The sequence below is a fragment of the Cognatundibacterium jejuense genome (assembly GCF_014284255.1).
Lineage (GTDB): Bacteria > Pseudomonadota > Gammaproteobacteria > Burkholderiales > Burkholderiaceae_D > Undibacterium > Undibacterium jejuense.
Map to the genome: position 1 here is coordinate 57672 of NZ_JACOFV010000017.1, position 57671 is coordinate 115342.

General features: G+C 45.5%; 48 protein-coding genes and 4 pseudogenes (2 of these 52 cut by a window edge). 24 read left to right on the forward strand and 28 right to left on the reverse strand.

The annotated features are described in order from the left end of the window. On the reverse strand, positions 1-64 hold the 5' portion of the coding sequence (locus H8K32_RS16725; RefSeq protein ID WP_186913698.1) for a type I restriction-modification system subunit M. It extends 1418 nt beyond the left edge of the window; 64 of the gene's 1482 nt are visible here — the first part of the coding sequence; it begins with the start codon at positions 62-64; the stop codon falls past the left edge of the window. Between the two features lie 443 nt (positions 65-507). Here H8K32_RS16725 and H8K32_RS16730 point away from each other — a divergent pair, with 443 nt between their 5' ends. The 3 genes from H8K32_RS16730 (at position 508) to H8K32_RS16740 (ending at position 3196) form a co-directional block, all read left to right on the forward strand. Then, positions 508-840: a hypothetical protein gene (locus H8K32_RS16730; RefSeq protein WP_186913699.1), complete on the forward strand. Its 333-nt coding sequence runs from the start codon at positions 508-510 to the stop codon at positions 838-840. A 187-nt stretch (positions 841-1027) separates the two neighbouring features. Beyond that, entirely contained in the window at positions 1028-1987 is a 960-nt protein-coding gene (locus H8K32_RS16735) for a DUF932 domain-containing protein (protein ID WP_186913700.1), read from the forward strand. Between the two features lie 189 nt (positions 1988-2176). Then, positions 2177-3196: a YqaJ viral recombinase family nuclease gene (locus H8K32_RS16740; protein WP_186913701.1), complete on the forward strand. Its 1020-nt coding sequence runs from the start codon at positions 2177-2179 to the stop codon at positions 3194-3196. Positions 3197-3327: 131 nt separating this feature from the next. Here the strand turns inward: H8K32_RS16740 and H8K32_RS16745 are convergent. Beyond that, positions 3328-4494, reverse strand: a pseudogene (locus H8K32_RS16745) (IS4 family transposase). A gap of 182 nt (positions 4495-4676) precedes the next feature. On the opposite strand from H8K32_RS16745, the gene H8K32_RS16750 reads away from it, so the two are divergent. Then, on the forward strand, positions 4677-5621 hold the full coding sequence (locus tag H8K32_RS16750; RefSeq protein WP_222613162.1) for a recombination directionality factor: 945 nt from the start codon (positions 4677-4679) through the stop codon (positions 5619-5621). A 185-nt stretch (positions 5622-5806) separates the two neighbouring features. Beyond that, the gene (locus H8K32_RS16755) at positions 5807-6157 is read left to right on the forward strand and encodes a hypothetical protein (RefSeq protein WP_222613163.1); all 351 of its coding nucleotides are present in this window, start codon (positions 5807-5809) and stop codon (positions 6155-6157) included. A gap of 66 nt (positions 6158-6223) precedes the next feature. On the opposite strand, the gene H8K32_RS16760 is transcribed toward H8K32_RS16755, so the two are convergent. Further along, the gene (locus H8K32_RS16760) at positions 6224-6556 is read right to left on the reverse strand and encodes a helix-turn-helix domain-containing protein (protein WP_186913702.1); all 333 of its coding nucleotides are present in this window, start codon (positions 6554-6556) and stop codon (positions 6224-6226) included. A gap of 258 nt (positions 6557-6814) precedes the next feature. Between H8K32_RS16760 and H8K32_RS16765 the strand changes: the two genes are divergently transcribed. The 3 genes from H8K32_RS16765 to H8K32_RS16775 all read left to right on the forward strand — a co-directional run bounded on the left by H8K32_RS16765 (position 6815) and on the right by H8K32_RS16775 (position 9283). Beyond that, positions 6815-7777 (forward strand): hypothetical protein, encoded by a 963-nt coding sequence (locus tag H8K32_RS16765; RefSeq protein WP_186913703.1) that lies wholly within the window; start codon positions 6815-6817, stop codon positions 7775-7777. Positions 7778-7894: 117 nt separating this feature from the next. After that, positions 7895-9016: a DnaJ domain-containing protein gene (locus H8K32_RS16770; RefSeq protein ID WP_186913704.1), complete on the forward strand. Its 1122-nt coding sequence runs from the start codon at positions 7895-7897 to the stop codon at positions 9014-9016. Between the two features lie 36 nt (positions 9017-9052). Next, a complete protein-coding gene (locus H8K32_RS16775; protein WP_186913705.1) occupies positions 9053-9283 on the forward strand; it encodes a hypothetical protein in 231 nt (76 codons plus the stop codon). Between the two features lie 343 nt (positions 9284-9626). Here H8K32_RS16775 and H8K32_RS16780 read toward each other — a convergent pair whose 3' ends face one another. Both H8K32_RS16780 and H8K32_RS20755 read right to left on the reverse strand, forming a co-directional pair. After that, on the reverse strand, positions 9627-10736 hold the full coding sequence (locus tag H8K32_RS16780) for a hypothetical protein (protein WP_186913706.1): 1110 nt from the start codon (positions 10734-10736) through the stop codon (positions 9627-9629). Positions 10737-11358: 622 nt separating this feature from the next. Then, positions 11359-11553, reverse strand: coding sequence for an AlpA family phage regulatory protein (locus H8K32_RS20755; RefSeq protein WP_186913707.1), 195 nt, complete (start codon positions 11551-11553; stop codon positions 11359-11361). A 562-nt stretch (positions 11554-12115) separates the two neighbouring features. On the opposite strand from H8K32_RS20755, the pseudogene H8K32_RS20465 reads away from it, so the two are divergent. Further along, a pseudogene (locus H8K32_RS20465) lies at positions 12116-12597 on the forward strand (IS5 family transposase); the annotation flags it as partial. A gap of 18 nt (positions 12598-12615) precedes the next feature. Here H8K32_RS20465 and H8K32_RS16790 read toward each other — a convergent pair. Both H8K32_RS16790 and H8K32_RS16795 read right to left on the reverse strand, forming a co-directional pair. Then, positions 12616-14043, reverse strand: a complete 1428-nt coding sequence (locus tag H8K32_RS16790; RefSeq protein WP_186913708.1) for a YfjI family protein — start codon at positions 14041-14043, stop codon at positions 12616-12618. 341 nt (positions 14044-14384) lie between these two features. Continuing rightward, complete coding sequence (locus tag H8K32_RS16795) at positions 14385-14612, reverse strand: helix-turn-helix transcriptional regulator (RefSeq protein ID WP_246447437.1); 228 nt, start codon at positions 14610-14612, stop codon at positions 14385-14387. A gap of 954 nt (positions 14613-15566) precedes the next feature. Between H8K32_RS16795 and H8K32_RS16800 the strand changes: the two genes are divergently transcribed. Continuing rightward, a complete protein-coding gene (locus H8K32_RS16800) occupies positions 15567-17141 on the forward strand; it encodes an HDOD domain-containing protein (RefSeq protein WP_186913710.1) in 1575 nt (524 codons plus the stop codon). A gap of 102 nt (positions 17142-17243) precedes the next feature. On the opposite strand, the gene H8K32_RS16805 is transcribed toward H8K32_RS16800, so the two are convergent. Beyond that, positions 17244-17774: a hypothetical protein gene (locus tag H8K32_RS16805; protein WP_186913711.1), complete on the reverse strand. Its 531-nt coding sequence runs from the start codon at positions 17772-17774 to the stop codon at positions 17244-17246. A 193-nt stretch (positions 17775-17967) separates the two neighbouring features. Continuing rightward, positions 17968-18525: a hypothetical protein gene (locus H8K32_RS16810; RefSeq protein ID WP_186913712.1), complete on the reverse strand. Its 558-nt coding sequence runs from the start codon at positions 18523-18525 to the stop codon at positions 17968-17970. Between the two features lie 112 nt (positions 18526-18637). Here H8K32_RS16810 and H8K32_RS16815 point away from each other — a divergent pair, with 112 nt between their 5' ends. The 9 genes from H8K32_RS16815 (at position 18638) to H8K32_RS16855 (ending at position 25754) form a co-directional block, all read left to right on the forward strand. Beyond that, on the forward strand, positions 18638-18994 hold the full coding sequence (locus tag H8K32_RS16815; RefSeq protein ID WP_186913713.1) for a winged helix-turn-helix domain-containing protein: 357 nt from the start codon (positions 18638-18640) through the stop codon (positions 18992-18994). Positions 18995-19107: 113 nt separating this feature from the next. Next, the gene (locus H8K32_RS16820) at positions 19108-19518 is read left to right on the forward strand and encodes a DUF2946 domain-containing protein (protein WP_222613164.1); all 411 of its coding nucleotides are present in this window, start codon (positions 19108-19110) and stop codon (positions 19516-19518) included. Between the two features lie 232 nt (positions 19519-19750). Next, positions 19751-20356: an SCO family protein gene (locus H8K32_RS16825; protein WP_246447439.1), complete on the forward strand. Its 606-nt coding sequence runs from the start codon at positions 19751-19753 to the stop codon at positions 20354-20356. A gap of 11 nt (positions 20357-20367) precedes the next feature. Continuing rightward, the gene (locus H8K32_RS16830) at positions 20368-20829 is read left to right on the forward strand and encodes a copper chaperone PCu(A)C (protein WP_186913715.1); all 462 of its coding nucleotides are present in this window, start codon (positions 20368-20370) and stop codon (positions 20827-20829) included. Between the two features lie 58 nt (positions 20830-20887). Continuing rightward, complete coding sequence (locus H8K32_RS16835; RefSeq protein WP_186913716.1) at positions 20888-21121, forward strand: hypothetical protein; 234 nt, start codon at positions 20888-20890, stop codon at positions 21119-21121. Further along, complete coding sequence (locus H8K32_RS16840; RefSeq protein ID WP_186913717.1) at positions 21118-21663, forward strand: YcnI family copper-binding membrane protein; 546 nt, start codon at positions 21118-21120, stop codon at positions 21661-21663. Before H8K32_RS16835 ends, H8K32_RS16840 begins: the two co-directional genes overlap by 4 nt. Before the next feature lie 46 nt (positions 21664-21709). After that, on the forward strand, positions 21710-22711 hold the full coding sequence (locus tag H8K32_RS16845; RefSeq protein WP_186913718.1) for a TonB-dependent receptor: 1002 nt from the start codon (positions 21710-21712) through the stop codon (positions 22709-22711). Positions 22712-22850: 139 nt separating this feature from the next. Continuing rightward, on the forward strand, positions 22851-23222 hold the full coding sequence (locus tag H8K32_RS16850; protein WP_281388593.1) for a DUF2946 domain-containing protein: 372 nt from the start codon (positions 22851-22853) through the stop codon (positions 23220-23222). A gap of 135 nt (positions 23223-23357) precedes the next feature. Then, complete coding sequence (locus H8K32_RS16855; protein ID WP_186913720.1) at positions 23358-25754, forward strand: TonB-dependent receptor; 2397 nt, start codon at positions 23358-23360, stop codon at positions 25752-25754. A 179-nt stretch (positions 25755-25933) separates the two neighbouring features. Here H8K32_RS16855 and H8K32_RS16860 read toward each other — a convergent pair whose 3' ends face one another. From H8K32_RS16860 to H8K32_RS16870, 3 genes are all read right to left on the reverse strand, one after another. Beyond that, positions 25934-26530 carry a Crp/Fnr family transcriptional regulator gene (locus H8K32_RS16860; RefSeq protein WP_186913721.1) on the reverse strand — a complete coding sequence of 199 codons (597 nt, stop codon included), beginning with the start codon at positions 26528-26530 and terminating at the stop codon, positions 25934-25936. 214 nt (positions 26531-26744) lie between these two features. Next, positions 26745-27113 (reverse strand): DUF2946 family protein, encoded by a 369-nt coding sequence (locus H8K32_RS16865; RefSeq protein WP_186913722.1) that lies wholly within the window; start codon positions 27111-27113, stop codon positions 26745-26747. Positions 27114-27391: 278 nt separating this feature from the next. Further along, positions 27392-27757: a c-type cytochrome gene (locus H8K32_RS16870; protein WP_186913723.1), complete on the reverse strand. Its 366-nt coding sequence runs from the start codon at positions 27755-27757 to the stop codon at positions 27392-27394. Between the two features lie 272 nt (positions 27758-28029). Between H8K32_RS16870 and H8K32_RS16875 the strand changes: the two genes are divergently transcribed. Both H8K32_RS16875 and H8K32_RS16880 read left to right on the forward strand, forming a co-directional pair. After that, positions 28030-29451, forward strand: a complete 1422-nt coding sequence (locus H8K32_RS16875) for a CoA transferase (protein WP_186913724.1) — start codon at positions 28030-28032, stop codon at positions 29449-29451. Between the two features lie 126 nt (positions 29452-29577). Then, positions 29578-30609, forward strand: a complete 1032-nt coding sequence (locus H8K32_RS16880; protein WP_186913725.1) for an acyltransferase family protein — start codon at positions 29578-29580, stop codon at positions 30607-30609. 3 nt (positions 30610-30612) lie between these two features. On the opposite strand, the gene H8K32_RS16885 is transcribed toward H8K32_RS16880, so the two are convergent. The 9 genes and pseudogenes from H8K32_RS16885 to H8K32_RS16920 all read right to left on the reverse strand — a co-directional run bounded on the left by H8K32_RS16885 (position 30613) and on the right by H8K32_RS16920 (position 41121). Beyond that, the gene (locus H8K32_RS16885; RefSeq protein WP_186913726.1) at positions 30613-31830 is read right to left on the reverse strand and encodes an acetate/propionate family kinase; all 1218 of its coding nucleotides are present in this window, start codon (positions 31828-31830) and stop codon (positions 30613-30615) included. Further along, positions 31827-33251, reverse strand: a complete 1425-nt coding sequence (locus H8K32_RS16890) for a bifunctional enoyl-CoA hydratase/phosphate acetyltransferase (protein WP_186913727.1) — start codon at positions 33249-33251, stop codon at positions 31827-31829. Before H8K32_RS16890 ends, H8K32_RS16885 begins: the two co-directional genes overlap by 4 nt. 54 nt (positions 33252-33305) lie before the next feature. Beyond that, positions 33306-34085 (reverse strand): enoyl-ACP reductase FabI, encoded by a 780-nt coding sequence (gene fabI, locus H8K32_RS16895; protein WP_186913728.1) that lies wholly within the window; start codon positions 34083-34085, stop codon positions 33306-33308. 74 nt (positions 34086-34159) lie between these two features. Beyond that, complete coding sequence (locus tag H8K32_RS16900) at positions 34160-35314, reverse strand: ABC transporter permease (protein ID WP_186913729.1); 1155 nt, start codon at positions 35312-35314, stop codon at positions 34160-34162. A gap of 17 nt (positions 35315-35331) precedes the next feature. Beyond that, a complete protein-coding gene (locus H8K32_RS16905; protein WP_186913730.1) occupies positions 35332-36486 on the reverse strand; it encodes an ABC transporter permease in 1155 nt (384 codons plus the stop codon). Beyond that, positions 36483-37448: pseudogene (locus tag H8K32_RS20760) on the reverse strand (ABC transporter ATP-binding protein); the annotation flags it as partial. The gene H8K32_RS16905 and the pseudogene H8K32_RS20760, both read right to left, overlap by 4 nt. 519 nt (positions 37449-37967) lie before the next feature. After that, positions 37968-38549, reverse strand: a pseudogene (locus H8K32_RS20765) (ATP-binding cassette domain-containing protein); the annotation flags it as partial. Further along, complete coding sequence (locus H8K32_RS16915) at positions 38525-39637, reverse strand: HlyD family secretion protein (RefSeq protein ID WP_186913731.1); 1113 nt, start codon at positions 39635-39637, stop codon at positions 38525-38527. The pseudogene H8K32_RS20765 and the gene H8K32_RS16915, both read right to left, overlap by 25 nt. A gap of 65 nt (positions 39638-39702) precedes the next feature. Continuing rightward, positions 39703-41121, reverse strand: coding sequence for a TolC family protein (locus tag H8K32_RS16920; RefSeq protein WP_186913732.1), 1419 nt, complete (start codon positions 41119-41121; stop codon positions 39703-39705). A 121-nt stretch (positions 41122-41242) separates the two neighbouring features. Between H8K32_RS16920 and H8K32_RS16925 the strand changes: the two genes are divergently transcribed. Continuing rightward, a complete protein-coding gene (locus H8K32_RS16925; RefSeq protein ID WP_186913733.1) occupies positions 41243-43114 on the forward strand; it encodes a PHA/PHB synthase family protein in 1872 nt (623 codons plus the stop codon). A gap of 126 nt (positions 43115-43240) precedes the next feature. On the opposite strand, the gene H8K32_RS16930 is transcribed toward H8K32_RS16925, so the two are convergent. The 7 genes from H8K32_RS16930 to dnaE all read right to left on the reverse strand — a co-directional run bounded on the left by H8K32_RS16930 (position 43241) and on the right by dnaE (position 54430). Then, entirely contained in the window at positions 43241-45247 is a 2007-nt protein-coding gene (locus H8K32_RS16930) for a diguanylate cyclase domain-containing protein (RefSeq protein WP_186913734.1), read from the reverse strand. Positions 45248-45443: 196 nt separating this feature from the next. Next, positions 45444-46019 (reverse strand): Crp/Fnr family transcriptional regulator, encoded by a 576-nt coding sequence (locus H8K32_RS16935; protein ID WP_186913735.1) that lies wholly within the window; start codon positions 46017-46019, stop codon positions 45444-45446. 11 nt (positions 46020-46030) lie between these two features. Continuing rightward, positions 46031-47095, reverse strand: a complete 1065-nt coding sequence (gene waaF / locus H8K32_RS16940) for a lipopolysaccharide heptosyltransferase II (protein WP_186913736.1) — start codon at positions 47093-47095, stop codon at positions 46031-46033. Beyond that, on the reverse strand, positions 47092-47670 hold the full coding sequence (locus tag H8K32_RS16945; protein ID WP_186913737.1) for a peroxidase-related enzyme: 579 nt from the start codon (positions 47668-47670) through the stop codon (positions 47092-47094). Before H8K32_RS16945 ends, waaF begins: the two co-directional genes overlap by 4 nt. A 46-nt stretch (positions 47671-47716) precedes the next feature. After that, the gene (msbA, locus tag H8K32_RS16950; protein ID WP_186913738.1) at positions 47717-49462 is read right to left on the reverse strand and encodes a lipid A export permease/ATP-binding protein MsbA; all 1746 of its coding nucleotides are present in this window, start codon (positions 49460-49462) and stop codon (positions 47717-47719) included. Between the two features lie 117 nt (positions 49463-49579). After that, positions 49580-50869 (reverse strand): O-antigen ligase family protein, encoded by a 1290-nt coding sequence (locus H8K32_RS16955; protein ID WP_222613166.1) that lies wholly within the window; start codon positions 50867-50869, stop codon positions 49580-49582. A 36-nt stretch (positions 50870-50905) separates the two neighbouring features. Further along, positions 50906-54430, reverse strand: a complete 3525-nt coding sequence (gene dnaE, locus H8K32_RS16960) for a DNA polymerase III subunit alpha (protein WP_186913740.1) — start codon at positions 54428-54430, stop codon at positions 50906-50908. A 346-nt stretch (positions 54431-54776) separates the two neighbouring features. On the opposite strand from dnaE, the gene H8K32_RS16965 reads away from it, so the two are divergent. Both H8K32_RS16965 and H8K32_RS16970 read left to right on the forward strand, forming a co-directional pair. Beyond that, positions 54777-56738 carry a TonB-dependent receptor plug domain-containing protein gene (locus tag H8K32_RS16965; protein WP_222613167.1) on the forward strand — a complete coding sequence of 654 codons (1962 nt, stop codon included), beginning with the start codon at positions 54777-54779 and terminating at the stop codon, positions 56736-56738. A 108-nt stretch (positions 56739-56846) separates the two neighbouring features. Then, positions 56847-57671: the 5' portion of an ABC transporter substrate-binding protein gene (locus H8K32_RS16970; RefSeq protein ID WP_222613168.1), read on the forward strand. It continues 54 nt past the right edge of the window; only the first 825 of its 879 coding nucleotides appear in the window; it begins with the start codon at positions 56847-56849; the stop codon falls past the right edge of the window.

Here is a 57671-nt window from a genome sequence, read left to right on the forward strand (position 1 = left end):
AGATCCAGGCCGCTTTAGATAGATATTGTTCTAGTTGCGAAAGCGTTAATTTGTTTTTGGCCATTGATTTTTGTGTCTTTTTTGACAATTTATTTTTATTGAGTTAATACGTATGTTTGATTAGTTTTTCCCTGAGGTACCAATCGACTGATTCCATTGGAGGACATTATCTTTGAAATATCGATTGTAATTGATAAGCTATCAATTATGCGCTAATGATGTTAAATATATCATTTTCATATCTACATGCAAGATAGGTTAGTTCCAATTTTCTATGTGGTTGATCAAATACAAAGAGCGTCCAGAAAAATATACTTTTTTGACAAAAATGTGAAACTAAACTCACCCCTTAGATGTTAACGAATTTAAGATGGCTCGACGCCATCTGTTGTCGCGCCAATCTATTCCAAATTTTTTCATACATATATCACCTCTTAGTAACCAAGCAATGTGCTTAGTAACTCGGCTTATTTGCCAATTTCTCCATCACAACTAAGAGGTAAATTTATGGCGCAACAATGTCCCAAGTGCGATTCAACACGCATTGTCTTGAAACATACTGGCAAAAAAACTGGCAGTGCCGTTGGAACAGTGGCAGGTACTGTCGCAGGTATTTCGGGTGCTGTCTCTGGCGCTGAAGCGGGCGCTAGTATCGGAGCATTTGCCGGCCCTGCTGGCCTCATGATCGGCGGACTAGCGGGTGCGCTCTTTGGCGGACTCATCGGCTGTTCGACTGGCTGTGTAGCTGGCGCTAAAGCGGGCGAAACGCTCGATGGCACACTTTTCGATAAATACGAATGTCTTGAGTGCGGCTATTCCTTTAGCGTAGCCGAGAGCTAACGCTACCCTTCCCTATCTTAAATATTGGCTCAATTCGTATCTAAAACATTTGGTAGATAACGAACTAAAGTATTACCCCCTGCTTCACTGTCGCGAGAAACGTTTTACATCGCAACGCTCTCCGTCCAATCCCTATTTTACCAATTGCATTTCTACTTATTTTCATTACCTTAATCAGGAGTTTTACATGTCACATCTCGTCGAATCAATGGCTTATACCAATCAAGTACCTTGGCATGGCCTGGGTAATCAACTCACTGCCAAGCAACCAATTGAAGTCTGGGCACAACAAGCAGGGATGGCGTTTGACATCAAAGAAACACCTGTACGTTTTATGACCGAGAGCATTGGCAGTCTGGGTGCAATTATGTCTTTTCCAGAACAAAAGGTGCTCTATCGCTCCGATACCAAAGCTGCCTTATCTGTAGTATCAAATCGGTATCAGGTGGTACAACCCCGCGAAATCTTAGAGTTTTATCGTGACCTCACAGAAATCTCAGGGTTTGAGTTGGAAACGGCTGGTGTACTCAAGGAAGGCCGTAAGGTTTGGGCGCTTGCTAAAACAAATCAATCGTCCGCGTTAAAAGGCAATGATGTTGTCAATGCGTATCTGCTGTTGGCGACCGCTTGTGACGGTACGTTAGCGACAACCGCGCAATTCACTAGTATTCGCGTGGTTTGCAATAACACCCTGGCGATTGCCTTAAATAATGGCACAGGCGCTGTCAAAGTACCGCATAGCACGTCCTTTGATGCACAGGCAGTAAAGAAACAATTAGGCATTTCCGTTTCCTCATGGGACGCTTTTATCTACCGCATGAAGACCCTCTCTGAGCGGAAGGTGAAGTCGCATGAAGCCATGAATTACTTTTTACGTGTCTTTACTGATCCAAATTCAACCGCTGGGGGATTATCGAATGAACGTGCGATTAAGAAGGTGCAAGCCCTCTATGATGGACATGGTAAAGGTGCGGAACTGGCTTCCTCTAAAGCGACGGCATTTGGCTTATTGAATGCTGTGACGGAATACGTTGACCATGAGCGTCGTGCGCGAAGTACGGATCACCGGCTTGAATCAGCCTGGTTCGGCCAGGGTGCGACATTGAAGCAAAAGGGGCTTGATCAGGCATTATTGATGATTGCATAAAAAATCATCCATATCGTATGTCTGATGGTGTCGTTTCATTAGATTGTTTCGCATGTACTACCCACTTTGACAGCCCGTTTGCGTTTGACGCACGGGCTGTTTTTTTTGCCGTCATTTTGGCGGTGATCTATGAATAACGATCTTCATCTGAAATGACTTTATTTATCTTACCGAATTAAGGAATCTTTTATGTCATTCACACACCACCAAGTGATTGCACCACCGCAACGGCAAACGCCACGTCCAGCGCTTAAATTAATTAAAACCAACGAGTTAAGTCGCGACCAATGGCTCGCTGTTCGTAAAGGCGGTATTGGCAGTAGCGATGCAGGTACGGCGGCTGGCCTCAATCCTTACCAGTCGCAACTAGAGCTATGGATGATCAAAACCGGGCGGGATACCTCATTACCAAAGGTCGATCCGAATGACGAGGATAGTCCCATGTACTGGGGAACCCTATTAGAGCCTATCGTTGCGGCACACTACACCAAACGAACAGGCAATCGGGTACGTAAGATCAATGCTGTTCTACAGCATCCCGATACAGACAAGTCTTGGATGCTGGCCAATATTGACCGAGAAGTGATGGGCGCTTCGGACGTACAGATTTTGGAGTGTAAAACAGCGGGAGAATTCGGTGCACGATTATGGCGTGATGGTGTGCCGGACTATGTCGTCTGTCAGGTTCAGCATCAATTAGCGGTGACGGGTAAGGAAGCGGCGGACGTGTGTGTTTTGATTTGTGGCCAGGAAATACGCATTCATCGCATTGAACGGGATGATTTATTGATTGAGCGTTTAATCGCACTAGAACGGCAATTCTGGCACTACGTCGAAACAGATACACCACCACCCGCTGATGGCTCTGCATCAGCCGACATGGCATTACGATGTTTGTATCCGCAGGATAGAGGCAACGTCATTGATTTAAGGGAGGAGAGAAATCTATCCGCCATCTTTGCTGATCTGGTGTCAGTGCGCGACGCCATTGCTAACCATGAAGCGATTGAGACGCAATTGCGGCAGACTTTGCAGCAGCACATGGGGGACGCCAGCGTTGCACTGTTTGAGACAGGCAAAATTAGCTGGAAACGTTCTAAAGACAGTCAAAGTGTTGATATTAACCGATTACAAAAAGAGCAAACGGCATTGGTAAGTCAGTATGCCATGACGAAGCCAGGTAGTCGGCGTTTTTTGATTTCGACATGAGCTTATATCAAATTGATTTGTTCAGCGTCATTCCTCACCACTTAAGCCATACCCAAGATAAAAGCGGATCACTCATCGAGTGTTTCGCTTTTTTTATTTCATATATTTTTTCAGTAGTGTCCCAACGTTTCTCATAGGAGAGACATCTGTTTCGGTTGATTTTCACCATCAGATAAATTTGATGGCGGCGTAAGTAGTTGATTTAAAGGTGTTGTTTCAAACATAGTTAAACTCAAGATTTGTAGAATTTCATAAAGGCTGTGCGGCAAATGCAACCGTTTTTTCACGATGGCGATAAGAACATAAGTTGCGACGGCGATCCATATTTGGGTTTTGACGGCGTTTTCGCTGGTTCCCAAAAAGGATTTGATACGCAAATGTTGTTTGATCCATTTGAAGAACAATTCGACTTGCCAGCGTTGCTTGTACAGCGCGGCGATCAGCTCCGGTTTGAGCGCAAAATTGTTGGTCAAAAATACGAGGCGTTTGCCGTTCTCGTCTTTGACGACAACGCGCCGCAACGTGCTTGGATAATCCTTGCTTGCGTAATACAACGGCAGCTCTCCAGTTTGGTCGCAGATGAGATTGGTGCTGGCTCGGTCGACCGGATGGGAGTACCGGCGCTTGAATTTGGTGTTGCTCTTTGCTCTCGTTACAAAGAAAGCGTTCAGCTCGTGGAGTCGATGCAGTCGTTTGAAATCCAGGTAGCCGCGATCCATCAGATAAAACGCACCTGGCTCGATAGCCAGATCGTCCAGGATATTGACTTCGTGGGTCTTGCCGTCGGTGATATGAATAAAGGTCGGGATCGAGCCGCGCAGATCGAGCAACGTATGCAATTTGATCGCGGCTTTGGTGGAGCGAAACGGCGCCCATGGATGTACGGACAAACACAGATCGATTGTGGTTGCATCGAAGGCATACACAGTGGCATCCAAATCGATCCCCATCGGTTCTTCGGCATACAGAGGCCGAGCCATCGCAATCAAATGCTGCGCAAAATCGGCATAAATCTGCCACGGACGAGTGGCATTCGCGTTCGACAGCGTATTGCGGGAAATGGTTTCGCACCGAAATCCCATGTGATAAAGCCGGTGCGCTTGCGCCCGCAGATTGACCTAGATATCGCGCAGGGATTCTCGGTAGGTCAGTTGAGCGAATGCCATCGCGAAGAATTGATCCAGACAAGAAAAATTCTTGACCTTGTGTTCGCCACGGTGCGCCGCAACGCATCGACGAAACGTGGTCAATGGCAGATAAGTCATGATCTGCGAAAAAACGAGTTTGCCATGATGCATAGGAGCCTTGAGCGGAAATCCGCAAAAAGCGCCTATTTTGCGCCTCGACGTTCAAATCGAGACCAAACAAATTCATCATTTTATGCAAGTAAATCATTAACTTACAAGCTCCTGGCGTGAGAACGTTGGGACACTACTGATATTTTTTGCATTTTTAGATTTTACTTAACTAGGAGCCGAACATGATTAAAGGACTTGCTATCACACCACCAGTTCTGGGAAGAATATCGATTGGGAAAGTGATTGAGAGAAATGGTAAACGTCTTCCAGAAAAAGATGATCAATTTACGATCACGTCGCAAGTACAGAGCCGCGATGGATGGGTTGCGCACCCAATCGATGAAGAATTGCGTCAAGCCGCTCCAAATGGGAAGTTGCGCTCGATTCCTGTTCGTGTCTTATTCAATGATCCCGATTTGAATCTACGTGCGGAATATAGTTTATTTGATCGTCAGAATGGACGGCCTTTATGCGTTGGTAATGGAGAAACGTGCAAACGGCTCACTGCGAGTGGCATGCAAACACTACCTTGTCCGGCACCGGAAAGCTGCGAGCTTGCAAAGGGACAGGCTTGCAAACCATATGGGCGCTTGAATGTCCAGATAGGTGATGAAGATGACGTGGGAAGTTTCATTTTTAGGACGACAGGCTTTAATAGTATCCGTTGCCTAACTGCTCGTCTCCATTACTACAAGGCAGTCTCGGGCAATCTCTTAGCGTGCTTACCACTGGAATTACGTTTGAGAGGTAAAAGCACCACGCAAAGCCATCGATCTGCAATCTACTATGCTGACCTGACAATACGCGATGGCATGAGTTTGGAAGCAGCAATTCAAATGGCAAAGCAACTCCACGCACACAGACAAGCTGGTGGATACATGCAGGAAGACTTAGATCAGACAGTGCGTGAAGGATTTGCCAATGGTGCGTTTGAGGATAGTGAAGAAGATGCGAGCGACATTGTCGAGGAATTCTTTAATGCATCGGCGGTAGATATATCAATAACCAACGATCTGATGCCTTCTAGCCCGGAAACTGTGAATGCCTCGAAACCAAAACTGAAACCTAAGCTCATGGAAAAGTTGGAACAAAGAGCCGCGTTACTGCCCTCAGCTCAGTCGAATTAAACATTCTCCTCTGAACAAACAGCCGTTCTATTGAATATAAAACTTCATAAAAGCGGTTTCGCCAAAGCATAACTCCCTCGATGGGAGTTTTTTTATGACCTAGCCATGGATGCGTGTCGGCAATAAAACGAACACAAATCCATGGCTTAACCACAATTTCGATTTTTTAAATTGATAGGTGAATCATGACAAAGCAACATACTGCATTAGCAGCAAACACAAACAACGCGCTAAAAAACTCGGCACCAACACAAGAACCTATCCCTCTTTTCCCTTTAGGCAAAGTGGTTGCAACACCAAATGCGCTAGCTTGCCTGACCAACTACTCGCGCATGACCGAGCAGTTACTCTTACGGCATCAATCTGGGGACTGGGGTGATGTGCATGAGGAAGATGCAGAAGCCAATGTTGATGCGGTCAACAACAGTCATCGCATTATATCGAGCTATGTAATTAACCCATCAGGTCAGATGATCTGGATCATTACGGAGGCTGATCGCAGTGTAACAACATTACTTTTGCCGGATGATTACTGAAATTATTAGATTTTTTAGAAAATCGAATGACGTCTTCAATCAAAATCAAAACAGTGAAAAGTTGGTTTACCTTAACCGCGTCTTTTTCTGTTGAATAACTATTTTAGCTGGGTTTACTCTTCTCGCTATCCCATCAGGTTTCAATGAGATATTAATAGGCGCAAACAAGTCTGAAAGCGTGATATCTAGGGCATAACACAAATTTGCCAAAGTCAAAACAGAAGGATTTCCAACACCTCGTTCTATTTGAGAAATGTAAGTCCTATCTACCTCTGCGTAAAACGCCAAAGTTTCCTGCGATTTGTTACTTGCAATCCGCAGCTTTTTTAGATTTTTACCGACCGCTGTGCAAACAGTATTTCGCTTATCAACGGTCGATTTCTTTGTAGGAGGATTCATGGGCATTTATCATGCCCATTTGTTGATTGATTAACGACGGCATATAAACAACGTTTACTTGTTTATTATATTCAACATATAATTCTTATTCTTGCTTAACTCTTAACACTCGCTATTTCATTCTCGTTGAATATTTCAAATAAAGTGGCTATGCATGAATTCAATTCTTCTGAGACTGTTGTATTCGCAAAGTTCCTCTCGAATACCTAGCATAGACTGAGCCCCAAGAGGAAGGCATAAATTTTTAAAGGTTACTCCATGCTGTCAACTTATCGCCATTTTCACTTTAAAGTCCTACCAATATTTATGCTCACCATATTGAGTGGGTGCAATCCAAAACCACCAGCTTGTGGTGATGAACAAACCCAGTCAGCATTGCGCAGTACCCTTGTTGAACAAACCCAAAAGATAGTTGCGAACATGCAGCCAGGCGCAGAAACTAGCGGACAGGCTGGTTTCAAAAGCTATTTTTCGGGACTAGTAATCGGTTTATCGAACATCACTTCAGACGGTTACGATTCGAATGCCAAGAAGTATAGCTGCCACGCTCAAGTCACATTCAACGGCAATAATTTCCCAAATGAATCAATACTGCCAATTGACTACCACACGCAATCAACAGAAGACTCCGCGTCACAAAAATGGGTATTGCAGTTGGATGGAAAACCAGAACTTGTCAATGTTCTAGCGAAAGAAGCAATTAAAAATCTAGAGGCACAAAATAAAGCGTCAAAGCTTAAAACAATAGAAATAGCACCGAGCGATGCAGTTTATTTTGAGAAAGAAAACACAGGGAAAGATACAACTCCAATCAGAATTGCAACGCGGTTTGGAACGTTATCTGTCAGCACAGAGGACAAACTTTTACTTAACGGTAGGCCAACTACACCACAACTTGATGGAAATAATGATCTCACCCTTTTAGATACGAAGAGTGTCGGTGACCAGGACATCGTACTCATTAAAAATACTGGTGGCAGTGGATGTCCCGCCACGTTCTATTTTGTTCAACTCAGCAAAACTGGCCTATCAATCTCAAAAGAATTTGGAACCTGTTCGGATGCGTACCACCTTAATCAAACAGGCAATAGTTTAAACGTCACTATGCCTGGATTTCTTGGCCCATTTGAACCAGAACAAAACCGATCTGCAGCAGAAAAACAGAAGCATACATTTACTTTAGACAACGGCATTCTCAGTGAAAATGGAAAACCACTCTGAACGTCCCAAGGACAAAACATCTAGACCGTACATTGCAGTGCTAATGCGATAGATGTGAATAGCACTCGCTTTCGCCAGCGATGCTTTGCGGCATTCACCCTTCCCCTCGAGGCCATCTTGAATACTGATCACTACAATAATGAATTAATAAGTATTTTACAAAAACATCAAAGCGGAAGTTTTTATGTTGGGACTTACTTGCCGCCTGAAAAAGTACGTAATGCCACTGCGCACTTTCCTATTCCGCGACAAGAGACAATTCTCGGACTAATTGACTGTACCGTATTTGGCTCTTGCAAAAACGGACTAGCCATTACCAATAACGGCCTGATTTGGAAAAATGACTGGGCGACAGATTCAGCACGAACATCATTAACTTGGCGAGAGCTTATCGATCTCAAAGAGTCTATACAAGCGCTCGAGTTTAAAGTCATTTTTGCTCACAACATACATCTCGGCTTGGCTGGAAGTTCTGTAAAACCTACAAATTTTATTGCACTCTGCTATGAATTAATCGACTTCTTTGTAAGCACAGAATCGATACATCAACAACATCATCAAGATGATACAAACAATGACGATATTGATCCCAGTCTATTGAGTAAATGCATATTGATTAAGTTGGTTGCAAGATTCGTCAAATCTGACGGGGCCATTTCGCGAAAGGAGATTGACTTTATAGAAGAGCTTTTTGACGTCATGAGTAACCACGATGCGACTGAAAAAAGGATCTTCATTAATTTCTTCAACAAGGTAAAAGACATGTCAACGCCTTTCGAAGAAATTACCAATGCACTGCGCCAAAACCCAGCTACTGACGATGAAGATTTTTTCTCTGGGGTCTATGAATTGCTGTGGGAACTAGCATTAATTGATGGGCAATTAAGTCCCATTAAACACGATCTACTGAAAACGCTTCGCTGGCAATTAGGACTTCATCAATCGGCTTACGAAGAAAGTGCTGCAGATCACTTGGGAGCAGGCTTCAACAAAGATTCAAAACCTAAGGGCAACGAAGTTCACTTAACCCATCTCAATAGCTATTTCGAGCTCCTCGGCTGCGCGTGTAACTCATCCGATACCGAGATCAAAACGGCCTACCGACGAAAGATGTCCGCGCTTCACCCTGACAAACTTCAGTCGAAAGATTTGGCAGAAGAATTATTGCAATTTGCCAATCAACAAGTACAGAAAATCAATGTGGCTTACGAAGAAATAATGAAATCTCGAAACTATTAATTCACCCCATTTAGTCAATTTATCCAGGAGAAAATCATGACTTTAAAACAAAGAGTAATTTCAATTTATCTTGCATTAACCGTCTTATTCGGTCTATACGGCTGGTTGTTTGGGCAATCGAGTAACAAGGGACTTTTTTATAACCTTGGAATAGGCCTAGTCTGGCCTACTATTATTTTTCCAGCACTTGGAACTGCAATTTCAACGATCTTAATCGTGATAATTGTTATCCTTGTTCTCGTATTGGGGAAAAATACCAGTAACTAATCCGAACTAATAAAAATCAATACAGCGAGACCATTATTACTGATCTCACTGTATTGAACGTTTTCACCTCTTTCACAATTAATTTTATGCGGTTACGACAGTTCCCTGAACGAGACAGGTGCCGTAATATTTGGCAGGCATAGTAGCATTACAAGGAAAGCAACACTTTTACCTCTATGTCCACTCCGGTTGTTTGACATGAATATTTTTATCTAATTTTTCACTCATGGTTCTAGATAAATATTGTTTTTGTCGATTTAATTTAATATTGATAAATGAACTAAAATTTTCAGCTTATGTAAATCAACGCCTCATTTTCCTATTGGCACCGATAAATTTACCGTCAAAGCACCCCATAGTCAGGCAAAGGGCGCCACTCTTGCTTACGAGGCCTACCCAATTTGACATTTGGAATTTCAGGCATCACGCCTCGTTTAATTGTTTTGATTTGATCTCCCGTCTTAACCTTGATCATCTGCTCGGTCTTGCAAGCGTATTTGACAATCTGCTCATGTACGTTACGACGCCCCTCCTCATCGCTACCATGAATTAACCCAACAGCACATCGGCCTAAACTTTTAAAGTCAGCACTGTGCTTATTGCAGTTCCAATAATCGCCATCTCCGTTGGTGACTTTATCCCTCCAATACTCTCCTATCTGCTGCGCTAAATAAATGTGACTCGATGGCTTACATACAGAGCCGTTAAAGAATAAGGTTACGTGGGAATGCACACCCTTCTCAATCCCATATTCCAACTTCACGATACGTCCTACCACGCCATTGAATAATTGATTGCCTCGCATGTTGTCAAATAAATGACCGAGATCATCATTCAACCGATGTAAAGAAGGAAGAACTAACAAATTTTTTCGATAAAACAAGTCTAAACGAATCACAACCAATCGATCATTGGTAGCAAATAAAGCCTCGGTATATTTGCAGTACTCATTGAGGCGCTGGGTAGCCTCATAGGCTATGACATTCAATATAGTCTTTACCGATGGGGTCTGGCATTGAATGAAAACATGTTTCAAATTAGCTGTAAAGATACAGAAAACTCTCGCCTCCCATTCAATGATTGAACCTAGACTGCATTCTCGCTTCAATTTTTCCCATTTTTCACTGAGTTGCTGCAATTTCGCTCTACGACAGCTACCTTTAAATATATCAACGTAGGGGTGATATCTATACTCTTTCGGCAAACGGTCTACCACGTCGATAAAATCTACAACTATCTGCATTACTGACTGTTGCCAGTCATCTGCGTTAGCACGAAGATATGGTTTTAGAAAGGTCTCAAGAGTCGGTATAGCTTGCGCTTGGATCATGGCATGCAAACACACATACAACTTGTCCAAGCTGTCTACCGCATTAAATTGATGTGTCACTTCGTTTGATAGACGTGGCAATACAATGCCACTCTCAGAAGAGATAGGTAAGGTCGATTTCATAGTAAATACAATTGAAAAATAAATAACAGACCTAGTACGGTCTTTGTTCGATGATGAGAATTGCTACCAGATAGTGGTAGCACGTTTGATGTATCGAGTTACTACAGAGCACTTCTGAGTAGTGCAATGAATGGGTTCAAACAGGTGTGACCGATTCAAAATTGGTCTACACGTCAGTGCGTGTAAAAGACCAACCAACATTGCTGATTTGCGTCGTCACGCAATGATCACTGGTTCAATATGTGATTCAGTTCTTTGAGTAACTTTAGAAGTTGACTGATTGCTTCAAGGGAAACTAGCGACTATGATCAGATCAAAACAATATGCTTTCTTGGTAGAAATTACCAATACACATCACTATCTTTGCATTTGCTTTATTCATAATAGATATCAATTGATATCTTGCTCTTTATGTCTAACTTTATATTTGGTAATTATTAATCATATAAATAACCGAAATGCGATCAGGTACTGATTCCCGAGGTTTTGTGTTTCAAAGTATAAAATTGAACAGGCTGGGATGGTGAAATGAAAGAAGTCATTTATACACAGTTGGCTGTGAAATAAACACAATGAGCAACTGTCAGTTTATTGACGCTGACTGCTGACAGTAGCGCGATGTTTATCCATACCATAACTTCAGACTCAAGCTGACACTTCCCCTGACAGTGGATAACAGCGAAATGGGTTTCGAAAAATTAGGATCATACTGTTTAGCATTTTTATATATACGTGCATAGACACTGCTGCGCTTAAAATCGGTGATAGCTTTCATTTGCTGTAAACGTACGATGCGATGTGTGACGGTGGTATTCATGGTGTGAGCCTCTGAGTGCAGCACTAGCTAGGTGGTAGGCGCGGATTGTAAAGATAGAAGAGAAATTCAGTCGCAGGACTGAACAGAACACGAAGCCCTAGCCAAACGCAGAGAAAGGGACATTAGGGTTTGAATTTGACGATGCTTTCTGGTGACGTTCGTTGCGGTTCGTCTGCCCCACACCATCACCATTGATGATATTTTTGTACTCTGATATTTTAGCCATCATAATCGGCACGTTTGCATAACGGGTTATTTTCGAGGACGGTAGATCGTAATGCTTCTATTTTTGTGGTGCTGTACATTCTGAATACCTTCACCGCAATAGGGCAATGAACAATTTTCGGTGTAAGCTATTTTTGATATTTTTGCTATTCGTAGCGGGAATAGCAAAAATAGCGAAGGGAAATGCTTTAAAAAAATGATTGGTTCAAGATTCTTTGTTCAAGTAATTCCCCAAACCCGTAACCAGGAAGGAGACGGGAATTTCACGAGGGGCTGTTGACGTTTGGTGCTAACGCTTTAAAAGAAAAGTGCAAACTCGTATTGTTGAGGCTCTCACATCAATGGTAGTTATGGCAAAGCGCATCAACACGTTACTAGCGCAACAAGTCAGAATGCCGAAGCCATTACCAAGAGCTGCGCCGGCAATACCACAAAAATCCACTTAGCGTTGAATGCTCATGGTCTGCCTTTTGGATTAGACATCACTGGCGGCGAGGTCAACGACTGCTCGTAAGCACCATAACAGCCGGCCCAACTGCTAGGTGCTGAGGTGTTCGTCGCCGACAAAGGCTATGACAGCGAGCGCGTCCGGGAGCAGATTGAAGGGTAGGAAAAACGGGCGGTCATTCCCGGAAAATCGAATTCAGTCAAGGGGAAAGTCGGCATATATTCGAGTCAGTGCCGCTACCGATATTTGGTAGAAAACACTTTGCCTAACTCAAACATCACCGGGCATTCGCCAAACGGTATGACAAATTGAAAAGAAACTACGAAAGCATGGTTGCCATCGCTTGTGGTTTTTTATGGCTGCCGATGTGAAACGTCAACAGCCCATGCCTAACTGAAATGAATAGAATTTAATTCTACAAAGAGTGTCTTACCATATCGAATATATCGGATCCAGTCATAAGACATCAGCAACTGTAAAGCTTTTTCCAGACGCTCTTTATTGCGTAATGGATTTGGCCCACGCTGACGGATAAAATTTTTTTTGACAGTAAAATAACCTTTACCTCGGATCTCGGTTCGCAACCAAGACGCCAAGAGAGTAGTGTCAGCCTGCGTCTCGGACAGCTCCGGAGTAGCGTTAAAGAACCGTGTGAACCCGAGTGTATACCAACTACAGACACGTGCGGCACGATCCACGGTATCAAATGAAATTAATCCTTCGCTCCCCTGGACCCAATGAAATAGAGCAGCCATACGCGCGAGATTTTCTGCCGCTTTGGCTGCATAATCTTTGAAATCAGATAGATAACCGCCCGGTGCCACGAACGATTCGATGGTATTGTAGGCATCTACCCAGCGTTGTTTTGCCTCCGGCGAGAATTCCAGGACAACATTGTCAACAATCTGACCAGAGTCCAAGTTCGCAACACTTTGGTTCAGGATATCGGTCAAACGCGCCTGAAGTACGGGCAAATGCTGCCAAGAAGGGAGCTGGTTCCGGATATAACGCTTGCCTTGTGTAGATTGAGGTTCCGCAACAAGGAAGCGTGCAAGAAAACCGATGCTTCTTGCTTCATCGTCACGTTTATTGCAAAATTTTTTCATCGCCTTTTTTTGTACCATTAACGAGATAGTAAGACGAGCATTCGTGACAACGAAGCTTTCCGAACTGCGGCGATCAATAGTGAGCGCCCCCCCGCTCCACAAAGTGTTAGCCATACTGAAATTTTTGGTGGCGGCATTCCCCAGCACGCTCCCGCCCTCATCTGAAACAATGCCTGCGGATGGCCAGTGTTTATGCAGACCTAAGGCAACAGCCTCCGGGGTTGCATCGTTATATATAAGTTTAATGAGACGAGGGGGTTGCGGTTGCTTTGCCATATGATCAGCGAGACACTGGCTAATAGGGTCACTCGGTTCTCCTTTCGTTGTGGCTTTGTCAATGCTACGTAAAATTGCTTTTTGTGCGATTTCCCAAGCTAGTTTCTCTACCTGATATTGCAGCAAATCACGTTGAAATTTTTCTGCTTGAATTGCCTCAAAAGTACGAATCGGTTTGGTAAATAACTGATCTGCAGTTGTTTTACGCTCACCAGACTCAGCGATCGTAAGCATAAAAAGCGAACACGGTGACTCCATACCAGTTGGCCGGCGCACATTGACTCTATGCTGGCATGCCAAAGATATAGCGCCCAGCGCCGACGAGGCGATAAGTGCCATAGGAGCCTGGGTATTTGTCTCCACCTCCATTACAGCATGTTTTAATATGTCCGGCAATGCGTCTACCGGGAATTCATCTGGAACGTAATAAGTCATATTTTCTATTTCTCCATTGTTGTGATACATCTGGTACCAGCTGTCTTAAGCGAGGAGCGACTATCTGCTCGCAGCATCTTCAACAATCGATCTATCATTGATCGAATTAATTCTGCTGCGTTCCTCTAATGTTTGCGTGTCCTTCCCTCTGATGTTTGCGGGTCCTTTCTTCTGCTGTTCTGTGTTTTTGGGTTGATGGGACAATTCGCACTACATAACCTAATCACCTGCTATCGACACTTTTTGCCGCCTTTTACAGGTGAAGCGTTATACTCTCCTTTCATTTCCCCTCGAATTTTGAGTGTTTGTTTCTAAGTTCCCAGATCATCTTTTGATTGGTTTTAAATAGTTATTGGCAATATTTTTCTGCCCTCCTGTAGTGCTTTTCTGAGTTCGCCAACATTCCATCGCGTATGTGCACCGAAACGACGCGGCTCTGGAATTTCCTTCCGGCGCAATCTCGCCCAGATCGTCGGTGTCTTGCAACCGAAGAGCGCTGCGACGGTATGAACGTCTACATGCGCCGCAGAAGGAAGATTGTCAAAATTGGATAAATCGTTTGTGCTCAAGTGACCTCCGTTATATTTCATCGTTCTTCAAAAAGTGATGAGTATTAAACGAAATTATTTAGCATCGCGCGAGGCACAAACTTCAGGGTATTTTGATGGCGCCATGAAAAAGGAGATGCTTTAATTCCGTTTTTTCGAGTATGTCGAGCTAACAAAGGCATCGAGTCGATGAAAAATGATTATTGGAGATGGCGCAGAAAGGCCGCAGGAGCGAGATGAGAGGGAGAAACTTACGGAAGGCTACGGGGTATAACGTTTGTGGTCGATGCAAGGAAAACCAAAGACTGTTTTACAGGATCGGCAATGTTGGGATTAGGAGTGTGGCGCGGCTGATAAACGGAACTTTACCGCTTGAGCTTCAATTACAATGAGAAACTGCCACTCATTAAAGATACATTAATACTTTAAAATGAAATCTGTCGCGAAAATGCAGCACGCCGCAATTGGGTAGCTATATGGGTAGTCAAATAAAAAATTCAACGAAGAACATAATTTAACCAATTGATTTTTAACAATTAATTTAATTAACCATGAACAATACGACATTATTCTGATGTAAGAAAGGTCGCTCAGTATTTCAAACCAGTTGAAAAATTGCTTTATAAGAACTTTTCTACTGCCGGAAATTCTCGTCTCACTTACTGTTTCAATGCCAACACACGCAACTAACTTTTTGGTTGCGTGTGCTTAAAGTAATTGCTATAATTTTTATATCAATATTAGAGATATATTAGAAACGATGATCGAATGACGTCATAAAGCATGACAAACAAGACCGCATGACCGCTATCACCCCTTCCACTTCCGGTGTACTTATGTTGATCACGACTTTTAGTCGAAATAGCATTACTGAGTAGAGGGCATCAGCGTTTGATGAACATTCGCAGAACAAATTTTTACCCAAATTCACATTAGCGTTTTTGATTACCAACACAGGATGAAATCGCATAATTTATGGGCTATTTAGAATCAGCAAGTTCGCTCCCTGCTTTGCCAGACTCAAGACTTGACCGTCTTCTCCGGAAAATTAATGAAGAAACCAATTTGCCGACGCTGGGAATAGCGATTGCCAAGGTAGTCGAGATCACTTCTTCTTGCGAGGATTCGGTAGCGCAGTTAGCGCATTTTGTGCTTTCCGATGTTGGTCTCACGCAGAAAATTTTGCGTTTATCAAATACAGTGCAATATCGTACAAGCTCAACAGCCGCGGTCACAACCATATCGCGTTCTATTTTTTTACTGGGTTTTAATACGGTAAAGACCAGTGCCATGGCGATGTTGCTGGTTGATTTTTTTAAGGACAAAACACAGGCAGTCAGTGTGCGGAAAGAATTAGTCCGGTCTTTGTGCGCCAGTATTATCGGGCGGGAAATGTCGCAAAAAGGACGCTTTCAAAACAGCGAAGAAGCAGCTATTGCCGCTTTGTTTAAGAATGTCGGCCGTGTCTTAGTCGCGTCTTATGATCATCTGCTCTATACTCAAATCGAAAGAATCTGTGATGCAACGGAGTCTAGTTATGTCGATGCAGCGCAAATGTTATTAGGTTGCAGCTTTGAGCGTTTTGGAGAAATGGCTTTGCAGAGCTGGAACATTCCAGACGCAATCGTGCAAGCAATAGCTCCGCTGCCAAATGGTGATTTGCAAAAGACACCGCTTCGCAATGATTGGCTCAAACAAGTCGCCAGCTTTAGCGATGCATTGGCAGAGATAGTGATGATCGGCCAGCATAATGCTCCCGGACGCATTGACGCAATTTTGCAAAAATACGGTCAGGTGCTCGAAATTGATAAAAAAGCCTTAAGTACCATGCTTGTCAAGATTGAGGCAGAGACCCGACAATTCGCCAAGAGCATGAATATTATGCTTCCACATGGCTTAAGCGATACTGAACAGTTAAAAAATTCAAGCGGGGTTCCGAGCGAATTTCTCTTGAAAACAATTGATCCCATACCAGAACAAAATGCCAACCGCTATGCGAGTGGCAAACCCTACAATGCCCGCGATTTACTATTAGCAGGCATGCAAGACGTTACGCAAATGCTTGCTTCTGAAGATTTACAATTAAATGACTTAATCCTACTGGTGTTAGAAACGCTCTATAGCAGCATGGGGTTTCGCTTTGCAACAGTGTGTCTACGTGACGTCACGAGTGGCCGCTACACATCACGGATTGCAGTCGGAGAAAATTATGCATCGCGTCAGAAGGGTTTTAATTTCACTGTTAAATCTGAAGCTGATTTATTTCATCTGGCGATGAGCAATAATGTTGATGTCATGATTTCCGATGCGAGCGTACCGAAAATTCGCAACTTGCTACCTTTGTGGTACCAGGAAATTTTACCTGACGCAGGTAGTTTTATGATTTTGCCATTAGTGGTTCAAAAAAAACCATTAGGCTTCTTTTATGCAGACCGTGCTGTAGCAGAAGAAGATGGCGTTTCAGCAGAAGAAACCACAATGATTAAAACCTTGAAAAGTCAGTTACTTACTGCAATGATGCGAGGCACAAAAATCGCAGCACACGTATGAGCGAGAACTCGCATAGAAAAACCGATTAATAGTGAACTGTCTCTGAAACTTTATCTTTACGCTTAGATCACTAAAAAAATGTAGATAAAATAAGTGGTTCGCTTAATTTTCAGTTTCGATTAAGCCATATCTACCAACAGTTTTTTGAAATGTTACGGCTCCTGACGAATCGATAATTTTCAGATTCAAATCAAAATCAGAACTTGCATTTTGCGCACGTATTGCATAGTGCTTGCTTAAAGCGATGTGCAAGCTATGTCCATCACTACCTCTTTTACCCAGTTCATTTAAGCTTACGGCATCATACATTCTGAACTTACCAGCATTCTTTATCTGGAATTTGGTATCAGAATTAGTTGCGCCACCGGAGAAGCAAGATTGAATAGCAATCTCTGACCGCACTTGATTTATGGGATCAAAACCACACGTCAAAACAGCCTCATATTCTTTTGTTTCGCCTAAAGAATCCGAGGAAGGATGCATAGCTTCTTTTTCCATATTTATACCGCATGCTAACAAAAACAGAGGCGCCAAAATAATATGAATACGGTTGAAAGCGTGTTTTCTCATACCAATACACTCATTAACACCTAATTTAAAAAGCAACAAAATATTAACCGATATAATAACCATATCGATATAATTTTCATAGCATTTAACTCAAAGTTCATGAAAAGAAATTCCATTCAGTCCTGAACATCAACACAAAGTTAGAGGAAAAAAATTAAGATAGATACGAAGAAAAATAATAGCAACCGACAGATGCCTGCACACCAGTTCGCAACAACCATACAAACAAAGGCAATACAGGAAAACGAGTCTCAATTTAGCTTTGCTGTGGCAATTTTAACGACGGTAAAAAATTCAGTACGCCTTTCATTGCATAGACAATGATCAAACTCCCGAATAAGTCGCCTGCGAACATCACAAAAAATCCCGATAAAAAATCTTGTGTGTCACCATGCACAAAGAACCAAATATGATGCAAAAACGGACTTGCAAACGCATAAGCAAGCACACAGACCAATAATCGTTTCGGCGTCAGATTAATTAAAGTAGCTTTTAAACCATATAAATACTCTGCTACCCGATATACCAAATATGGCGCCGCCGCTGCCAGAATGCCTCCCATAAAGGAGCGAAGATAATCATCCGGAAAAAAATAAAAGAAGCAAACCGCCCACGATACAATCAGCAAACCAACAGCGCCAGCGCCACCAAACAACAAGGTACTCAAAAGACGTACACCAGCCGGTAAATATATCCAGTTAATTCCGCGCGCAAATTCAAATCGGGTAAATATCATTTCATTGATAAATAGCGTTAGAATAAACAAAAAAATAGTAGCCATGATCATGGCAATATTGAGGCGTAATTGAGACATAGATAATCAAGCGGAAAAGCTCGTAAGGACGGCACTTCAGGCACAGGATGTGCTAAATAATAGATCGGTATAATATGCTTTAATCTTTCCAATTCGGTTGCAATCATCCAACATGAAACAGACATCCCGACCTGCCGACATATATTTAAGATTTCTGCAATTGGCAGAAACCTTGCGTGGCTTACCATCGCTACCATCACTCGACCCTTTGGAAGAGCGTATTCTGGAACTCGTCGCCAGAACCAGGCAAACTCAAGAACGCTTATCAGTGCGAGATATGATGGCAAAGAGTGAACTGGGATCACCAGCCATGCTCCATAGTCGCCTGAAATCGATGCGTGAAAAAGGTTGGATTATGCTGACAGACACCGAAGACAGTAGGAGAAAACAAATTGAATTAACCCAGGCGGCATTATTGCATTTTGATAAACTTTCCAAATGCTTAGTTCAAGCAACCAAGCATATTTAAAGCAAGGCTACATGCATTGCATGTCAGTTGTCAGATACAAATTTATCCATTAATTGATATAGATTCAAACTTTTATTCTCGCTCTTCGTTATAATCCGCGCATGAGAAATTTTTTGAACTCCCGTAAGTGGCATATCTGGATCGCATGTTTTGCGATACTGATCAATGCGCTTGCGCCTTCGATTTCTCAAGCGTTTGATTTAATGAACGCCAAAACTGGCTTGCCTGGCTTTGCTGAAATCTGCACGACCCAGGGTGCCAAAATACTATCAGATCAAGTAACATCTGCATCTCTGCAAAACCAAGTTCCAGCAAAAGACCCGCTGCAATCGGTATTGCACCATATGCAGCATTGCCAGTGCTGCGTTACGCATGCTGGCAACCTGGCATTGCCCTTCCCTGACAGCCAGCAAGTAGCGATCATAGAAGGGCATGATGCCTATCCTGCATTGTTCTATCACTCGCCCACTCCGCTGTTTTCATGGGCAACTGCGCATGCACGCGCCCCACCTGCCTCTGCTTGAGACTTTGTCATGGTTTATCTGCCATCCACAGATAAACTGATACCTGCCGTAACCGGGAATAAGTCGTTGGTCATTCAAAAATTGAGTTTTTGATCTGAAATTTATCTTTTAGATTCAATGCCAATTCCGTCTGCACATTGTTCATTCTTAAGGTTTAACGGTTTTTTGTACTAGCGAGCAATCGCTGATCCTGATTCGCTAAGCGGGATTCATCGTGCAACAGAAGCAAACAATGAATTCAATACGACGTAACACACTAGGCATGCTGAGCATGCTTGGCATCGCTTGCCTGTCTCTAAGCGCATGCAAACGCAACACGCCAGTCTTTAACGGTATTGACATTACCGGAGCCGATTATGGCAGTGATTTTCATTTGACTGGTCACGATGGCAAAACCTATACGTTGAGCCAATTCAAAGGCAAATACGTATTGCTGTTTTTAGGCTATACACAATGCCCTGACATTTGCCCCACGGCATTAACCCGTGCGCTCAATATACGCCAGCAGTTAGGTGCTGACGGCAAGCAACTTCAGGTTGTTTTTATTACCGTCGATCCGGAACGCGACACCCCGCCATTGCTGACAGAGTACATGCATGCGTTTGATCTGACATTTCTGGGACTGTTTGGTACTCTGGAGCAAACTCAGGAGGTTGCGAAAGCGTTCCGCGTCTTTTACAAAAAGGTTCCCAGTGGTAGTTCCTACAGCATGGACCACACAGCAATCAGTTACCTCTACGATACCAACAACAAGATTCGCCTCGCCTTCAAACACGAACAAAGCGCTGAACAATGTGCCGCCGACATTCGTACTTTAATTCAAACTCAATCAAGCTAAGGAAAAACATCATGAAAACCTTCAATCACATTGTCATCAGCAGTATTCTGTCCATCACCGCACTCGCCGCCCAGGCGCAAGTCAAAGTGACCGATCCGTGGGTCAGAGCAACGGTCGCGCAACAAAAAGCAACTGGCGCATTTATGCAATTAAGCTCGCCGCAAAATACACGCCTGATTGAAGTTCATACCAATGCTGCTGCATCGGCAGAAGTGCATCAAATGGAAATGGTCGACAACGTCATGAAAATGCGTGAAGTCAATGCTCTCGATCTGCCAGCCAATAAAACAGTGGAGTTAAAACCAGGTGGTTATCACGTCATGTTGATGGGCTTAAACGCGCAAGCAAAAGTCGGTGATGTGATCCCGCTGACCCTGGTATTTGAAAACAAAGACAAAAAACGTGAGACCGTTAATGTCAATGCCGTCGTCAAACCTCTGACTCAAACGTCTATGCCGGAACATCAGCATTAACCAATATTAATCAATATTAACCAATATTAATCAACATCCTTCAAGACAGAAAATGATCATGAATGCGCAACGATCAAAATTCAGTATCAATGCCGGTATTTGTTTTAGCGTATTACGTAGCTTTAATGTGGCAGCAATGTGTGCGCTGGCTGTATGGCATGGCTATGTGTTTCATTTGAATCAGGCTCTGCTTGAAGCAGAAAATAAAAAATCACCGACACCGCCAGCTCATATCAAATTACAGCGTATTGCAGCGGCTTCGACAACTTTCTATTTGAAGGTCCAATCATGAAAAACTCTATCATCATCCGCCGTGCAGCAATGACAATTGCTGGCATATTCTTCTCCCAACTTGCCGCTGCACATATCACTATCGATCAGGCTACTGCAACCACAGGCGCTTACCAAAAACTGACGTTTAAAGTCGGTCATGGCTGTGATGGCAGCGCTACCAATCTAATTAAAATCAGCATTCCGGAAAACGTCGCCGGCGCCAAGCCTATGCCAAAAGCAGGATGGCAACTGTCCACAAAAATAGAAACACTGGCGACACCTTATACATCACACGGCAAAACCATCAGCAGTGACGTGCGTGAAATCAGCTGGGTTGGTGGACCATTGCCAGACGCCTACTACGATGAATTTTCTGTCCACGTAATACTACCTGACACCCCGGGAAAACTGTATTTCAAAGTCACTCAACAATGTGAAAAAGGAAGTTTGGAATGGGTGCAACTGCCGCAAGAAGGACAAAATAAAAATGAATTAAAGTACCCGGCGCCAGGAATTGAAATTGTTCCCGCAACCGCGCACGAACATATGCACCAGCACTAAGCCGAAAACAACAATAATCTTTCAAAAATATTCACTGAGAATAACAATGAACCTCAAAAAAGTCAGCCTTTTGGTGACCAGTATTGCTCTCCTGTTTCCAGTATTGGCACATGCTTGCGCAAGCTGCGGTTGCACCTTAAGTCCGGATTGGGACGGCACAAATACGACCGGTCAGCCAGGTTTTAAATTAGACGTGCGTTACGATTATCTGAATCAAAATCAATTGCGCTCCGGAACCAGTACAATTAACCCCGCAGTCGCCAGTCAATTCGTCAATAGCACGGGGCCTCAAGAGGTAGAGAAATTTACCAAAAATAATTACGTCACAGTGGGTCTGGATTACTCCAATGGCGGCAACTGGGAAGTCAAGCTTCAGGTACCCTATATCAACCGTAACCATAGCACTTTGGGCACAGCCTCTGATGGCACAACAGCGGGTGCAGGAGGCGGTCAATATGACTCACAAACCTCAGGGATAGGTGACGTCAAAATCATGGGACGTTATATTGGATTTTCTGAAACACATAAATTTGGTGTGCTATTCGGTGCCAAATTAGCGACAGGCAGTCATACCTTGCCTGGTACTTCAACCGACGCCACAAACCCAGGCTCGGCACCAATTGACCGTGGATTGCAGCCTGGTACAGGCACCACCGATCTTATCCTTGGGGTTTCATATGCTGATAGTCTGAATACTGACTGGTCTTATTTTACGCAAGCAATCGTGCAAACTGCACTCAATTCCAGCGATCAATATAAACCAGGTACGGGATTAAATATCAATGGTGGCTTACGCTATAACGGCTTTGAAAAATTCAAACCTTTGGTGCAATTCAATGCCAAATATGTACAGCATGACACAGGGGACAACGCCGACACCATTAGCACTGGTGGCACGCTGGCCTATATCAGCCCGGGTGTTTTAGCCGTAGTGAGTGACACTGTTTCTGTCTACGCTTTTGTACAAGCCCCCATTTATCAAAACGTCCGTGGTGTGCAACTGGCGCCACGTTACACCGCTTCTGTGGGCGTCAAAGTCGCATTCTGATTGACGCAATGCTGAGTTGATGTTCAGGTTCCAAACCTGCATCAGGTCAGCAGTTTTTTCATCCTTTTAAAAGATTCATCGCGTACAACCGCCAATGAAATGTCATGCATTTACTCGCAATTTGATCTTCGGAATCGCTATGTTGGCGATGCTGATGCTCACGCTTGCACCGGCGATATCGAGTGTGCTGCTGAGCGATGTTAATCAGGGTCAAGCAAGTATATGCAGTACCAGCAATGCGGTTGGCGATGTCAGCCTGATCGCGCGATCAACGGAAAATTTTCCGCGCAAATCACATTGGCATTTTAGCCATTGTCACTACTGTTTCACCCATGCGGGTTCATTTCTCATGCCAGGTATGGCAAGCATATTTGTACCTGGCATACAAGCAGGATTTCACTATCCAGTAACATTCTATGAATCTTCTGTTCCACTATTTACCTGGTTTTCATCACAACCACGAGCACCTCCTCGCGTTTTTCGCCTGGCACCACAAAACGCAACTTTTTAGCGCGTAGCCTGGGCAAGTAAAGCTTGTCATTCATTTGTACATCAAGACATTTCTCTCCTTCTTTGAATGACTGAGATGATCGCTTTATGCACGCCATTTTTATTCGCATTTATTATTCGTTTTTTGAATTGAATCATGAAAAAATCCGTCACCACTTCTTCAATAAAACCAGCAAACAAGCAATTTCACACCTCGACATTACGTCCTATGGTGAGTGCCATTAGTGCCATCATGGCCTGTCTGACGACGACGGCAATCGCGCAAACCACCGATAACGCAGAGCCAGATGCACAGGTCGTGTTGGTCACAGGTACATTGGCGACTAAGCCGGTCACAGCTTCTCCGGCAACCATAGAAACAGTCACGGCCAAAGAACTGGGCGAAACGACCAATGTCACCAATGTCGAAGATGCCTTAAAATATATCCCTAGCATCATGGTACGCAAACGCTTTAATGGCGATACGGCAGCACCAGTCACTTCACGTACGACGGGCGTGAATGCGAGCGCACGTACTTTAATTTTTGCTGATGGTGTCATGCTTTCGAGTCTGGTCAATAACAATAATGGCAATGGCTCGCCACAGTGGTTTATGGTTTCTCCCGAAGAAATCGACAGCATCGATGTCATGTACGGTCCGTTTTATGCAGCCTATGCAGGTAATTCTTATGGTGCTGTTATCCAGATGAATACCCGCATGCCGCGACAATTTGAAGCGACAGCAAAATTAAATTTATCGTCGCAAAATTTTGACTCATATGGCACCAGCAGCAATTTCAAATCGGGCAGCCTGAACGCTACCATTGGTGATCGTCAAGGCGCATTTTCCTGGTTTGTCAGTGCCAACCACCTCGATAGCTTTAGTCAACCGATTACCTTCGGTACCCTGTCGCAATCCAGCAAAGTCGCAGCAGCCAACCTACCGGTCATCACTGGCGCAACCGCCGACTACAACCGCACTGGCGGTGCCATCCAGGTGATCAGCGCAGGGAATCTTAATCACACTGTGCAAGACACCGCCAAAGTCAAATTAGCCTATGATTTCAATGCCGAAACCACGCTCAGCTATATGCTCGGTTACTGGCAGAATTCGGCGAATGGTAAGGCTGCCTCCTATCTTCGTGATGCCAGTGACGCCCCCTATTACGGTGCAACAACTGGCAACGTCAATATCGGTGGCTATGCCTATAGCGCAGCCACCATTGGTAGTCAATTTGGTAGCAATAGCACCGAACAGACGCACTGGATGCAAAGTCTGGCGCTCAATAGCAAAACTTCCGGAGCCTGGGATTGGAATGCGGTGATCAGCAATGTCAATTATGCGACCGATCTGACGCGTTCTTCGACAGGCCCATATCCTGCTGCACAGACCACGGGCGCGGGCCGAATTGCAGATGTGAGTGGGACCGGCTGGACCACCGTTGATGCCAAAGCGACCTATCGTCCAGACGCAAATCAAGGTTCCCATACGGTGAGCTTTGGAGTCCACGCTGACCAATTCAAATTGGTCAGCCCGACTTACAATACAACAGACTGGCTCAATGGCAGCAACGGTGCTTTGTATAGTAACTCTCTCGGAAAAACACAGACCAATGCGCTGTGGATACAAGACGAATGGCGTATCAATACAAAGTTAACTGCCACCATCGGCGGTCGTTATGAACAATGGAAAGCACTCGATGGCTATAACTACGCTATCGCTGCAAATGGGACAGGTTTCCCGATCAATCAACCTGGCGTTTCCCAAAATGGTCTGTCGCCAAAAGCTACCCTGGCGTGGAAAGCATCGGATACCTGGCAAATCACTGGTTCTTTCGGGCGTGCCTTACGCTTCCCCACGGTTGGCGAGTTATACCAAAACGTCCAGACGGGCACCACCTTTACACAAGCAAATCCTTATCTCAAACCAGAAGACGTTCTATCGAGCGAATTCGCATTTGAACGCAAAACCAAAGACAGCCGGGTACGAGTTTCTGTGTTTGGTGAATTTGTTTCCGACGCCTTGATTTCTCAGACATCGAATATCGTTGGTTATTCCACGCCTGTTTCATTCACACAAAATGTGGATAAAACCCGTCAACGTGGGATAGAGTTGGTCGCAGAAAAAGACAACGCGCTTATTCAAGGTCTGCAGTTATCCGCGAGTCTGACCTATGTTGATGCGGTGATCCTGGCCAATAGCAGTTATGTACCGACAATCGCTGGTGCAACGTCCGTCGGCAAGCACACACCTTACGTACCTGACTGGCGCGCGACGATGGTTGCGACTTACCGGCCAGATGCGCGCTGGGCGTATACACTGGCCGGACGTTATACCGGTCGTCAATATGCCACAGTTGATAACACCGATATCTACCCAGGTACGTACCAAGGCTTTCAACCATTTTTCGTCGCTGACGCGCGAGTTCATTATCAGGTCAACCGTGAATGGAGTATCGCGGCAGGGATTGATAACCTCAACAATGAGAAATATTATCTATACCATCCTTTCACGCAACGTACTGCATACGCTGAGCTGAAATACACGTATTGAGACGACGTGGTTATTTGAATTAGGTAAGCCAAATATTCACTAAGAGGAAACGGGGAGCAAAGGCTAGCTCCCCGTTTTCTTATGCTTACTACTTTAGGGCGGATGCAAGCGCCAATTCTGATAAAACCTCGATGCAGCGCGAGTTACACCCACTCTACTATTGGTAAATGACTGCGCTTTTATGCAGACAGTTGCAGTAAATGCTCACGGTTTTCTAAATGCCTGCGTTTCATTTTTTCCGGATCACCATACGCGAGTAAGCGTGCTTCTTTTAAACTGTTCAGTACCCGGCATACTGTCTCTCTGGTGGAATGGATAATCTCTGCGATGTTTCCCAGACTTGGCAATACGCAAGAACTGGCTTTATTTATATCAGTATCACTTTCCTCCGCTAACAAACGTAGTAAGCGCTTGACACGTTCATCAACTGGGCCAGATCTCAAGCTAACCGCCTCGCGGCAACGCTGATAGCTGGTAAAAACGGCGGACATCAGCAATTTTGTCAGTTGCCTGTCATCCAGATAAGAAACCGGCGACAAGCTCACTTCTGTGATAGCTCGTATTGTCAACGTATCTGACACGCCAACAAAATGCTCCACGCCTAATAAATCGCCAGGCAGGGCTAATCGGACAAAACTCGCAGGTTCATCACCCGTCTGACTATCGATACGCATGGCGCCTTTTTCTATTCGCCATAACACTTGTAAATCATCGTCAGCCATGGATTGGCGAGGTAAAAGATGGCGACGTAACGTCATTTTTTCTGTGGTTTTCATGTTTAACTCTATCCCATACTGTGTCATACAGATTCAGTCATTTGTATGACAACATTGATTAATTTGCTCATCATAGATTACCAACAAGGCGTAACAAGCCAGACGAGATGCGTATGCAATTGCTATGCAACGCAGCAATAGGGTCGAGCTGTACTCAAGTGGTCTAAGCTGATCTGCGTCTTTGGCACGTGACCAGTAAAAAGAATCAAAAGAGTCAGAGAGTGGGTGGGGCACGCACAGCGGGGGAAATCCAAGCAGCAATCAGTAGAAATTGCTGGCTTGATTGCGAGTGATGATGAAAGCTAAACGAGGGAGCTAAAAAACTAAAATCACTGACAGGCGGCAATCCAAATGAAGCCGCATGCGTAAAACAGTAATCGCAATACTTCGCATGGAATAGCGATGGCAGATCGACTGGTTTGGCATCACGACTACTGCTTATCCATTTGCTTCCCGTTGTCGAACATACTTCACGCCATTCAAGAGCCGCCCGATTGCCATTTGCAGCATTGTCTACGGCCTGCGAAATCAATGGCATCAAGCCGTTCAACAAGATTGCCAATGCGGCAATCCAGCTGATCACGAAACGCCTCTGAGGAAAGCGTTGATGACGACGTTGATAAAGTTTGACTATGCGCACAAGAAAGAAATTAATCGAATGAAGAGTTGAATATTTAAACGATAAGCAATTTTCAGTAGTTCACCATACCAGAAATTCAAGGTTAAGATCTATTGGATTTGTAAAACTCAAGCTTAACTACTAAAAACGATTAATCCAAATCAATCGTCACCATGTAAAAAAGCCACGATCGGTGGTCGCCCCTGTGTCCCGCTCATGTCACGCTCGTATCAAGTTCATGACTACTTTACTTTTTCCAACATATACTCAACTGCGGCTTTGATTTCTATATCCGAACAGCTACTGCATGAACCGCGCGCTGGCATCAATTTGTAGCCGTGTAAAGCATGTTCAATCAAGGTGTCAGGAGTTTGTTTTAATCTCACTGCCCAGGCGGCTTTATCGCTTACCTTAGGGGCACCGCTGATACCAGTCACATGACACTCGGCGCACATCAAAGTGAATATCGTCGCGCCTGAGCGCCCCTGAGGAATCCGCGAAGTTGTCGTGGCTGCGAAAGTGGCCTCCGTCATCATCAGACTGACGAAAAAGACCATCAGGATCAGGCAAGATACATATTGCGCAGCAGGTTTTTTTAAATTTCCCATTTTCTTCTCATCATCGATTGTAAGCAAAGGATATAATTTTAATAAATTATCAAACTGACTCAGCGCCAATATTAAAACAGATCAGAGAGCAGCGAATTCCTACGCGATATAACATCCGGTCTAGAAAAAATCGCTATACGATTTTTTCCATAGCAGCATTTTACGGCGTACGCAGAAATTTTGTCTGGCACGCACTGCCTTACTGTTGACACCAAGTCGGGTCTTTAAAGGCCCAATACTGAAACAAAACGTTCGCCTATTGAAAGACAACGATGCCAGAAATCACTTCCGTGACGAATCAATACGAAGCTCAATCAGTCGCTTATTTTATTCAGGAAATTAAAAATGCCTTTGGCACTTTCGCCAACTCGGCATTAAGTGCAACGCCACAACTTGAAGTGACTAGTCTCGGTGGGTTGCCGTCTGCTTTCGCCGTCACAGAACTAGCGACAGCGTCCATTGCGAGCGCCGGCCAAGCCTTGAGCGAATTGATCGCCCATTCTGGCACTCAGGCACCATCGTTACAAATAGACCGAAGACTTAGTTCATTTTGGTTTGATTCTTCGGTACGTCCTCGCGGCTGGACTCTGCCACCGGCATGGGATGCGATTGCCGGTGTTTATCAAACTACGGACGGATGGATACGTCTACATACCAATGCACCACATCACCGGGCTGCGGCGCTGGCAGTTTTGGGATGCACTGCCGATAAAGACGCCGTCAGCAATACCGTAGCGGGCTGGAACTCACAAGAGCTGGAGGACGCCATCGTTGCACAACATGGTTGCGCCGCAGTAATGCATGACAGACAAACCTGGCAAGCGCATCCGCAAGGACAAGCGGTTGCCCACGAGCCGCTCATCCATATTCAAGCTTATCCATCTGATGGCAAAAAGCACTGGAAAATCGATCCGCACCGACCACTGCAAGGCATACGGGTACTCGACTTAACCCGTATTATCGCCGGGCCTGTAGCTACTCGATTTTTAGCGGGTTACGGTGCTGACGTACTTCGAATCGATCCACCTGAATGGGATGAACCTACGATATTGGCTGAACTGACGATAGGCAAACGATGTGCCCGACTAGACTTAAAGAAATCTGATGATAGAAAGCAATTTGAACACTTGCTGAGCGAAGCCGATGTGCTGGTTCATGGCTATCGCGCTGATGCTCTGGCAGCATTGGGGCTGGATGCTGAAAGTCGTCGCCGAATCAATCCAGCATTGATCGACGTTAGTCTGAATGCCTATGGCCACAGTGGCCCATGGCAGTATCGACGCGGTTTCGATAGTCTGGTGCAAATGAGCTGTGGGATTGCTGACTTTGGTATGCATCACTACGGCAAAACACAACCTACGCCCCTGCCAGTTCAAGCCTTGGATCACGCAACAGGCTACATGATCGCGGCTGCCGTTATTCGCGGATTGCAACAGCGCTACTTGCATGGTCTTGGCAGCGAAATGCGCTTATCACTCGCCAGGACAGCAGAATTACTGATCGCAGGCTCAGTACCACGGCAACCCGGCTTAAGTTTTGAAGCAAAGAATGACACTGACCATACACCAGTTGTGGAGCACACCGTCTGGGGCGCTTTGCAACGCCTGTTACCACCACTAAAAATCCAAGGCGCGCCCATGCAATGGGATAAGCCAGCCGGACTTTTGGGAACAAACAGAGCGAACTGGCAGTAGTATTGTCTTCAAGTGTAAAAACTAGTTAAAAATGAAAGAAAGAAAGTCGTAAATGCTGTCAAGGAAGGATGGTAGGCATAAAATACGCGGCACCGCTCACCAACTTCTGTCAATTCCATTCTGAACATGCAAAACCGCGACCATTGGGTAGATTACGCTAAAGGCATAGGCATTTTACTGGTCGTCTACGGTCACGTCAGTCGCGGTGCGTACAATGCCGGAATAGTGATGGACGCGAAGCTATTTAAACTGATTGACAGCATCATTTACAGCTTTCATATGCCGCTGTTTTTCTTGTTGTCGGGGATATTTTTCATTCCTTCACTTAACAAGTACGGCCGTCAGCGTCTAATCTTAGATAAAGTGGATAGCGTTTTCTACCCTTACGTGTTGTGGTCGTTACTGCAAGGCTTTACCGAAGTATTCTTGTCACGATTTACTACTACAAAAACCAGCGTGGATGATGTGCTATCGTTGTTATGGCAACCACGCGCACAATTCTGGTTTCTTTACGTGCTCTTCGTTGTATTCGTATTGATGGCACTTACCTACAGAGAGCAACGTGGCGCTGCAGCCTTGTTCGTGCCACTGATATTAATCGCTGCGTGGATATCACGCTTTTACGTGCAGTTACCCTTTCCTGTCGATTTTTTGGCGACATATCTTATTTACTTTTATTTAGGTTCACAAGTGCGTGTCTGGAAAGACTTCATCATTGAGCACGCATCCATTGTTTGCGCCATCAGTGGATTACTGTTTGGCTGTCTGGCGTGGCTGTTCCATGGCAAACTGGGTTTGATTTATTCCGATCAATCCTTGCTGGCTCTGCCGCTGGCTTTATCAGGAATCACGATGGTGTGTAGCCTGGGATTCGTATTAGCAAAAGCTGAATTGGGCATGTTGAAATGCCTGACATTGTTTGGCACCTGTTCTATGCCTATCTTTTTAATGCATATACTGGCCGGCAGTGGTGTGCGTATTATCCTGAATAAATTCCTGTACATCGACAATGCATCGATACATCTGATTCTGGGTACCGTGATCGGAATACTAGTGCCAATCACGGTTTTCCAGTTATCAAAAAAAACGTCATTGCCCGGGTTACGCTATCTGTTTGCTCCACCACCATTTTTATCACTAAAACGGCGAATGAATTAATTCTCACATAGCCTGACCGGCCGCCGCTAAAATCGCCGCAGCATCCATCGCGGCAATCCGTCCCTCATCAGTAGGAATCACCCAGATTTCCTGCTGACTATCGCTGGCATGAATTGCAGCAATTTGATCACCGTGGGCAGCCAGATTTTTTTCCAGATCAATCTTAAAACCCAGATATGCCAATCCTGCGACCACATCAGCGCGTAACTGCGCATCATGCTCACCGATCCCACCGGTAAAGGCGAGCACATCAACCCCGTTCAGACACGCGGCTAAGGCACCCGATTCTCTGGTGACGCGATAAACAAACATGTCAATTGCTGCTTGTGCCTGCGGATCGTTGCTTTGCCTTAAGGTGCGCATATCTGCTGACACACCAGAAACACCGAGTAAGCCCGATTCTTTATACAAGGTTTTTTCTATGCGTTTTGCATCCCATCCAGCCTGCAATAAATGGAGCAAAATACCCGGATCAAGCGCGCCACAGCGCGTTCCCATCATTAAACCATCTAAAGCAGAAAAGCCCATGGTGGTAGCGATACTCTGACCATTCAACATCGCGCAGGCGCTCGCACCATTGCCCAGATGCGCCATGATGACGCGTTGCTGAGAATTTTCTGATCGTTGCGCTAAGCGACCTGCGACATAACGATAAGACAAACCATGAAAACCGTAGCGACGAATGCCGGTTTCACGCAAAGCCAATGGTAGCGCCACGGTACGCTCATTAAGCGGCAAATTGGCATGAAAACCCGTATCAAAGCACGCAATCTGAGGCAAATCCGGATAAGCTTTTTGAAACGCGAATACGCCTTCCAGATTGTGCGGTTGATGCAGAGGTGCCAGTGAATTGAGACTTTGCAAATATGTCATTGTGTTCGCATCAATCACCACCGACTGGGCGTATCGCTCACCACCATGCACAATACGATGTGCGACAGCGACCACTGTCATCTCCTGGCTGTGCTGTTCCAACAGTAAACGTAAGCTGTTTAAGGCAAGCGCGAATTTCTGCTTTTCGTCCTTCGCATCGCCAAACAAAGGAAACACTTGTTTCTCACCTCGGATAGCAAGACTGATGCTTGCCGCTCCGCCAGGTTCCAGACCTTCTACCACACCGGAGATATCCGCTGCATCCACCAGAGTGTGATGCACAGGATATAACGCAAATTTGATCGAAGATGATCCCGCATTGACGGCCAGAATGGCGTGTTGGTTCATGGGGCATTCTTTCTGTATTCATTCGCCAGCAATTTAACCAGTGCTGCCGAAGCTACCCGCGAACTAGGGCCATCCGCGCGGCTCGTCAAAGCAATCGGCACCCGTGCTCCGAGTACTACACCACACGTTGCTGCACCTGCCAGATATTCAAATTGCTTGGCCAGCATATTGCCAGATTCCAGATCAGGCACCATCAGAATATCCACATCCCCTGCGACCGGTGAATCAATGCCTTTGATGCGTGCAGCTTCAGCAGAAATCGCATTATCAAACGCCAGTGGGCCATCCACAATACCGCCTTTGATTTGCTTACGCTGTACCATTTTGCACAAAGCCGCAGCATCGATCGTTGAAGACATTTTGGGATTGACGGTTTCCACCGCGGATAACAACGCGACTTTGGGTTGTGCGATTTTTAATGCTTGCGCGAGATTAATCACGTTTTGCAGAATATCTGCTTTTTCCATCAATGTTGGTGCAATATTCAGTGCTGCATCGGTCAATAACAATACCTTGTGGTACATAGGTACATCAAGGTGAAATACATGCGACAGACGGAATTTGGTTTTCAAGCCAACACAGTGTACAACTGCGGACATTAACTCATCAGTATGCAAACTGCCTTTCATCAAGGCTTCGACTTCACCTGCTGCGGCCATTTCTACGGCTTTATCAGCGGCAGCGTGACTATGTGCTACGTCAACGATTTCGACACCGCTGATGTCGAGTCCAGCTGCACTGGCGACCCCTAACAGCTTAGCTTTCGGCGCGATCAAAACGGGAATAATCAAACCCTGCTTTGCCGCATCTAAAGCACCCTGCAAAGAATCTGCATCACACGGATGCACGACAGCACAACGAATAGCAGGAAGGTCAGCAACGCTATCGATCAAGGCTTTTTGTCTTGCGCCCAGATCAAACAAGGCCATGGTCGGTAATACTGTCCGCTGACGCGTCACGCGTTCAGTTGGCGCAATCACGAGCGCATTACCGTACACGACTTTGACACCGTGTTGATTTACGATCTCACAATCAAGTGTAACGCGCTTTTTTTCATCGTCTTTGGCGATGACTGTTGCCGAAATCGTCAAGGTATCGCCGATGCGAACTGGTCTGGAAAAATGTAGGTTTTGTTCCAGATAAATCGTTCCAGGCCCTGGCAGACGGGTACCCAGAATCGTCGAAATCAAAGCACCACCCCACATACCATGAGCAATCACTCCATGGAATAAAGTGTTCTCAGCATATTCTTTATCCAGATGCGCTGGATTCACATCGCCCGAAATCGACGCAAAAGCCTGAATATCGGCTTGTGTCAGCGTACGGGTCTGACTGGCCGTCTGGCCGATCGTGATATCGTCATAAACAACATTGGAAATCATTTCTTGGTCATTATTGACCGGATACACTGGATCGTTCATTGTTCATTCTCCGTGATGGAACTGAAATAATGTTCACTGGTAACTTTAAAGGACTTAGTTAACGATGTGATAGCCGCCATCGACATACAAGGTTTGCCCTGTCATGCCTGACGATGCATTGCTGATCAAAAATGCCGCCAATTGTCCCACCTCTTCAAGTGTAACCAAACGTTTGAGTGGAGAACGTTGGATCGCTTTTTCCATCAATGTATCAAATTCTAATAATCCAGAAGCGGCGCGGGTCGGAATTGGACCCGGCGAAATTGCATGAACCCGAATACCTTTCTCGCCCAATTCTGTTGCCAGATAACGAACCAGGGATTCCAATGCAGCCTTGACCGGCCCCATCAAGCCGTAATGTGCAACGGCTTCTTCAGCCCCCAGATAACTCATCGTAATCAGGCTTGCGTCCGGGCTTAAATGTGGCTCACATAATTTCGCTACCTGAGCAAATGAATGGCAAGAAACGTTCATGGAACGTAAAAATCCGGTACTGGAACTATCAATCACTCGCCCATGCAAATCATCCAAAGGTGCCCAGGCAATCGAGTGAATCACAAAATCTAATTGACCAAATTGCGCAACTGCCTGCGCCACCAGACTTTCTAAAGCACCGTCTTCCTCCACATTACAGGTGACTAAAGTCGCGTTCATTTGATCTGCTAATGGTTTGACATAAGGTTCAGCCTTTTGATTCACACAAGAGACCATCAATTCAGCCCCAAGTTGATGTGAGACCAAAGCACAGCCGTACGCAATACTATGTTCGTTGGCGAGACCGATAATCAAGCCGCGCTTACCTTGCAAAGAAAAAACTGACTTATTTTCAGACATGTTATTCCCTACTTTCAAGAAGTGACGAATTCAATTTGCTATTTGTGTGTTGCTTACGTGTTGCTTGTATGTTCTTAACCAAACTGCTTTTTAAACCTGATGATGGTGGTAACACTGACCAGCATACCGATTAACAATATCCCGACAAACATCGGCCACAGCACCATCACCCCGGCACCTTTGAGCAAAATGCCATAACTGGCATTGATGTAGTAATACAAAGGCGACGTGTACATCCCCAAACGCATCAGTGCAGGCATCGCTTCTGGTGGCGTCCACGCACCGGACAAAAACATCATCGGTGCCAAAATCAGAATCACCATCATGCCAGCCTGCGCCATGTTATTGGTCACCGTTGCAATGAGTATCCCTATTCCCGCCAAAGTGCTGATGTACAAGGTACTCAAAACAAAGAACAAGAACAAACTCCCTACCACTGGTATTGAAAATACCGGCACCAAAATACCAAATAAACCTAAGGCAGTACCACCTAAAATCACCGCAACCATCGCAATGATTTTGGGTATCATAATCTGCAAAGGTGACAACGGTGAGACAAGTAATTGCTCTATCGTGCCGCGCTCTTTCTCTCTGACCATCGCTGCGGCAGGCAACAACATAGAAAACAAAGTCACTACGTTAAGCAGTTCAGAAATCCCCATAAACCAGGCGTCATTCTGATTTGGGTTAAACCAGACGCGGGTTGCATTGTTAATGGCGGGAGCATCCATTGCTGCAGAACTATCAAGTCCCAGGCGCACGGCGCTTTGCTCCAGACCGTAACGGGCGATAATTTGTGTTGCATCAACCGACATCAAAAAACCTTGCACAGAATTGGCAGCATCGATCTGCAATTGCACTGCTTTGTTCTCCCCACGCGACATGGCAGCACCAAACCCCGGAGGAATATCCAGCACCGCCATTGCCTTACCATCGTCTAGAAGCTTTTGACCTTGTTCCGCATGATTAATTCCACCTATCCAGCGAAATTCCGGCGGCATAAAGCGGCCTGCCAATTCACGCGAAGCAGCAGAGCGATCCAGATCAAACAGCACCAACGCTGCGTTATTGAGTTGAAACGAGACACCGGATGCAGCATTGTAAATGTCCGCAGTAAACGCATACAAAACAAACACCAGCAAAATGGGATCGCGTAATAATTGCAGCAACTCTTTCCAGGTCATTGCCTGTAAGCGACTCCACCAGACACGGTTGATAAAAAAATTCATTTCTTTTTCTCCACGCATCAACGATCCGGACGTTTATGAAACGCCAGAAATCCCGCCGTAAACAACACCGTGGCATAGAGCGTCAAAATCAACATATCCATCCATAACGAGGTAAAACCCACGCCTTTTAAAAAGCTACCGATCACAATTTCCGAGTAATACATGCCTGGTAAAATATGTGCAATCACAGCAGCAGTCGCAGACAACGATGGAATAGGAATAATCATCCCTGAATACAAAACCGCCGGAACTACCGTGACAATCGACGTACCCACCATTGCCGCCACCTGCGTATTAACAACCACTGACACCAGCAAACCGATACCCGTCGTACAAATCACATACAGGATGGTCGATAGTAAAAAGAATAAAGGGTCACCTCTGAATGGTGCCCCGAATAGCAATAAAGCAAATGCCGTCAAAGCACAGGCGTTCACAACCGAAATACCCACATACGGCAAGAGCTTGCCGATCAAATATTCTCCGCGTGACAAAGTCGATGAATAAACGTTGTAAATCGCGCCGGATTCTTTTTCCCTGACAACGCCCAAGGCAGTAAGAAATGGTGGTGACAACATTAAAATTACCATGATCAATTTGGGCGCCATTGACCAGATACTTTTGACTTCCTGATTGTATAAATAGCGGGTTTCTAATTTCACTGGTTGTGCAGTGGCACGAATACGATCTTCACTCACGCCTGTCAAACCGGAAATATAAGTCGCGAGATTGTCGAGATTAATTGCAGCGTTAATTGCATTCACATACCCTTTCGCCGTCAACGCACGAAACGGAAAAGTGCCATCAATCCAGGTTTGAACATCGGCTGATCTGCCACCGCGCAAGTTTTCACCGAATTGCGGTGGAATCACAATGACAGCGCGCAGACTATTATCGATCAGCAGTTTTTCCACGTCTTTTTCACGCTGCGCATACCCTTGAAATGAAAAATAACGTGAGTCCGTAAAATGATGCGCATAATCACGTGAACTCACCGACTGATCATAGTCAACGATCGCCAGCGGAATATTTTCGACATCCAACGACAAGCCGTAGCCAAACAAGAGCATCAATAATGATGGCACGATAAATGCCAACGCAAAGAACAGGCGATCGCGAATAATTTCACGCCACTCTTTGTAGGCAACCACACGGATACGATGAAGATTCATGGTCGCCCTCCTTTCGCCTGTACGTTTTGCGCATCTTGTGCCTCAAGCCTGGTCACGATGTGTACGAACACGTCTTCCATCGATAATTTTTTTGGAGCAATCTTGAGTGTGCCTAACGGCTTTAACATCTCTGAAATTTTAGCTGAATCAGCTTCCGGATCAAGTAACAACACATGTATGCGCGGTCCGAATAAAGCGGCACTGGTGTAACCATCAGCTTGCAACAGATCAAGTGCAGCTTGTGGATCCGGGGTTTGGATCTCAACCAATTTTCCGGCCTCGGCTTCAACATTTTCTTTCAGTTTTTCTGGCGATGCATCAGCCACCACACGACCCGCATACATGAGCGCGATGTGATCGCAATGTTCGGCCTCTGACATGTAGTGCGTCGTTACTAAGATCGTCACGTTTTCCTCACGCGACAACTGAAATAACACGTCCCAAAACGCTCTGCGACCTATCGGGTCAACGCCGGAAGTTGGCTCATCCAAAAATAGTACTTGCGGTCTGTGAATCAAAGCACAGCCCAAAGCCAGACGTTGTCTCAAGCCCATAGGTAAACTGCCCGTTAAAGCTTTGCCGAACGGACGTAAGCCAGCCATATCGAGTATCCAATCCATGCGGGCTGCCGTTTCTTTGCGGGTCAGACCATAGATACCTGCATAGAGACGTATATTTTCCAGCACCGACAAATCCAGATACAAAGAAAAAGCCTGCGACATATAGCCGATACGTTCACGGATCTGGCGTCCGGAAGTACGCACGTCAGCGCCGGCGACATTACCTTTACCTGAGGTCTGACTCAAAATACCCGTCAGCATTTTGATCACGGTGCTTTTGCCAGCACCATTGGCACCTAACAAACCGAAAATTTCACCTTGCGGTACTCTAAAGCTAACCTGATCCACTGCCTTAAATGCGCCAAATGTACGGCTTAAATTTTCTGCTTCAATTGCTAAACCCTGATCAGGATGGCGCTGGCTTGCTGACACTTCTGCGGGTTGCCGAGCCTTTTTCTGATCTGCGTTATCGAGATGTTTTTGGCGCAACAAGGCAATAAAAACGTCTTCTAATTCGGGCTCTAGTACCTCGGAATGCTGCTGAGGAATGCCGTCCAGACATTGCATCAATTCTTTTGTTGCAACAACCGGATCGGCCTGATCGACAAACATACGCATCTCTTGTCCCAGCACTTCCATTTGCGGGAAGTGTTGTGAGAGAAGCTTTACCGCATCAACTTGTTGCGCCATCTGAACACAAGTAGTGCTGACGATCGTGCCGACGGCTAATGCTTTGATTTGTTCAGGGTCACCAGAAGCAAGAACTTTTCCGGCATGCATTAACGACACACGATGGAAGCGGCTGGCCTCGTCCATATATGCAGTCGATACTAAGGCCGTGATACCTTTTTCCTTCAACAGTCGCGCTAAAATGCTCCAGAATTCGCGTCGCGATACAGGATCAACACCGGTCGTCGGTTCATCAAGAATGACCAGTTTTGGTTCATGAATCAGGGTGCAAACCAGTCCTAATTTTTGCTTCATTCCACCGGACAAGTTTTTCATCGGACGATCGCGAAACTTATCCAGACGGGTGCTGCGTAGCAACGCCTCTTTGCGAGAACTTAGCTCTTGCTTGCTAAGTAAACGCAGTCCGCCAAAATAATCGATATTTTCTTCTACCGATAAATCGCCATACAAATTCTGCCCCAGACCTTGCGGCATCAAACCAATTCTGTCTTTCACCAATTCGCTGGATTTTTCAGAATCAATCAGGCAATCAAACACACGCAAATCACCGGCGTCGTGCGCCAGCACACCAGCGACTACTTTCAAAAGACTACTTTTACCAGCACCATCGGGGCCGATCAGACCGTAAATTTCTCCCGCTTGTACCTGTAAACTAATACCATCCATAGCGATACTGTCGCCATAGCGTTTCATGAGATTATTCACATCCACCACTGGACGTGCAGAGTCTGCCACTTGGGCATCAAGCGGTTTGTCGGTATTCACAGCATTCATCGTCGGAGTGGGCATCAGTTCCAACGTGGTTTTTGCCATGCGATGTTTTCTTTCCAACGTATCACCGCATCAGCAGGAATACCGGGGGTCAGTTTGCGGTCAGGATTTTTGGTAATGACTAATTTCACCGCGTAGACTAGCTTGACACGCTCGTCGGTGGTTTGCACTTCTTTCGGCGTGAATTCAGAACGCGAAGAAATGTAGCTGACAGTTGCCTCGTAGAATTGATCTGGCTGCGCATCTGTATAGATTCTGACTGGCAAACCTAAACGGAGTTGGCCAATTTTCGATTCCGGCACGTAGACTTTTAAATACAAATGGTCGAGATCGACAATTTCAACAAGTGAACCACCAGGCATGACGACTTCACCGGGTTCGCGCAAGCGGGTTAATACCACGCCAGTGCCAGGCGATTTGATCACCAGATCAGATAACACTGATTCGGCCTCCGTCACGGCCGCAGCAGCGCGATCGCGCTGTGCACGTAAAGCATCAACTTCTTGCTGTTTAGCTTTGATTTTATCGTTCCCCAACCCTGCTTGCGCTGAGCCTTGCTTAGCACGGTTAATCGCTTCCTGCGCCGCTTTCACATCTGATTGTGCAACTTGCCACGCCAGATCTGCTTGTTCATAGCGATGACGCTCTATCACGCCACGTTCAAACAAATCTTTGTTTCTTGCCGCATCAAGTTTTGCCTGCACTTCGACGGCACTGGCTTTGGCCCACATGGCCTGCGCCTGACTTACACTGGCATCGGCAACACTAACGCCCATAGGTACTTCGCGTTGGGCAATATCAAGATTCGCTTGTGCCGCTTTTAATTGCGCATCAGCGCCATGAAAAGCCTGACGAGCTTGCTCTACTTTTGCTTGAAAGCTTTCGTCCTCCAGTTGCGCGACCACTGCGCCAGCTTTGACTGTATCGCCTTCTTTGGCAAACATTTTACTCACGCGCCCCGGATATTTGGCTGCGGCAACAATGCGGTCTCCTTCGATGCGCCCATTCGCTGCAATCAAACCTTCAGGCAATTTGCGGCTTTCGGCAAAATAATAAAACACGCCGATACCAATCACTACAGCAGCAATGCCTATGAGGACTGGGCCTAAGAGTTTATTTTTATTTTCCATTTATCTTCCTACGTATTCTTGCTTTACGGATTATTTTATTGAGTACAAAATGCTCATAAGAATGTTTACAGACTACCCGCGGCATGTTGCAATTGCAGACGCGATAACTCACGGTCATAAATCGCATTGTCGCGATTTGAATAAGCTTGTAAGCGACTGGTTTCGGCATCCAATACTTCGCTATTTGGTGCCAAACCAGAACGATAGCGTTCACGTGCCAGCGCCAGACTTTCATCGGCTTGCTCTACGGCTTTATTGACTAGCTGCATACGGGCATTGGCTTCTTGATGGGATAACCAGGATTGCCGCACTTGCAAAGCAATGCGCTCACGGGTGTCTTGTTCCATTTCTGACACTGCTTGTGCATTGGCGGCTAACGCCGATGCCTGCTGCCTGATCAAGCCGCCATCGAACAAATCCCACTTCATCACAACACCAACCCACCAGCCTTTATCTTCGGCCAGATATTTATTTTCTAGCTTGCTGTAACCACCACTGATACCGATTTGCGGCAAGTGACCGGCACGAACACTCGCCGCCTGACTCTTGTATGCTTCACTTTGTTTAGACAGTTCTTGCAACTCTTGGCGCTGCTCATTTGCGGATGTCAGCAAAACACCAAGATTGCTTTTATCGTCAATTGCCGTTGGATTTACGATGTCTTGCAACTGCACCACCTGCTCATAAGGGCGTCCCATCCAGCGATTGTAGGCAGCACGTGCTAATTCGAGTGCATTGCTTGCTTGCAATCCCAATTGCCGCGCATTGGCTAGCGTGACTTGGGTCGCTAACAAATCGTGTTTGGCGGCATAACCATGTTCAAACAATTCCTGTACATCCGTCTCGTGCCGTTGAACGGCGCTGATATAACTGGTGGTTACCATCACTGCGTGCTCTGCGCGCAGAACGGCAATATAAGATTGAGCAATCGCTAATTTGAGTTCGCTGCGAGTCAGATTGGCATGTGCCTCGGTTGCGTCTGCCATCGCTTTGGCTGCTGCCACACCGGAAGAAATTTTTCCGCTGGTAAAAATCGGTGCTGAGACGGTCACGCCACCGCAATACGCTGAATCCTGTGCAAATGGCAGAGCCACGCCCTTTAAAAAGGGCAAAGCCGGAATGTTCAGTTTGGCAGCTGGTTCATATTCGGTACGTAGATAACCGGTTTCTAAGGCCACTTTGGGAAAGTAATTGGCTTGTGCAGCATTAACCTGGTGCTGCGCAGATTGCTGCCTATATTGCGATGCAGCAAGCGTATGATCGCGTTGTAAAGCGACATCCCAGGCTTGTTGCAAAGACTCAGCAGACCAACTATGTGCACTCAGCATCGCAAGATTGATGTAGATCAAACTTCTTGCAAATGATCTTAATTTACCGGCTTTTAAGTTCTTTTTTGCATTCAAATTGCGCTGCACACGAGCTGAATTAACCGTAGTGACAGCCAGAATTGAACGAAATGACAGAGAGAAAACAGGAATTTGCATAGGAGTACCTAAAGATAGTCATCGTAGTGTATTGCTGTACATGCACAATCAAATTGATCCGAATCAAGTCCATCATTGATAATTTTTGCAACAATCAAGAAACTCCACTTAAGGAATCCAGATGAGCAATAACTCAGTTAGCGCATTACCGATCATCGCAAACATCAGCTCAACCAAGTCTGATGCAGAATTTTGCTCTGCGTGCGGCGAAGAACACACCATCAATCCACTCGACATGGCCTTGCAAAACCATCTCGCCAAATTGACCGGAGGCATTTCTCCGGCAAGTGTCAGTTTGGCCTGGATGGATTGGGCCATGCATCTGGCAACCTCGCCAGGCAAGCAAATGGAGTTAGTCGGTCTACTGCAAAGACAAACTGCCGAATGGCCCGGATTCTTAAGAAAAAATTTCCTGCATAATGTGTACCCCGCATCATATGAGGTAGATCCCACTGTACTGACGACTAATTCGGGGGACACACGCTTTGCTGACAAAGGCTGGGAACAGTGGCCATTTAATGTGATGAGTAAAGCATTTTTACAGGCGCAGGACTTTTGGCAGCATGCAACCTGCGGTGTGCGTGGAATGACTGAACATCACGAAGATGTGGTCAATTTCATGGCCAGACAATTGTTAGACGTCGTTTCACCGTCGAATAGCCCAGTCCTCAATCCTGAAATAATTGCAGCCAGCACTACCAGTGGCGGTAAGAATCTGACTTCGGGTCTGGTGCATTTACTGCAGGATATGGGGTTAGAAATTCCGAATACTAAACAAGATAACGAAGCAGAAGCACAACCCAGCTATCAACCCGGAAAAGACGTTGCCCTGACACCAGGTAAAGTCATCTTCCGCAATCATCTGATTGAATTAATTCAGTATGCACCGCAAACCAGCAAAGTGTTTGCCGAGCCTATCCTCATTGTTCCTTCTTGGATCATGAAATACTACATTCTGGATTTATCGCACCACAACTCTATGGTGCGCTTCCTGGTAGAACAAGGTCATACGGTATTCATGATTTCCTGGAGAAACCCGAATAAGGATGATCGCAATTTGGGAATGAATGATTATCTGGAACAAGGTTTGTATGCAGCACTAAGCGAAACGAATCGCGCCGTCAAAGGTCACGCAATTCACACAGTCGGCTACTGTCTCGGGGGTACTTTATTATCGATTGGCGCTGCAGCTCTTGCCAAAGAAAATGATATCGCCAAAACAGAGCAAGCTAAAATTACCAATATCGCCAACATCGCCAGCGTAACCCTGCTCGCTGCGCAAACCGATTTTAGCGAACCAGGTGAGCTGGGTTTATTTATCGATGAAAGTCAGCTGGCAATGCTCGATGCGCTGATGTGGAAGCAAGGCTATCTTGATGGCAAACAAATGTCTGGCTCATTTCAGTTGCTCAACTCGCGCGACCTGATATGGTCAAAAATTATGCGTGAATATCAGTTAGGCTTACGTGCTCAACCGAACGATCTGATGTCGTGGAATGCCGACACGACGCGTCTGCCATATCGCATGCATAGTGAATATCTTAAGCAGTTATTTTTACATAACGATTTAGCCCGTGGTCACTATGAAGTGCATGGTCATGCGATTGCACTTAATGATATACGCGTTCCTATGTTTGTAGTAGGCACCGTCAAAGACCACGTATCACCGTGGCGCTCGGTATATAAAATTCACGTCTTTACAGATGCACCGATCGAATTTGTACTGGCTTCCGGCGGACATAATGCAGGTATTGTTTCAGAGCCTGGACATGCCCATCGTAGCTACCAATATCTGCCACAAAACATGCGCACTAAGACCTATAGCGACCCAGATGAATGGCAATTTGAAGCGCTGAAAGAACAAGGTTCCTGGTGGACGTTCTGGCAGCAATGGTTGAAAAATCATTCCGACGAAAAACAAATCAAAGCCATACAACCATCGGCTGATACAGATTTAGGTGCAGCACCAGGCACCTATATTTTTGAAAAGTAATACGGGCAATAAGTTCATCCAATAATACAATGGGCTTTATTTGGTCATGCGCTCAATGTAGAGCGACAAACCAGATAAAGCCAGAATTCTTTGAAGTACCGACGGCAGTCGAAGCGTTTGAGTAGTTTAGCGTTCAAACGACATTTTTTTCATATCACTCTGAAAGACTTTGACATTGTTACGACCACTCGCTTTGGCACAATACATTGCCAGATCCGCGCTCTTTGCCAGGCTAATCTCATCGTGTCCATGCTCTGGATAAACCGCAACACCAATGCTGGCTGACAGTTGATGGATATCCCCCGAAACATTAAAAGCGATGCTCAACGCGTTGCATATTTTGGTCGCGACCGCTTCTGCATTTTCATGATCACCAATATCGAGCATCAATCCAATAAACTCATCGCCGCCAATACGGCCAACCGTATCAGCCTCTCTCACACATTCAAGCATTCGTTTTGCTGCTTCTTGCAAAATAGCATCACCGACTGCGTGCCCGAAACGATCGTTAATCGGTTTGAATCGATCCAGATCAATAAACATCAAAGCTAATTTAGTATGATTTCTTCTGGCAAGTGCCAGACCTTGTTCTACGCGTTCAAAAAACAATATCCTGTTCGGCAAATTGGTCAGACCATCGTGATGAGCCATATGTACCAATCGGTCGCTCGTGTGCTTACGCTCAGTGATGTCAAGCTTAACAGCGATGTAGTGGGTAAGTTTGCCATTTTCATCATTGACTGGAGAAATATGCGCCTCTTCCCAATACACCTCACCCGACTTACGGCGGTTGATTAATTCGCCTTTCCATAATTTACCTTGCGACAAATCCGCCCACATGTCTTGATACGTTTCCACTCTGGTTAAACCAGATTGCAAAATTCTGGGCGTTTTTCCATAGGCATCATCTGCCGAATATCCTGTCTCTTTTGTAAATTGAGAGTTCACATATTGAATCCGGGTGTCAGGTCCGGTAATAATCACTGAGGTCGGGCTATGCTCTATCGCCATCGAAAGTAATTTCAGTTTAAGTGCACCGGCTCTCAGTTCATCCAGACTCTGTGCGAGGCGACGATTAACACGTAAGATATAAAATGTAATTACTCCAGCAACACATGCAAACAACAATGTAACGGTGATGATGCTATAGATTAATTTAAAATTGATTGCTGGATTGGGCTCGTACAATAAATTATCCAAAGGAAAATTTTTGGGAAGCATCCCCAAATCTGCATATGTATCCGCAATGTGTCGCCAGCGTCCTGGATTCATATAGCCAGTTGCTAAGAGATCACTGCGCATCAATTCGGATATTTTATCGGCTTCAAAACGTAGAAACTCCCGCGTATTGGGCCTATTTTTATTTGGATATTTTTTCAGGATCAGATCAATGATTTCATCCTGGTGGGTAATAGCGTAATCCCAACCGCGCAGACTAGCATCTCTGAACGCTTTAACACGTTCCGGATGTTGGTTAATTTCAGCCTCAGAAGTGAACAAGTTATCGCCATAAAAATCTATTCCATCAGAGCGTGGCGTAAATGCTTGATAATCAAATTTTGCTTGATCAAGATAGTAGGGTTCACTGAATGAATAAGCGGACATGGCATCCGTTAAGCCATCAACCAAATCCTGCACATCAAAGCTATGCTTTTGTAAGCTAATGCTGTTTAAAGGGATGCCTTCGGCTTTCAGATAGGCGACAAGTTCTTCGGATTGCGGCTCTAACATCAGCCGTTTGCCTTTAAGATCGTGCACGCTTTGGGCAGGCAGGCCATTTCGAATTACGATAATCTGCGGTGAATGTTGAAAGATGACAGCTAGAACGACCGCAGGCTGACCGGCCTTTCTCTCCAAAATCAGGCTACTGGTTCCAACGCCAAAATTAGTATGACCACGCAAGACTTCATTATTGACGTCAAGGGAGGGATCAGCTTCGCGAATATCGACGTCCAGACCTGCCTGTTGGTAAAAACCTTTTTCTTTGGCGGCATAATAACCAGCAAACTGAAATTCATGGGTCCACTTGAGTTGCAAACTGACTTTTTCAAGTGCATAGACGGAAGGAGTAAAGCAGGGGCAAAGCTGTATGAGCAACAGCGAGAGACTCAATAAACATTTCAACAGTTTCATGGTCTATTCACCATTTGAATGCAACATGTAAGTTGACGGCTCACCCCGCAAATAGTAGCGCAAACAATGCTGGTCTGAGATATTTCTATTATTTAAAATAGTCAAAAATTGCGCGAATCCAGAACCAGGCAACAACAGCCACGATATGGTTTATTGTAACTGAAACGCGATAGCAATTCGCTACCTTTACGAAGTTTCACATTTGCAATCGCTTACGAATTCTGCTTAATGCTTCGGGTGTTACACCGAGGTATTGTGCAATGTCTTTCAACTGTATTCGTGAGGCAATATTTGGGTAGGATTTTAGAAATGACTTGTATCGCTCGTCAGGCGCCATCGTCAGTAACTCGCGTTCACGCAACTCTTTTCTGACGATATGCCATTCCAATAGTTGCCGTATAGCTTTTTGCCACGCAGGATGTTGATCGGTAAGCATTCTCATCGACTCAGAATCAAATTGCTCTATTTCACTATCCTCTAACGCGGTTGCAAAATAATCGGTTTTGAGACCAGCAATCAGCACATTAGGGCAAGCAAAAAAATCGCCTTCACCAATGAAAGACTTAATCCATTCCTGTCCGTTCTCACTGAGATATGTCAGTTTAACGATACCACTACGGACAACATAAATGTAGGGTTGCCATTCACCAGCCGAAAAAACATCCTGACCTTTAGCGAAGTGATGCAACTGATAAGACGCATGTAAGACATCCCAATCAGGTAAGCTCTCGCCAGCGGCACGTTCCATTAAAACACGGGTTTGCTGCATCATTTTCGGCAATTTCAATGGCAAACGTTGACATCAGTCAACAGAGGTTTAAGAGCTTGCCAAACCAGATCTGGATTCAGTTTTTGCATACAATCATGATGCGCCAAAGGACATTCGCGCTGTTTGCACGGTGAACAAGGCAAGCGCAAAGAAAACGAATGGGCAATATCAGAAAATGGTGGCGCGTGGTCAGGATCAGTAGAACCATAGATTGCCATCACAGGACGGTTCAATGCAGAAGCGATGTGCAATAATCCAGAATCATTGCTCACTACCGCAAGCGATGATGACATCAAGGCGACAGCCTGATCAAGACGAGTTTTGCCAGCCAGTTGATACACTTGCGGTGACAAAGCCTGGATTTCCTCGCACACCGATGCATCTTTGGGGGAGCCTAATAAGGCAATCTGTATTTCTGGGTGATGTTGCAAAATCGTGTTTGCTAACGCAGCGAAGTGACTCGCCGGCCAGCGTTTAGCATTCCCAAATTCGGCACCGGGCGCAAAGCAGATCAGCGGCTGGGCAGCGGATAATCCCACCTGATTCAATGCCGCATGCTTTTGTTCATCCCGCACCGACAGACATGGCTTGGGAACATGTGCTGGCATTTGCGGTGAAGGAGCACATGCCAGTGCAGCATAGAAAGGCACCATCGACCGTGATTTAGTTTTGTCGTCAAAATGCATGACGTTAATCAAACCATAGCGACTTTCGCCCTTATAACCAACCCGTTTTTTTATTCCTGCCATCCATGGCAGCAATGCGAATTTAAGGGTGTTTGGCAATATATACGCAGCCGCATACCCACGTTGACGTAGCATCCGCGCATAGCGCCAGCGTTCGCGCAATTGCAAAGCGCCATGTTTGAATGGTGTCTCAAGTATAGTGTCAACTTCTGCCATCGCTTTTAAAACAGGCGCGACTGAAGTCGGTGCCAACACGTCAATCGCGTGATCCGCATATTGCAGTTTTAAAAGTTGCAGAAGTGGCTGCGCCATCACCATATCACCAATCCAATTCGGACTAATAATCAGCAGGCGTTTTGTCTTTGCCAGCCCTGAATCGGCATGCAAACTCATCTTGGGCTACGTCCCATCAAGAAAAATTCTTCATTCGGGCGCATTGATATCACGTTCGCCATCCGATTCGACAGGCCAAAAAATGCCGTGATGGCAGCGATGTCCCAAATATCTTCATCATCAAAACCATGCTGGCGTAAGACTTCATAATCACTATCGCCAACTGTTTGCGAGTCCAGACAGACCTTGATCGCAAAATCCAACATCGCCTTTTCGCGCGGCGTAATATCGGCCTTCAAATGATTGACGGCAACCTGATCTGCGATCAAGGTATTTTTGGAATATATACGCAAAATCGCACCGTGGGCGACTACACAATACAAACAATTATTCTTTGCACTGGTCGCGGTAACAATCATTTCACGATCAGCTTTGCCCAGATTCCCAGTTTTTTTAAGCATCAACGCGTCGTGATAAGCAAAGAACGCACGAAACTCATCGGGCCGGTGTGCAAGCGCTAAAAAAACGTTAGGAACGAATCCGGCTTTTTCCTGTACGGCGAGGATTTTTTCGCGAATATCATCCGGCAAGACTGATAATTCTGGCACAGGAAAACGGGAAATTGGCATGGTCATGTTTCAATATCTCCTCATTGCTTATTTCTGATCATCTGGCCGACGTTTATTCCGCAAACTGCATACGGTATAAATTCGCATAGACACCCTCTTTTTGTAATAACTCAGCGTGGCTGCCCATCTCAACAATCTCGCCACCGACCAGCACTGCAATGCGATTTGCGCGCTCTATGGTAGACAAGCGATGTGCAATGACTAATGTAGTACGACCTTCCATCAAACCATCCAGGGCCTCTTGCACTGCACGTTCAGATTCGCTATCGAGCGCAGAGGTCGCCTCATCCAAAATCAGAATTGGGGCGTCTTTGTAAATCGCACGGGCTATGGCTAAACGCTGACGCTGACCACCTGATAAACGCATACCATTGTCGCCAATCAAAGTGTTCAACCCATCTGGCAAATCACGCACCACGTCACTCAGATGCGCTGCGCGAACCGCATCATCAATCCTTTGTTGATCAGGGGCTGAATCACCATAAGCAATATTGGCGGCAACGGTATCATCAAACAACACCACGTTCTGACTCACCATCGCAATTTGCTGACGCAAGCTAGATAATGAAATATCCTTCAATGAAAGACCGTCAAGCAAAATATCGCCCGCAACTGGCGAATAAAAGCGAGGCACAAGATTAACCAGAGAGGTTTTACCACCGCCAGACATGCCAACTAAAGCGATGGTCTCACCAGGCTGTATGCAGAGGTTGATATCCCTCAATGCCTCCTGCTCTTGTTCCGGGTAAGAAAAGCTGGTGTGTACAAATTCGAGTTGACCTTGGGCTCTGCTGGCGAGCGTTTGACCACCGTCGGTCTCAGCATCGGTGTCAATCAAAGCAAACACAGATTCCGATGCTGCCATACCGCGTTGCATAGGCCCATTCAAATCAGCGAGACGTTTTAATGGTGTCAGCAATAACATCATCAAACTGACGAATTCAACAAAGTGCCCTACTGTCGTCGCATTTTTTGTCGCTTGCGATACAGCCACCATAATCACGACTGCCACTGCAAATGCGGCGGCCAATTGCGTTGTTGGCGTCGTCGATGCAACAGCTACAGTGGTGCGCATTGCATAACCACGTAGTTTTTCATTCTTTGCCTCAAAACGATCCTGCTCGTATTTTTGTCCACCAAAAATCCGGATCACCTGACTGGCACGCGTCGCTTCTTCAATGATCTGGGTCAACTCGTTATTGACACTCAGTTGATTTTGATTCAGGCGGCGCAAGCGCTTGCTGACGCCACGCACCAGGTATGCCATCACTGGCATCAAAATCAAGGCGATGATCGTCAATTGCCAGTCGCGCCACAACAAAGCGGCCAATAAAACGAAGACGGTTAATGAATCTCGAAACAAGGTCGTCATCGATACTTTGAGCATCTCAACGATTTGCTGCGTTTCAAACATAATCGTATTGATGATGCGACCACTCGATTCAGAATGATAAAAACTGATGGGCACATTTAAAATACGATCAAATACTTTTGCCCGCAATTGGTTTTGTAACTTGGTCGAGATCCAGCTCATGATATAGCTGGTGGTAAAGGTACATAAACCTCGCATCAAAAAAATGCCGATAATTGCCACAGGTACCATCCACAAGGCGAGGTGTGTTTGTCCACCTTTAAAACCGTGATCCAAAATATATCCTAGTACTTTAGGAAACATCACTTCTGTCAAAGCAGTGCCAAGCATGGTCGCGAACGCCCACCAAATTCTGGTGCGATACGGTTGCACGTCATCCCATAAGCGACGGAATACAGCAATGGTTTCTTTATTAATTAATCTCATAGATCCAAAAGAAAAATCCTACATCTGCTGCCGTTGGTAACAGCAGAAGAACAATATGCGTCATTGTATTACGCAAAAAAAAGACCTTGCGATGAAGGGTCGCTTGCGCGACATCTGTTAGCTTGATCGACGAACGCCAGCTAACGGTATAGCGAGCAAAATCATAAAAGCCATACCAAACACGCCATCTCTTAAAATCGCATTAAACATACCACCCAGCATCATCGCAGATGTCAGCATTGCCAGTAACATGGCGCGATTACGAATCGATATCTCGGCGCTTTTTGACATACGATACGCTATACGCAATTGCATAATCCAGATGCCGATCAATGCAAACAAACCAGCGACACCTAACTCAGTGGCATACAATAAATAATCATTATGTGGCGTCGTCATAGTATTGCTGCTTAATCCTTGCGACCGTTTTTGGTAATTCGGCATCCAGGACGCGATACCATGGCCAGTCCATGGTTGTTCAGCAATCATGCCAAACGTAATTTTGTAAATTTCAAGGCGCATGCCATCGTCATCGATCTTACGGCCTTCAGAAAAATCTCTGACCTGCTGTATCGTGCAAACCGCGCGGATTTTAATAACTTCCCAGGGTGCGACATGTGCATCATTGATGCTACAAGTCGCAGGTGGCGGCAAGTTAGTTGCATATTTACAACCACCATACAACGACACCACCAGTAAGAGCGGCAAAGCCAGGCTACGCCACGACCAATTGAAATTTTGCATCAGCATCAGCCCGCACATCAAAAAAAACATCAGACTAGCGGTGCGTGTCTTGGACAACAAAATCAAAGCAGCGACGACATAGAACAGCACCGCGATACGTAGCCAGCGATGATCTTGACGTAAGCGTAGTTCATGCAGCATCCATCCGGCAGCAATCGCCAACAGCATCCCCAACAAAATGGATTTATTCCCCTGATAAAGCACATAACTGCGGAATAGAGTGTTATCTGGTAACAGATGCAAAGCATTGGCAACGAATAAAGTTGACGCCACCACCGCACTACCAAAAAATATCTTCACGGCTTTGCGCTGCCAATCACCGTAACCCAGACTCAGAAAGGGTAATAAGAGAATATAGGTCTGATAATGCGCAAAACCGGGCCAGAACTCTTGTGCAGTTTCGGGAACTTTATCTGTCGTTAGTCCAATCACCACACTCACAGTTGACAAAATCAGAATAGGCACCAGCAGTGGAGTGCTACGCACATTATCTAACTTTGTTCGCCAGTCACCAGAGATCACCAATCCTATGTAAAACAGCAGAATGCCGGCATACATAATTCCGACCGGGAAAAATAAAGTAAAAGGCAGACACATCAAAATGCGTTCAGGTAAAGCACGGCGCCAGTCAGGTACAAGAGCCGGAGAGGTGCTTTGCTTCATTGCATATGATGCCAATTCAGGGTTATTTTCCATACATTAGTTGTAATCGATAGTGACATTTTTAGGAGACAGCCATTCACCCAGATTTAAACGCAGGTTGTCATCGGGATTCACTCGCCATTGATCTGACAAATACAACTCAGCACTGGCAGTCGCATTTTTATAGTTAATCAATACCGGGCAGCCTTCAGCATTCAGATGCGGTTTCAATAGCTCTTGTAATTTTTTGGTATCGGCTTTGTCAGTCAACGTCAGTCGCAAACCTTGCGAAAACTGCACGCGGGCACGGCCAATATCCATGACTTTTTCAGCTGAGATGCGCAATCCACCAGAGAAGCGATCTTCAGATACTTTACCCAAGACGGCTAAAAATTCATCCTCTTTGAGCAAGGATTTGAATTCTTCCATCAATTCACTGTAAACCGTCACTTCAACTACGGCAGTACTGTCATCCAACGTCACTACCATCAATTTGCCACGCTGCGTCATTTGTGTGCGTACACCAGTGATAATGCCGCAGATTAAACGCAAATCACGTGAAGGTTCTACCTTTGCCAACGTGGTTTTGATGAATTGACGCACTTCTGGTGCATAAGAATCGAACAAATGACCTGACAGATAAAAACCGAGTGCCAGTTTTTCTTCCGTCAAACGCTTTTTATCCGACCAATGCGGTACGTCGATGTATTGAGGTGGCGGGATCAGATCATCATCGTCGCCAAACAAACTAACTTGATTCGCGGCTTTATCAGCTTGCTCTGCAGCTTCAATCGCCAGACTTACCGTTGCCAATAAAATCGCACGATCTTTGCCCAGACAATCCATCGCGCCAGCACGGATCAACGATTCTATGGTACGACGATTGACCTGACGTTTATCAACGCGTTTACAGAAATCAAACAAATCTTTAAACGGACCGTCGGCAACGCGTGAAGCAACGATATTTTCAATCGCATTCTGGCCTGAACCTTTAACAGCACCGAGGCCATAACGAATCTGTGTCGATTTTTTACCTGGTTCACCGACTGGCATGAATCGGTAATCGGATTGGTTAATATCTGGCGCCAGCATTTTGAGCTTGCAAATATCAAGCGCATCTTCAACCAGAATTTTGACCTTGTCCGTATCGTCCATCGCCAGCGACATATTGGCTGCCATAAACGCGGCAGGATGATGAGCTTTCAGATAGGCGGTGTGATACGACAACAAAGCATACGCGGCAGCATGAGATTTATTAAAGCCATAGCCCGCGAATTTTTCCATCAAATCGAAAATTTCATCGGCTTTTTGCTGCGACAAACCATCTTTGGCGGCACCGTCACGGAAGATCTGGCGATGCTCGGCCATTTCCTCGGCTTTCTTTTTACCCATCGCACGACGCAATAAATCGGCGCCACCCAATGAGTAGCCACCAACCACCTGCGCCATCTGCATCACCTGCTCTTGATACACCATGATGCCGTAGGTTTCAGACAAAATACCTTCAGTACGCGGATCGGGGTAATCAAACTTCTCACCGTGCTTACGCTTACAGAAATCAGGAATCAGATCCATAGGACCCGGACGATACAACGCCACCAGCGCAATAATGTCTTCAAAGCGATCGGGGCGTGCATCTTTCAGCATGCCTTGCATGCCGCGGCTTTCCAGCTGGAACACCGCAACCGTTTTGGCTTTGGTGAGCAATTCATACGATGCGCGGTCATCCAGTGGCAATTTAGCCAGATCAAAATCAGCCATTGCCGGATCCAGCATTTTAATGTAGCGCACCGCACGATCAAGAATCGTCAGTGTAGTCAAACCCAAAAAGTCGAACTTCACCAGACCGACGGCTTCGACGTCGTCTTTATCATATTGCGACACCACGCCAGAATCACCACCCTGCGTGTACAACGGGCAAAAATCGGTCAGCTTACCTGGCGCGATCAAAACACCACCGGCGTGCATACCGATGTTACGGGTAATACCTTCGACTTGCTGCGCCAGATCGAGCAGGGTTTTGACCTCTTCTTCGTTTTCCTGACGTTCAGCCAGCAACGGTTCTTCGACAATTGCCTCAGCAATCGTGACTTGCTTACCTGGTTTAAACGGAATTAGCTTCGATACGCCATCGCAAAACATGTAGCCAAAATCCAGTACCCGACCAACGTCGCGGATCGCGCCTTTAGCCGCCATGGTTCCGAAAGTCGCAATCTGCGATACCGCATCTTTACCATAACGGTCTTTCACGTATTGAATAACGCGGTCACGGCCTTCCTGGCAAAAGTCAATATCAAAGTCGGGCATGGATACCCGCTCTGGATTTAAGAAACGTTCGAACAGCAAGTTGTATTGGAGTGGATCGAGATCAGTAATCAGGAGTGAATACGCCACTAGCGAACCGGCACCTGAACCACGACCAGGCCCGACCGGCACGCCATTATTTTTCGCCCATTGAATAAAGTCTGCCACGATCAGGAAGTAACCGGGGAAACCCATTTTAATAATGGTATCAGTCTCAAACTTCAGACGGGCTTCATAACGTGCGCGTTCTTTTTCGCGCTTTTCCGGATTCGGGAATAAGTGCTCTAAACGGAATTCCAGACCACGTTTCGCTTCATAAACGAGGAAATCGTTGAGCGTCATGCCATCTGGCGTCGGGAAATCTGGTAGCTTCGGTTTACCAAGTTCCAGCGTTAAATTGCAGCGTTTAGCAATTTCAACTGAATTTTGAAGTACGCCTGGCATGTCAGCAAACAATGCCGCCATTTCTTCTTGGGTTTTAAAGCATTGCTGGTCATTAAAACGACGTACACGACGGCCGTTAGCCAGCATGTCGCCATCAGAAATACAAACTCGCGCCTCATGCGCGGTGTAATCATCCTTGCTGATAAACTGTACCGGATGCGTCGCCACCACCGGCAATTTGAGCTTATTCGCCAAGGCCACCGCAGCACGCACATGGTTTTCCATGTTGGGCTGGCCAGCACGTTGAATTTCAATATAAAAATGATCAGGGAAAATATTATCCCAGCGTTGGGCACTACGTTCTGCTAAGTCATGATTACCATTATCTATCGCCACGCCAACATCACCAAAATGTGCGCCAGATAAGGCGATCAGACCACCGCCTTCACCGTCTTCGTGGATTTTTTGCAACCATTCATAACGAATTTCAGCGCGGCCACGATGCTGGTTAGTCAACCATGCCTGTGCAAGTAACTCACACAGTTGCAGATAGCCTTTGCGATTTTTCACCAACAACATCAGACGTGAAGGCTTATCACGGTCAACATCATTGGTAATCCATGCATCACATCCGGCGATAGGTTTAATCCCTTTGCCGCGCGCCGCTTTGTAAAACTTTACCATCGCGAACAAATTCGCCAGATCGGTGATCGCCATCGCTGGCTGTTTATCCTTCACTGCCGCCTTAATCACATCGTCAATGCGCACCAATCCATCCACGATCGAATATTCCGAATGGATACGTAAATGAACAAATTGTGGGTCGCGAGGTACTGCAGGGGTAGCAGCTACTGCTTGGTCTCCTGCCGGAGAAATACTCAGTTCTGTAGTCATCCCGCTATTCTACCGTGTCAGGTCGGCGGTTTATAGACTTTACATCATACAAATTCGTGGTTCTTACTTGTGCTGATCTCTCTGCATGAAAGAACATTCACCAATTTAGTTATAAAAATTAAAACATTCAACCGCAATTAGTGGTTTTTTAATCAAATAAATTCCCAATGGGAGAAATTTTGTCGATTTTCTTTACAGACACATTTATGCTTGAAAGAAATGCAGTAAATGCAGCAAATTGGCACATTTAATCAGCGCGATCCTGGATTTTAAGGAAATAATTTTGTTGATTTCACATCACAAAAAAATGATTTATTTGTCAACATCAATGTCAGCCAGACTAAGTGTGTTTACTCTCTTGGTAGCTAGCTGCCAAGCCGTACACGCAGAGAACAAAACTGACGAATCAATTTTTCTTGACGATATTCCTGTCGTTTTAAGCGCCTCTCGTCTGACCCAACCGATCAGCGAAGCCCCAGTTGCGGTTACTGTTTTAGACCGACAAATGATCCGTGATTCTGGTGCATGGGATTTGTCCGAAGTATTCCGACTGGTACCGGGCATGTATGTTGCCTATCACGCGGATCCCAATTTTTACTCTGCTGACAGTACAGTTGCCTACCACGGCATGGTCACCAGTACGACCTCTGATCGTATGCAAGTGCTGATCGACGGCCGATCAGTTTATTCTGGCTTATTCGGTGGAGTGAACTGGAGTGATCTTCCCATTGTACTGAATGACATAGAACGGATTGAGGTGGTACGCGGACCAGATTCAGCCAGCTATGGGGCAAATTCGTATCTGGGAGTCATTAACATCATTACACGTCATCCGGCTGAGTCACAGGGCGCATCTGCATCGCTCAGTTATGGAACAAGTAGAGCCGAAGGGGTGTTTCGCTACGGCGGAAAAACCGGCGATCTGACTTTTCAGATTACTGCCAGTGAGCGTAAAGATAATGGTGAAGATGACAAAATTCACAATCCCACCTCGCAAGACGTTTTTTGGACATTAAATAAATTCGATAACAAAAACATCCAGATTTTCAATTTCAGAGCCGCCTATCAGGCGAGTGCCAATGACACCCTGGAATTACAATTTGGATATAACGGTGGTTCCAGACAAACTGGCGAATACGACAATTTTAAATCGATCACCCGTACCACAAACAATCATTTTGAGATGTTCAACTGGCGTCATGTGCTGGAAGGCGGCGGAGAATTGACCGTCAAAGCGTTTCATACTGAGGAGCGAATCAATGCGCGCTTACTTGATTCTGACGGCATGCAAAATGGTGATGCCTCATTTAAGCGCGATGATCTGGAAATTCAACATACATTTTCACCTTCTGAAACGACGCGCGTCGTCTGGGGTGGCAGCATAAGGCAAGACCTCACTTATGCACCGTATTACCTGGGGGTAGAAGATAATACCTATTTATTCGGTGACTTTAAATATCGTTTAGGAAGATTATTTAGCAACTTGGAATGGCATGTGCGTCCAGATCTGCTGTTGAACGCTGGCGCAATGCTGGAAAACAATTCTTATACCGGCACCGAGTTCACACCTCGTCTGGCACTCAACTGGCATATAACGCCACAGCACACAGTTCGGATGGGGTATTCGCGGGCAACGCGCGCGCCATCTGTGTATGAAAAAGTGTATGAAGAATATTGGCGAGCACCGGACCAATATCCGAATTTACCGGAATTAAAGCCTGAACATGTTAAATCCATTGATCTTGGTTACATAGGAAAAATCGGCAAGATGGATATAGATTTCCGTTTTTTTCATGACGACTATACCGATCTGATCGACGTCAAAAATCATAAGTCTCCACAAAGTGATAATCTGAATGCAGGCAATGCTTTAATGCGCGGTTACGAATTACAAATAAAAGCCCCTCTCTCAGAAAAAACACATGTTACCTACGGCCTATCCGGTGGCAGTGTAAAAAGCGACGATGTCAACGGAGTGATATACAGCGGATCACTTCCCTCTTACAACCACAACTTGATGCTGACCCATCAATTTAATGAAGAATGGCGTGGTAGTCTGATTGCCTATCAGATTGCTAAAACGAAACTCAATCAAACCGATTACAACCCATCCTTGGGACGTGGCTACTACATTGATGGGAATAAGCGCTTTGATGGAAAAATTTCACGCCGTTTTTTACTCGCTGGACGTCAGACCGAAGTAGCTCTGATCATCCAGAACATTGCTAACGCCCATTATTTTGAATACCGTCACGATAATGAGGTCCCAGGTCGACTGGCACGCATTAACCTCAAAACGGATTTCTGACGCATGCAATGGTTGTGCTTGAATCTCCGTAAGCCTTCATCATCTTTTAAGGTGCTGAAGAACATTGCTTTTATAATTTTGTTCGGATTTTCCGGCACAAGTTACGCCGTGGATGGCGTCACCATCTTATTGAGTGAAGAAGGCGGTGCTTACTCGGAATTTGCAATTGGTTTGAGTAACTTATTGACTCAATCGGGTGCAAACCACCCTGTCATTAAAATCTTCGACGTCAATAAATTTAGCAACGATGATTTGTCGCGCAGCGCCAACAATCAAATCTTAATTGCGGTAGGCTCATCCGCGATGCTAACAATCGCGCAAAAACCTCCAGCCATGCCCGTGCTGAATGTACTGGTACCGCAGAGTAGCTTTGTCAAGGCGATTAAACAAAATAGCCGGATTCAAGATAGCCGTAGATTTTCAGCCGTGTTTTTCGATCAATCCTGGTCAAGACAATTGGGATTAATACAGGTCAGCATGCCAAATCACCCTCGTGTAGGCATATTACTTGGTAAAGAATCGACTGAATTAATACCTCAATTACAAAATGCAGCGAAAACATTAGATATCAGCCTCAATATTGAGACCGTTTCTGAAGATGCCGAATTACTGAATGCTTTACGCAAATTACTGACGATTAGTGATGCCATGCTGGCAGTGCCTGATGCACGTATTTATAACCGAAATAATATCTCCAGCATTTTACTCACCAGTTACCGGCAACAAATTCCACTGTTTGGTTTTTCTGCACCTTATGTTAAAGCGGGTGCGCTGGCATCCATTTACAGTCTACCAAGTCAGATCAGCCAACAAGTTGCAGAGATCATCGCCAGCCTGCCTGCGAACGGCAATCTCCCAGCGCCACAGTTTCCTAAGTATTTTTCTATTACTACCAATTCACAGGTTGCCCGCTCTCTTAACATAGAAATCGCG

What these genes read in the sequence shown, in the direction of transcription:
- H8K32_RS16730 (WP_186913699.1), top strand. Translation starts at nt 508, where the DNA reads ATGGCGCAACAATGTCCCAAGTGCGATTCAACACGCATTGTCTTGAAA.
- H8K32_RS16735 (WP_186913700.1), top strand. Translation starts at nt 1,028, where the DNA reads ATGTCACATCTCGTCGAATCAATGGCTTATACCAATCAAGTACCTTGG.
- H8K32_RS16740 (WP_186913701.1), top strand. Translation starts at nt 2,177, where the DNA reads ATGTCATTCACACACCACCAAGTGATTGCACCACCGCAACGGCAAACG.
- H8K32_RS16750 (WP_222613162.1), top strand. Translation starts at nt 4,677, where the DNA reads ATGATTAAAGGACTTGCTATCACACCACCAGTTCTGGGAAGAATATCG.
- H8K32_RS16755 (WP_222613163.1), top strand. Translation starts at nt 5,807, where the DNA reads ATGACAAAGCAACATACTGCATTAGCAGCAAACACAAACAACGCGCTA.
- H8K32_RS16760 (WP_186913702.1), bottom strand. Translation starts at nt 6,556, where the DNA reads ATGAATCCTCCTACAAAGAAATCGACCGTTGATAAGCGAAATACTGTT.
- H8K32_RS16765 (WP_186913703.1), top strand. Translation starts at nt 6,815, where the DNA reads ATGCTGTCAACTTATCGCCATTTTCACTTTAAAGTCCTACCAATATTT.
- H8K32_RS16775 (WP_186913705.1), top strand. Translation starts at nt 9,053, where the DNA reads ATGACTTTAAAACAAAGAGTAATTTCAATTTATCTTGCATTAACCGTC.
- H8K32_RS16780 (WP_186913706.1), bottom strand. Translation starts at nt 10,736, where the DNA reads ATGAAATCGACCTTACCTATCTCTTCTGAGAGTGGCATTGTATTGCCA.
- H8K32_RS20755 (WP_186913707.1), bottom strand. Translation starts at nt 11,553, where the DNA reads ATGAATACCACCGTCACACATCGCATCGTACGTTTACAGCAAATGAAA.
- H8K32_RS16790 (WP_186913708.1), bottom strand. Translation starts at nt 14,043, where the DNA reads ATGACTTATTACGTTCCAGATGAATTCCCGGTAGACGCATTGCCGGAC.
- H8K32_RS16800 (WP_186913710.1), top strand. Translation starts at nt 15,567, where the DNA reads ATGGGCTATTTAGAATCAGCAAGTTCGCTCCCTGCTTTGCCAGACTCA.
- H8K32_RS16805 (WP_186913711.1), bottom strand. Translation starts at nt 17,774, where the DNA reads ATGGTTATTATATCGGTTAATATTTTGTTGCTTTTTAAATTAGGTGTT.
- H8K32_RS16810 (WP_186913712.1), bottom strand. Translation starts at nt 18,525, where the DNA reads ATGTCTCAATTACGCCTCAATATTGCCATGATCATGGCTACTATTTTT.
- H8K32_RS16815 (WP_186913713.1), top strand. Translation starts at nt 18,638, where the DNA reads ATGAAACAGACATCCCGACCTGCCGACATATATTTAAGATTTCTGCAA.
- H8K32_RS16825 (WP_246447439.1), top strand. Translation starts at nt 19,751, where the DNA reads ATGAATTCAATACGACGTAACACACTAGGCATGCTGAGCATGCTTGGC.
- H8K32_RS16830 (WP_186913715.1), top strand. Translation starts at nt 20,368, where the DNA reads ATGAAAACCTTCAATCACATTGTCATCAGCAGTATTCTGTCCATCACC.
- H8K32_RS16835 (WP_186913716.1), top strand. Translation starts at nt 20,888, where the DNA reads ATGAATGCGCAACGATCAAAATTCAGTATCAATGCCGGTATTTGTTTT.
- H8K32_RS16840 (WP_186913717.1), top strand. Translation starts at nt 21,118, where the DNA reads ATGAAAAACTCTATCATCATCCGCCGTGCAGCAATGACAATTGCTGGC.
- H8K32_RS16845 (WP_186913718.1), top strand. Translation starts at nt 21,710, where the DNA reads ATGAACCTCAAAAAAGTCAGCCTTTTGGTGACCAGTATTGCTCTCCTG.
- H8K32_RS16850 (WP_281388593.1), top strand. Translation starts at nt 22,851, where the DNA reads ATGTTGGCGATGCTGATGCTCACGCTTGCACCGGCGATATCGAGTGTG.
- H8K32_RS16855 (WP_186913720.1), top strand. Translation starts at nt 23,358, where the DNA reads ATGAAAAAATCCGTCACCACTTCTTCAATAAAACCAGCAAACAAGCAA.
- H8K32_RS16860 (WP_186913721.1), bottom strand. Translation starts at nt 26,530, where the DNA reads ATGAAAACCACAGAAAAAATGACGTTACGTCGCCATCTTTTACCTCGC.
- H8K32_RS16870 (WP_186913723.1), bottom strand. Translation starts at nt 27,757, where the DNA reads ATGGGAAATTTAAAAAAACCTGCTGCGCAATATGTATCTTGCCTGATC.
- H8K32_RS16875 (WP_186913724.1), top strand. Translation starts at nt 28,030, where the DNA reads ATGCCAGAAATCACTTCCGTGACGAATCAATACGAAGCTCAATCAGTC.
- H8K32_RS16880 (WP_186913725.1), top strand. Translation starts at nt 29,578, where the DNA reads ATGCAAAACCGCGACCATTGGGTAGATTACGCTAAAGGCATAGGCATT.
- H8K32_RS16885 (WP_186913726.1), bottom strand. Translation starts at nt 31,830, where the DNA reads ATGAACCAACACGCCATTCTGGCCGTCAATGCGGGATCATCTTCGATC.
- H8K32_RS16890 (WP_186913727.1), bottom strand. Translation starts at nt 33,251, where the DNA reads ATGAACGATCCAGTGTATCCGGTCAATAATGACCAAGAAATGATTTCC.
- fabI (WP_186913728.1), bottom strand. Translation starts at nt 34,085, where the DNA reads ATGTCTGAAAATAAGTCAGTTTTTTCTTTGCAAGGTAAGCGCGGCTTG.
- H8K32_RS16900 (WP_186913729.1), bottom strand. Translation starts at nt 35,314, where the DNA reads ATGAATTTTTTTATCAACCGTGTCTGGTGGAGTCGCTTACAGGCAATG.
- H8K32_RS16905 (WP_186913730.1), bottom strand. Translation starts at nt 36,486, where the DNA reads ATGAATCTTCATCGTATCCGTGTGGTTGCCTACAAAGAGTGGCGTGAA.
- H8K32_RS16915 (WP_186913731.1), bottom strand. Translation starts at nt 39,637, where the DNA reads ATGGAAAATAAAAATAAACTCTTAGGCCCAGTCCTCATAGGCATTGCT.
- H8K32_RS16920 (WP_186913732.1), bottom strand. Translation starts at nt 41,121, where the DNA reads ATGCAAATTCCTGTTTTCTCTCTGTCATTTCGTTCAATTCTGGCTGTC.
- H8K32_RS16925 (WP_186913733.1), top strand. Translation starts at nt 41,243, where the DNA reads ATGAGCAATAACTCAGTTAGCGCATTACCGATCATCGCAAACATCAGC.
- H8K32_RS16930 (WP_186913734.1), bottom strand. Translation starts at nt 45,247, where the DNA reads ATGAAACTGTTGAAATGTTTATTGAGTCTCTCGCTGTTGCTCATACAG.
- H8K32_RS16935 (WP_186913735.1), bottom strand. Translation starts at nt 46,019, where the DNA reads ATGATGCAGCAAACCCGTGTTTTAATGGAACGTGCCGCTGGCGAGAGC.
- waaF (WP_186913736.1), bottom strand. Translation starts at nt 47,095, where the DNA reads ATGAGTTTGCATGCCGATTCAGGGCTGGCAAAGACAAAACGCCTGCTG.
- H8K32_RS16945 (WP_186913737.1), bottom strand. Translation starts at nt 47,670, where the DNA reads ATGACCATGCCAATTTCCCGTTTTCCTGTGCCAGAATTATCAGTCTTG.
- msbA (WP_186913738.1), bottom strand. Translation starts at nt 49,462, where the DNA reads ATGAGATTAATTAATAAAGAAACCATTGCTGTATTCCGTCGCTTATGG.
- H8K32_RS16955 (WP_222613166.1), bottom strand. Translation starts at nt 50,869, where the DNA reads ATGAAGCAAAGCACCTCTCCGGCTCTTGTACCTGACTGGCGCCGTGCT.
- dnaE (WP_186913740.1), bottom strand. Translation starts at nt 54,430, where the DNA reads ATGACTACAGAACTGAGTATTTCTCCGGCAGGAGACCAAGCAGTAGCT.